General features: G+C 58.4%; 54 protein-coding genes (1 of these 54 only partly in view). 33 read left to right on the forward strand and 21 right to left on the reverse strand.

The window, feature by feature from the left end; translation table 11 throughout:
- Positions 1-178 precede the first annotated feature (178 nt).
- Positions 179-643: a nucleoside deaminase gene (locus tag ABUK73_RS03170; protein WP_353576012.1), complete on the reverse strand. Its 465-nt coding sequence runs from the start codon at positions 641-643 to the stop codon at positions 179-181.
- A gap of 72 nt (positions 644-715) precedes the next feature.
- Between ABUK73_RS03170 and ABUK73_RS03175 the strand changes: the two genes are divergently transcribed.
- The 10 genes from ABUK73_RS03175 to ABUK73_RS03220 all read left to right on the forward strand — a co-directional run bounded on the left by ABUK73_RS03175 (position 716) and on the right by ABUK73_RS03220 (position 10,860).
- Complete coding sequence (locus ABUK73_RS03175) at positions 716-2,683, forward strand: pseudouridine synthase (RefSeq protein WP_353576013.1); 1,968 nt, start codon at positions 716-718, stop codon at positions 2,681-2,683.
- Positions 2,664-3,221: a 16S rRNA (guanine(966)-N(2))-methyltransferase RsmD gene (gene rsmD / locus ABUK73_RS03180; RefSeq protein WP_353576014.1), complete on the forward strand. Its 558-nt coding sequence runs from the start codon at positions 2,664-2,666 to the stop codon at positions 3,219-3,221. The genes ABUK73_RS03175 and rsmD overlap by 20 nt, the downstream gene beginning before the upstream one ends.
- A gap of 206 nt (positions 3,222-3,427) precedes the next feature.
- A complete protein-coding gene (locus ABUK73_RS03185; RefSeq protein WP_353576445.1) occupies positions 3,428-4,258 on the forward strand; it encodes a patatin-like phospholipase family protein in 831 nt (276 codons plus the stop codon).
- A gap of 90 nt (positions 4,259-4,348) precedes the next feature.
- Complete coding sequence (locus ABUK73_RS03190; RefSeq protein ID WP_353576015.1) at positions 4,349-5,695, forward strand: TldD/PmbA family protein; 1,347 nt, start codon at positions 4,349-4,351, stop codon at positions 5,693-5,695.
- Positions 5,696-5,792: 97 nt separating this feature from the next.
- Positions 5,793-6,596, forward strand: coding sequence for a 3'(2'),5'-bisphosphate nucleotidase CysQ (locus ABUK73_RS03195; RefSeq protein ID WP_353576016.1), 804 nt, complete (start codon positions 5,793-5,795; stop codon positions 6,594-6,596).
- Between the two features lie 70 nt (positions 6,597-6,666).
- On the forward strand, positions 6,667-6,903 hold the full coding sequence (locus ABUK73_RS03200; protein WP_113088718.1) for a DUF4170 domain-containing protein: 237 nt from the start codon (positions 6,667-6,669) through the stop codon (positions 6,901-6,903).
- Positions 6,904-7,215: 312 nt separating this feature from the next.
- Entirely contained in the window at positions 7,216-8,532 is a 1,317-nt protein-coding gene (gene waaA / locus ABUK73_RS03205) for a lipid IV(A) 3-deoxy-D-manno-octulosonic acid transferase (RefSeq protein ID WP_113088717.1), read from the forward strand.
- Between the two features lie 3 nt (positions 8,533-8,535).
- Positions 8,536-9,276, forward strand: a complete 741-nt coding sequence (locus ABUK73_RS03210) for an HAD family hydrolase (protein WP_353576017.1) — start codon at positions 8,536-8,538, stop codon at positions 9,274-9,276.
- Positions 9,277-9,372: 96 nt separating this feature from the next.
- Positions 9,373-10,404, forward strand: a complete 1,032-nt coding sequence (gene lpxK, locus ABUK73_RS03215; protein ID WP_353576018.1) for a tetraacyldisaccharide 4'-kinase — start codon at positions 9,373-9,375, stop codon at positions 10,402-10,404.
- A 111-nt stretch (positions 10,405-10,515) separates the two neighbouring features.
- Complete coding sequence (locus tag ABUK73_RS03220) at positions 10,516-10,860, forward strand: hypothetical protein (protein ID WP_353576019.1); 345 nt, start codon at positions 10,516-10,518, stop codon at positions 10,858-10,860.
- 94 nt (positions 10,861-10,954) lie between these two features.
- Here ABUK73_RS03220 and ABUK73_RS03225 read toward each other — a convergent pair whose 3' ends face one another.
- From ABUK73_RS03225 to mutL, 3 genes are all read right to left on the reverse strand, one after another.
- The gene (locus ABUK73_RS03225) at positions 10,955-11,452 is read right to left on the reverse strand and encodes a YciE/YciF ferroxidase family protein (protein ID WP_113088713.1); all 498 of its coding nucleotides are present in this window, start codon (positions 11,450-11,452) and stop codon (positions 10,955-10,957) included.
- Between the two features lie 133 nt (positions 11,453-11,585).
- Positions 11,586-11,822, reverse strand: coding sequence for a DUF2093 domain-containing protein (locus tag ABUK73_RS03230; RefSeq protein ID WP_353576020.1), 237 nt, complete (start codon positions 11,820-11,822; stop codon positions 11,586-11,588).
- A 74-nt stretch (positions 11,823-11,896) separates the two neighbouring features.
- A complete protein-coding gene (gene mutL, locus ABUK73_RS03235) occupies positions 11,897-13,714 on the reverse strand; it encodes a DNA mismatch repair endonuclease MutL (RefSeq protein WP_353576021.1) in 1,818 nt (605 codons plus the stop codon).
- Between the two features lie 341 nt (positions 13,715-14,055).
- Here mutL and ABUK73_RS03240 point away from each other — a divergent pair, with 341 nt between their 5' ends.
- Positions 14,056-15,720, forward strand: coding sequence for a response regulator (locus tag ABUK73_RS03240; RefSeq protein WP_353576022.1), 1,665 nt, complete (start codon positions 14,056-14,058; stop codon positions 15,718-15,720).
- Positions 15,721-15,858: 138 nt separating this feature from the next.
- Complete coding sequence (locus ABUK73_RS03245) at positions 15,859-17,220, forward strand: putative bifunctional diguanylate cyclase/phosphodiesterase (protein WP_353576023.1); 1,362 nt, start codon at positions 15,859-15,861, stop codon at positions 17,218-17,220.
- Positions 17,221-17,394: 174 nt separating this feature from the next.
- On the opposite strand, the gene ABUK73_RS03250 is transcribed toward ABUK73_RS03245, so the two are convergent.
- Genes ABUK73_RS03250 through ABUK73_RS03265 form a run of 4 tightly spaced genes read right to left on the reverse strand, consistent with a single transcriptional unit; the run spans position 17,395 to position 20,613 of the window.
- The gene (locus tag ABUK73_RS03250; protein ID WP_353576024.1) at positions 17,395-18,282 is read right to left on the reverse strand and encodes an SMP-30/gluconolactonase/LRE family protein; all 888 of its coding nucleotides are present in this window, start codon (positions 18,280-18,282) and stop codon (positions 17,395-17,397) included.
- Between the two features lie 3 nt (positions 18,283-18,285).
- Entirely contained in the window at positions 18,286-18,915 is a 630-nt protein-coding gene (locus ABUK73_RS03255; RefSeq protein ID WP_353576025.1) for a 2-dehydro-3-deoxy-6-phosphogalactonate aldolase, read from the reverse strand.
- 10 nt (positions 18,916-18,925) lie between these two features.
- A complete protein-coding gene (locus ABUK73_RS03260; RefSeq protein WP_353576026.1) occupies positions 18,926-19,843 on the reverse strand; it encodes a 2-dehydro-3-deoxygalactonokinase in 918 nt (305 codons plus the stop codon).
- On the reverse strand, positions 19,843-20,613 hold the full coding sequence (locus tag ABUK73_RS03265; protein ID WP_353576027.1) for an SDR family NAD(P)-dependent oxidoreductase: 771 nt from the start codon (positions 20,611-20,613) through the stop codon (positions 19,843-19,845). The genes ABUK73_RS03260 and ABUK73_RS03265 overlap by 1 nt, the downstream gene beginning before the upstream one ends.
- A gap of 117 nt (positions 20,614-20,730) precedes the next feature.
- On the opposite strand from ABUK73_RS03265, the gene ABUK73_RS03270 reads away from it, so the two are divergent.
- The 13 genes from ABUK73_RS03270 (at position 20,731) to ABUK73_RS03330 (ending at position 35,014) form a co-directional block, all read left to right on the forward strand.
- Entirely contained in the window at positions 20,731-21,531 is an 801-nt protein-coding gene (locus ABUK73_RS03270) for an IclR family transcriptional regulator (protein WP_353576028.1), read from the forward strand.
- Between the two features lie 174 nt (positions 21,532-21,705).
- Positions 21,706-22,446, forward strand: a complete 741-nt coding sequence (locus tag ABUK73_RS03275) for a helix-turn-helix transcriptional regulator (protein ID WP_353576029.1) — start codon at positions 21,706-21,708, stop codon at positions 22,444-22,446.
- A 77-nt stretch (positions 22,447-22,523) separates the two neighbouring features.
- The gene (locus ABUK73_RS03280) at positions 22,524-23,747 is read left to right on the forward strand and encodes a CmpA/NrtA family ABC transporter substrate-binding protein (RefSeq protein WP_353576030.1); all 1,224 of its coding nucleotides are present in this window, start codon (positions 22,524-22,526) and stop codon (positions 23,745-23,747) included.
- Positions 23,748-23,923: 176 nt separating this feature from the next.
- The gene (locus tag ABUK73_RS03285; RefSeq protein ID WP_353576031.1) at positions 23,924-25,048 is read left to right on the forward strand and encodes an Mrp/NBP35 family ATP-binding protein; all 1,125 of its coding nucleotides are present in this window, start codon (positions 23,924-23,926) and stop codon (positions 25,046-25,048) included.
- Positions 25,049-25,449: 401 nt separating this feature from the next.
- Positions 25,450-26,427, forward strand: coding sequence for a magnesium transporter CorA family protein (locus ABUK73_RS03290; protein ID WP_353576032.1), 978 nt, complete (start codon positions 25,450-25,452; stop codon positions 26,425-26,427).
- A gap of 93 nt (positions 26,428-26,520) precedes the next feature.
- The gene (locus ABUK73_RS03295; RefSeq protein WP_353576446.1) at positions 26,521-28,359 is read left to right on the forward strand and encodes a potassium transporter Kup; all 1,839 of its coding nucleotides are present in this window, start codon (positions 26,521-26,523) and stop codon (positions 28,357-28,359) included.
- Positions 28,360-28,543: 184 nt separating this feature from the next.
- A complete protein-coding gene (locus ABUK73_RS03300) occupies positions 28,544-29,713 on the forward strand; it encodes a cell wall hydrolase (protein WP_353576033.1) in 1,170 nt (389 codons plus the stop codon).
- Positions 29,714-29,983: 270 nt separating this feature from the next.
- Positions 29,984-30,349 carry an AtpZ/AtpI family protein gene (locus ABUK73_RS03305; protein ID WP_353576034.1) on the forward strand — a complete coding sequence of 122 codons (366 nt, stop codon included), beginning with the start codon at positions 29,984-29,986 and terminating at the stop codon, positions 30,347-30,349.
- A gap of 65 nt (positions 30,350-30,414) precedes the next feature.
- Entirely contained in the window at positions 30,415-31,164 is a 750-nt protein-coding gene (locus ABUK73_RS03310) for a F0F1 ATP synthase subunit A (protein ID WP_111840962.1), read from the forward strand.
- A gap of 71 nt (positions 31,165-31,235) precedes the next feature.
- On the forward strand, positions 31,236-31,463 hold the full coding sequence (locus ABUK73_RS03315; protein ID WP_027673924.1) for a F0F1 ATP synthase subunit C: 228 nt from the start codon (positions 31,236-31,238) through the stop codon (positions 31,461-31,463).
- Between the two features lie 77 nt (positions 31,464-31,540).
- On the forward strand, positions 31,541-32,179 hold the full coding sequence (locus ABUK73_RS03320) for a F0F1 ATP synthase subunit B (RefSeq protein ID WP_353576035.1): 639 nt from the start codon (positions 31,541-31,543) through the stop codon (positions 32,177-32,179).
- Between the two features lies 1 nt (position 32,180).
- Positions 32,181-32,666 (forward strand): F0F1 ATP synthase subunit B, encoded by a 486-nt coding sequence (locus ABUK73_RS03325; RefSeq protein WP_113088697.1) that lies wholly within the window; start codon positions 32,181-32,183, stop codon positions 32,664-32,666.
- A 524-nt stretch (positions 32,667-33,190) separates the two neighbouring features.
- Positions 33,191-35,014, forward strand: coding sequence for a HAMP domain-containing methyl-accepting chemotaxis protein (locus tag ABUK73_RS03330; RefSeq protein WP_353576036.1), 1,824 nt, complete (start codon positions 33,191-33,193; stop codon positions 35,012-35,014).
- A 12-nt stretch (positions 35,015-35,026) separates the two neighbouring features.
- On the opposite strand, the gene ABUK73_RS03335 is transcribed toward ABUK73_RS03330, so the two are convergent.
- Together ABUK73_RS03335 and ABUK73_RS03340 are read right to left on the reverse strand one after the other, a co-directional pair.
- Positions 35,027-35,680: a ribonuclease HII gene (locus tag ABUK73_RS03335; protein ID WP_353576447.1), complete on the reverse strand. Its 654-nt coding sequence runs from the start codon at positions 35,678-35,680 to the stop codon at positions 35,027-35,029.
- A 215-nt stretch (positions 35,681-35,895) separates the two neighbouring features.
- Positions 35,896-37,053 carry a PA0069 family radical SAM protein gene (locus tag ABUK73_RS03340; RefSeq protein WP_353576037.1) on the reverse strand — a complete coding sequence of 386 codons (1,158 nt, stop codon included), beginning with the start codon at positions 37,051-37,053 and terminating at the stop codon, positions 35,896-35,898.
- Positions 37,054-37,256: 203 nt separating this feature from the next.
- Between ABUK73_RS03340 and ABUK73_RS03345 the strand changes: the two genes are divergently transcribed.
- The gene (locus tag ABUK73_RS03345) at positions 37,257-37,775 is read left to right on the forward strand and encodes a glycosyltransferase family protein (protein WP_353576038.1); all 519 of its coding nucleotides are present in this window, start codon (positions 37,257-37,259) and stop codon (positions 37,773-37,775) included.
- On the opposite strand, the gene moaB is transcribed toward ABUK73_RS03345, so the two are convergent.
- The 4 genes from moaB to ABUK73_RS03365 form a co-directional block, all read right to left on the reverse strand.
- On the reverse strand, positions 37,776-38,321 hold the full coding sequence (moaB, locus tag ABUK73_RS03350) for a molybdenum cofactor biosynthesis protein B (protein ID WP_353576039.1): 546 nt from the start codon (positions 38,319-38,321) through the stop codon (positions 37,776-37,778).
- The gene (locus ABUK73_RS03355; RefSeq protein WP_353576040.1) at positions 38,318-39,208 is read right to left on the reverse strand and encodes a 4-(cytidine 5'-diphospho)-2-C-methyl-D-erythritol kinase; all 891 of its coding nucleotides are present in this window, start codon (positions 39,206-39,208) and stop codon (positions 38,318-38,320) included. The genes moaB and ABUK73_RS03355 overlap by 4 nt, the downstream gene beginning before the upstream one ends.
- A 6-nt stretch (positions 39,209-39,214) precedes the next feature.
- The gene (locus ABUK73_RS03360) at positions 39,215-41,053 is read right to left on the reverse strand and encodes a tetratricopeptide repeat protein (protein ID WP_353576041.1); all 1,839 of its coding nucleotides are present in this window, start codon (positions 41,051-41,053) and stop codon (positions 39,215-39,217) included.
- A 269-nt stretch (positions 41,054-41,322) separates the two neighbouring features.
- Positions 41,323-42,339, reverse strand: a complete 1,017-nt coding sequence (locus ABUK73_RS03365; protein ID WP_353576448.1) for a polyprenyl synthetase family protein — start codon at positions 42,337-42,339, stop codon at positions 41,323-41,325.
- 116 nt (positions 42,340-42,455) lie between these two features.
- Between ABUK73_RS03365 and ABUK73_RS03370 the strand changes: the two genes are divergently transcribed.
- Both ABUK73_RS03370 and ABUK73_RS03375 read left to right on the forward strand, forming a co-directional pair.
- Positions 42,456-42,686: a putative signal transducing protein gene (locus ABUK73_RS03370; protein WP_062450762.1), complete on the forward strand. Its 231-nt coding sequence runs from the start codon at positions 42,456-42,458 to the stop codon at positions 42,684-42,686.
- Positions 42,687-42,692: 6 nt separating this feature from the next.
- Positions 42,693-43,508: a tRNA1(Val) (adenine(37)-N6)-methyltransferase gene (locus ABUK73_RS03375; protein WP_353576042.1), complete on the forward strand. Its 816-nt coding sequence runs from the start codon at positions 42,693-42,695 to the stop codon at positions 43,506-43,508.
- Positions 43,509-43,644: 136 nt separating this feature from the next.
- Here the strand turns inward: ABUK73_RS03375 and ABUK73_RS03380 are convergent, their stop codons facing one another.
- On the reverse strand, positions 43,645-43,953 hold the full coding sequence (locus tag ABUK73_RS03380; RefSeq protein WP_353576043.1) for a GIY-YIG nuclease family protein: 309 nt from the start codon (positions 43,951-43,953) through the stop codon (positions 43,645-43,647).
- 465 nt (positions 43,954-44,418) lie between these two features.
- On the opposite strand from ABUK73_RS03380, the gene ABUK73_RS03385 reads away from it, so the two are divergent.
- Positions 44,419-45,276 carry a S49 family peptidase gene (locus tag ABUK73_RS03385; protein ID WP_353576044.1) on the forward strand — a complete coding sequence of 286 codons (858 nt, stop codon included), beginning with the start codon at positions 44,419-44,421 and terminating at the stop codon, positions 45,274-45,276.
- Between the two features lie 14 nt (positions 45,277-45,290).
- A complete protein-coding gene (locus tag ABUK73_RS03390) occupies positions 45,291-45,485 on the forward strand; it encodes a hypothetical protein (RefSeq protein WP_113088687.1) in 195 nt (64 codons plus the stop codon).
- 18 nt (positions 45,486-45,503) lie between these two features.
- On the opposite strand, the gene ABUK73_RS03395 is transcribed toward ABUK73_RS03390, so the two are convergent.
- The 4 genes from ABUK73_RS03395 to ABUK73_RS03410 all read right to left on the reverse strand — a co-directional run bounded on the left by ABUK73_RS03395 (position 45,504) and on the right by ABUK73_RS03410 (position 50,352).
- Positions 45,504-47,432, reverse strand: a complete 1,929-nt coding sequence (locus tag ABUK73_RS03395; RefSeq protein WP_353576045.1) for a DUF2207 domain-containing protein — start codon at positions 47,430-47,432, stop codon at positions 45,504-45,506.
- A gap of 20 nt (positions 47,433-47,452) precedes the next feature.
- On the reverse strand, positions 47,453-48,715 hold the full coding sequence (gene aroA / locus ABUK73_RS03400; RefSeq protein WP_353576046.1) for a 3-phosphoshikimate 1-carboxyvinyltransferase: 1,263 nt from the start codon (positions 48,713-48,715) through the stop codon (positions 47,453-47,455).
- Between the two features lie 42 nt (positions 48,716-48,757).
- Positions 48,758-49,309, reverse strand: a complete 552-nt coding sequence (locus ABUK73_RS03405) for a LemA family protein (protein WP_353576047.1) — start codon at positions 49,307-49,309, stop codon at positions 48,758-48,760.
- Between the two features lie 86 nt (positions 49,310-49,395).
- Positions 49,396-50,352: a glycine--tRNA ligase subunit alpha gene (locus tag ABUK73_RS03410; protein WP_062450754.1), complete on the reverse strand. Its 957-nt coding sequence runs from the start codon at positions 50,350-50,352 to the stop codon at positions 49,396-49,398.
- A 368-nt stretch (positions 50,353-50,720) separates the two neighbouring features.
- On the opposite strand from ABUK73_RS03410, the gene glyS reads away from it, so the two are divergent.
- The 3 genes from glyS to ABUK73_RS03425 all read left to right on the forward strand — a co-directional run bounded on the left by glyS (position 50,721) and on the right by ABUK73_RS03425 (position 54,355).
- A complete protein-coding gene (gene glyS, locus ABUK73_RS03415; RefSeq protein WP_353576048.1) occupies positions 50,721-53,075 on the forward strand; it encodes a glycine--tRNA ligase subunit beta in 2,355 nt (784 codons plus the stop codon).
- A 223-nt stretch (positions 53,076-53,298) separates the two neighbouring features.
- Entirely contained in the window at positions 53,299-53,820 is a 522-nt protein-coding gene (locus ABUK73_RS03420; protein ID WP_353576049.1) for a DUF523 domain-containing protein, read from the forward strand.
- A 61-nt stretch (positions 53,821-53,881) separates the two neighbouring features.
- On the forward strand, positions 53,882-54,355 hold the full coding sequence (locus ABUK73_RS03425; RefSeq protein WP_353576050.1) for a VOC family protein: 474 nt from the start codon (positions 53,882-53,884) through the stop codon (positions 54,353-54,355).
- A 348-nt stretch (positions 54,356-54,703) separates the two neighbouring features.
- Here the strand turns inward: ABUK73_RS03425 and ABUK73_RS03430 are convergent, their stop codons facing one another.
- Complete coding sequence (locus tag ABUK73_RS03430; protein WP_353576051.1) at positions 54,704-56,533, reverse strand: methyl-accepting chemotaxis protein; 1,830 nt, start codon at positions 56,531-56,533, stop codon at positions 54,704-54,706.
- Positions 56,534-56,805: 272 nt separating this feature from the next.
- Positions 56,806-56,925, reverse strand: the final stretch of a protein-coding gene (locus ABUK73_RS03435; protein ID WP_353576052.1) for a plant virulence effector HPE1-like domain-containing protein. It continues 348 nt past the right edge of the window; only the last 120 of its 468 coding nucleotides appear in the window; the start codon falls outside the window, past its right edge; the stop codon is at positions 56,806-56,808.

A 56,925-nucleotide genomic window follows, 5' to 3' on the forward strand; every position in this document is an offset into this window, starting at 1 on the left:
TCGTCGCCAAACGCTTGAATACGAGTAGAATCAACACCGTGCGCCGTGTCTACAGATTTAAACCGGACAGTAGTGGGCTTGACCCGAGGATCTAACGAGCCCCTACGTCAAACGTGGTCAGATCCTCGGGTCAAGCCCGAGGATGACGTTGAGTGTGAGGTGAGCGTGGCAACCCACCTTACACTGCACCATCATTCCGCTTGCTCTGAAAAAATTCCCGTAAAATCTCCGCACTCTCCACTTCCGCCATTCCCGAATAAACCTCCGGCGCGTGGTGGCATGTCGGCTGGTTGAAGAAGCGCACACCGCTTTCCACCGCCCCGCCCTTTACGTCATTGGCCCCATAATAGAGGCGGCGGATGCGGGCAAACGATATGGCGGCGGCGCACATGGTGCAGGGTTCCAGCGTCACGTAAAGGTCCGCGCCGGGAAGTCTTTCCTGCCCCAGTTCCTCGCAGGCCATGCGGATGACAGCGATTTCGGCGTGGGCGGTCACGTCGTTCAATTCGCGGGTCCGGTTGCCGGAACGGGCAATCACACGGCCATCCAGCACCAGCACGGCACCGATGGGCACTTCGTCCCGTTGGCCTGCGGCCTGCGCTTCGGCCAGCGCCAGCTCCATGAAATGCGTCGTTTCCGCCATAGTTCTTGCAATTTCCTCTTAACCAGTGCCGCGCGACCTGATAGGACACGGCAAACAACAGGCAAACAACAAATGACATTCAAAGACAAGCCGAAGCGCGCTGGCGGCAAAACATTCGACCGTGACAGGAAGCCGAAGCCTTCGGCAAAGCCTGATGCGGCGCGCGAAAACAAGCCAGTGACGGCCAAGGCCGAGACTGTCGTGACCGAGACGGCACCCACCAAGCCCGAACGTATTTCCAAGATCATGGCGCGCGCAGGCGTTGCCTCGCGCCGCGATGTCGAGCGCATGATCATGGAAGGTCGCGTGTCGCTGAACGGCGTCAAGCTGGACAGCCCGGTGGTCAACGCCACCCTCGATGACAAGATCGAGGTCGATGGCGCGCCGATCCGTGGTGCCGAACGCACGCGTCTGTGGCTGTACCACAAGCCTGCCGGTCTGGTGACGACCAATTCCGACCCGGAAGGGCGCCCGACCGTTTTCGACAATCTGCCGAAGGAACTTCCCCGCGTCCTGTCCATCGGACGTCTGGATATCAACACCGAGGGCCTTCTGCTGCTGACCAATGACGGCGGCCTGTCGCGCGTTCTGGAACTGCCCACCACCGGCTGGCTGCGCCGTTACCGCGTGCGCGCCCATGGTGAGGTCGATCAGGCCGCATTGGACAAGCTGAAGGATGGCATTGCCGTCGATGGCGTTCTCTACGGTGCCATCGATGCGACGCTGGACCGGACCCAGGGCCACAATGTGTGGATCACCATGGGTCTTCGTGAAGGCAAGAACCGCGAAATCAAGAACGTGCTGGGTGCGCTCGGCCTGGAGGTCAACCGCCTCATCCGTATTTCCTACGGTCCTTTCCAGCTGGGTGATCTGCCGGAAAGCCAGGTGGTGGAAGTGCGTGGCCGCATGCTGCGCGACCAGCTTGGCCCGCGCCTGATCGAAGCCGCAGGCGCCAATTTCGATGCCCCGATCTATGATGCGGTCGTTGACGAGGATGAAGCTCCGGTTCAGCGTCCCGTCAAGTCCGAATGGACCAAGCGCGGCGATGCCGAGCAGAACCCGCGCGGCGGCAATTTTGCGGAAAAGCGCGACAATCCGCGCGACCGCGCGCAGGGCAAGCCGGATGCGAAGCGTCCCGGCAAGCCTTTCGCCAAGGGTCGCGATGAAGAGCGCGACGACGACCGTCCCAAGCGCCCGCCCATGGGCAGCAACCGCACAGCCAATGTGTGGATGGCCCCGGGTGCAAGGCCAACGCGTGATGGCAAGGAGCGCAAGTCCGTGCGCGCCGAAGCCGAAAGTGTCTTCAAGAAACCATCCGCAGAAGCCGATGCCCGTCGCGCAATCGTCAGACATAGAGACGTCGATGGCGAATGGATCCGCGCAGACAAGCCCGCGCAGGACGACAGCCGTGGTCGCGGCAGAGGCGAACGCGGTGGCGAGCGCGGCGAGAAATCCTTTGGAGATCGCAAGCCGCGTGACGCAGGCGACCGTGGTGATCGCCCCCGTGGCGACCGTCCCTTCAGCGCACGCCCGGATCGTGGCGACCGTCCGGCCCGGACAGGAGAACGTAGCGAACGCCCTTACGGCGACCGCAAGCCACGCGATGGCGCTGAACGCAATGACCGCCCCCGTGGCGAACGTTCGTTCGGTGATCGTCCCGCCCGTGCGGAACGTCCTTTCGGCGACCGTCCGGCCCGCAGCGAGCGTCCCTTCAGCGACCGCAAGCCGCGCGAAGAGGGTGATCGTCCACGCGGTGAGCGCCCGTTTGGTGATAAGCCACGCGGTGCAAAGCCCTTTGGCGACAAGCCGCGTGAAGGTCGTCCGTCCGGTGGCAAGCCGGGTGGTTTCGGCGGCAAGCCAGCATTCGGCAAGCCGCGCGGCGAGCGCTCCGAAGGCGGATTTTCCGGCAAGGGGCCTGCTGGTGGCGGTAAAGGCGGAGATCGCAAGGGGCCAGGTAACGGTCCCGGCGGCGGTAAAGGCCCTGGTGGCAAACCTTCTGGAGGCAGGGGAATGACGCGTAATGCGGATCGTAGGCGGTGAGTTTCGCGGCAGGTCTCTTGCCGCTCCGAAATCGAATACAATCAGGCCCACCATCGACCGTACGCGGGAAAGCCTCTTCAACATACTGAGCCACGCCTATCCGGAAAGTCTGGATGGCACGCGCATTCTCGATGTCTTTGCGGGCACGGGTGCGGTCGGGCTCGAGGCTCTGTCGCGCGGTTGCCGCGTCGCGCTGTTCGTTGAGAACGGCGTCGAGGGCAGGGGGCTTCTTTGGGAAAACATCGATGCTCTCGGTCTTCATGGCCGTGCGCGTATTCTGCGTCGTGATGCCACAAAGCTCGGCAGCGTCAACAATATCGAACCCTTCGATATGCTGTTTGCCGACCCGCCCTATGGCTATGGCCATGGTGAAAAAGCCATGCTGGCAGCCCATCAGGGCGGCTGGCTGGTGCCGGGCGCGCTTGCCATTCTGGAAGAGCGTGCCGATGTTCTGGTATCGGTCGATCCCGTGTTCAAGCTTCTGGAAAGCCGCACCTTCGGCGATTCCATGATGCATTTTTACCGTTACGAGCCTTAAGCGCCGTTTTGGTCACGATGACGCGCGACCTTGTGCGCGCGTCACTCTCCTGTCGTCTTTGTGTCATAGAGCGGGACAGCACATGACATGAAGGAGAGTCCGCTCTCGTGGCTGACAAGAAAAAGAAACTCTCTGGCAAGAAGCGCAAACGCAAAGACGCGGCGAGAGACAATCCTGTAGCGCAAGTCCGTGATCCGACATTCGCACTGGCGCTGGGTGGCGGTGGCGCGCGCGGCATTTGCCACATCAACATCGTTGAAGCGCTGGACGAACTGGGCATCCGCCCGACTGCCATTGCGGGCTCCTCCATTGGCTCCATCATCGGTGCCGGCATGGCCGCAGGCATGAGCGGTCGCGATATCCGCGAATATACGCTGGAGCTCATGGGCAAGAAGGGCAGTGTCGCCAACAAGCTCTGGAGCCTTGGGCCTGCCTCCATGCGGCACGCGGTCTTCGGCTTTCGCTTTGGCCAGTTCAACCTTGAACTCGTTCTCGATGCGCTTTTGCCATCCGCTTTGCCAAAGACCTTCGAAGGGCTGAAAATTCCGCTAAAGGTCACGGCGACGGATTATTATGCGCAGTCGGAAGTCATCGTTGAAGATGGTGATCTCAGGCAGGCGCTTGCGGCATCTTCCGCCATTCCCGCCCTGTTCATGCCCATCCGTATGAATGACCGTATCATGATCGATGGCGGCATTTTCAATCCCGTGCCTTACGATCATCTGCTGGACAAGGCGGATATCGTGATTGCGGTGGATGTGGTTGGCGGGCCGGAGGGCGATGGCACGACAATGCCCAGCCGCTTCGAGAGCCTGTTCGGTGCCAGCCAGTTGATGATGCAATCAGTCATTTCCCTGAAGCTGCGCATGCACCCGCCGCACATTTTCCTCCGCCCGCCGGTCAATCGCTTCAAGGTGCTGGATTTCCGCAAGGCACATGAAATCCTGGCCGAATCTCAGGTCACGAAGGATGATCTCAAACGGCAGATCGAGATGCAGGTGGAGCTTTATCACCGCGGTCACGGCGTTGACGCGTAAGCATTTCGCTCAATTACCGGTGAAATGCGGCTTTGGCCTTGATGCGGCAGATGCGCCGCAATAAATGAAGGTCAACGAAAGGCTTAGCCCATGTCCTCAGATATCGATTCCTCCAAGCTTCTCGAGCGCGCCAGTGAACTGGTCGATCTGGCCCGCCGCGCAGGCGCGGATGAGGCTGACGCCGTCATCGTGCGGTCGCGCTCGCAATCCGTCGGCGTGCGGCTCGGCAAGGTGGAAAGCACGGAATCCTCCGAAAGTGATGATTTCTCGCTGCGTGTCTTCGTGGGCAAGCGCGTCGCCAGCGTTTCGGCCAATCCCGGTTTCGACCTGAAGACACTGGCCGAACGCGCTGTCGCCATGGCCAAGGTTTCGCCGGAAGATCCCTATGCCTGCCTTGCGGACAGCAACCGGCTGGCAAATTCCTACGAAGACCTGCAACTCTTCGACCCGACCGAAGTCTCCGCCGATCAGTTGCGTGAGGCAGCGCTTGCGGCAGAAGAAGCGGCACTGGCCGTTCCGGGCGTTAGCAACTCATCTGGTGCGGGCGCATCCAGCGGCATGGGCGGCCTTGTACTGGTCACCTCGCATGGCTTTGCAGGCAGTTACATGGGCAGCCGCTTCGGTCGTTCCGTCAGCGTCATCGCCGGTGAAGGCACCAAGATGGAGCGCGATTACGACTACGACAGCCGTCTCTATTTCGCCGATCTCGACAATCCTGAAGACATTGGCCGCCGTGCGGGTGAAAAAGCGGTCAAACGCGTCAATCCCCGTCAGGTCGATACCGGTAGCAACGTTACGGTCGTGTTCGATCCGCGCATCGCCCGTGGTTTCGTCGGCAGCATTGCCGGTGCCATCAATGGCGCATCGGTCGCTCGCAAGACCAGCTTCCTGCGCGACAAGATGGGCCAACAGGTGCTGAAGAAAGGCCTGTCGATCACCGACGACCCGCAGATCGTGCGCGGACCATCTTCCCGTCCCTTCGATGGCGAAGGCGTGCGCGGTGAAAAGCTTGTGATGATCGAAGACGGCGTGCTGAAGCATTGGTTCCTCTCGACATCGACGGCCCGCGAAATCGGTTTGGAAACCAATGGACGTGGTGTACGAGGCGGAACGTCAGTCTCTCCGGCCTCCACCAATCTGGCGCTGGAGCCGGGCGATATCTCACCGCAGGATTTGATTGCGCAGGTCGGCACCGGCTTTTACGTGACCGAATTGATCGGCCATGGTGCCAATCTGCTGACGGGTGAATATAGCTGTGGCGCAAGCGGTTTCTGGATCGAGAATGGCGAAAAAGCCTTCCCGGTATCGGAGGTGACGATTGCCTCTAACCTCAAGGACATGTTCATGCGGGTCACGCCTGCAAATGACATAGACCGCAAATATGGCGTGGCCGCACCGACGCTCGCCATCGAAGGCATGACCATAGCGGGACGCTGATACCGCCATTCGGCGGTTGCTTTGTCGCACATGCCATGCGCATGGTCAGGCTCTGGAAACAGGCCCCCATCAGGGCCGTGCAACGAACGACGACGAAATGACCGATATGACAGGGGCAGAGTGGCGCCCCGATCTCGACCTCATTGTGGATGCCGCCCGCCAAGCCGGGCGCGTCGCGCTGGATTTCTTCCGCAAAGACCCGGAGGTCTGGTGGAAGCAGGGCCATTCGCCCGTCAGCGCAGCGGACTATGCTGCCAATGAGGTTCTGGCGAAGGTCCTGCGTGGTGCGCGCCCGGACTATGGCTGGCTTTCCGAAGAAACCGATGATGATGAAGATCGTCTGACGCGAGACACCGTCTTCGTGGTGGACCCCATCGATGGCACGCGTGCCTTCATTGCCGGTAAGGATACATGGTGCGTCAGCGTTGCGGTCGTCCATCGCGGCAGACCCGTCGCTGCCGTGCTGGTTGCGCCTGCCTTTGACGAAGAGTTTACCGCGCTTCCCACCGGCCCCGCTTTGAAGAATGGCCAGCCCTTGGCTGTCTCGTCTGCCGGTCGCGAGCAGATCCAGCTTGCCGCACCGGAAGACGTGATTGCGCGGCTTCCGCAGGATTTGAAATCGCGCGTCCACCGCATTGCGCATGTACCGTCGCTTGCCTACCGGCTTGCCATGGTATCGGATGGGCGGATCGATGGGACTTTGGTCAAGGCCAGTTCCCATGACTGGGATCTGGCCGCTGCCGATCTCATTTTAGAGCGGGCAGGCGGGCAGCTGGTTAGCCTTGACGGAAAGCCGTTGATCTACAATCGACGCGCGGTCAGTCACCCGGAATTGTGCGCCGCAGCAAATCATATCCTTCCAGCGCTGCTGGAGCCGCTGAACTTGTCGGCGAGAGGTTGATTTTCGCGGTGAAATCCCGCAGATGAGGGGCTTCTCGGGGCAATTGGAATATTAGAAAGAAGAGAAGAAAATGACTGTAGCAGGCGAACAGAAACAGCTTCTGCACCTCGTATTCGGCGGCGAGCTTGAAAATCTTCAGGACGTACAGTTTCGCGATCTGAAGGCGCTGGATATCGTTGGCATCTTCCCGGACTATGCAACTGCGCTCACGGCGTGGAAGTCAAAGGCCCAGCAGACTGTGGATAACGCTCACATGCGTTATTTTATAGTGCATATGCACCGTCTCCTCGACCCGCAAAGCAAATAATCGCTGCTTTCCTACTTCCTTTGTACTATACCGGACAGAGCAAAAGGTTGTGCGAGTCCCGTAAGGGCACGCACAACATCTGGTTACCGCTTACATTTTTCGTGAGCCGATTTTTGTTCTGAAACAAAAAAGACGCATTTTTATATGAAATAGGCTTCCACACATCGACTGAAAAACGCTGACGCGGTTTTCGAAGATCCGATGGCTAAACAAAAAGATAGAGCGGCGCGGACGCCTCCGTTTGTGCGACGCAACGCTCTGGCAGGGATCACAGGGGAAAGCATTGCGCGAAATGATCGAAGGCAGCATGTCATGAACAGCCGAATCGCACGTTTCGCCCTTTCGGGTTACAGAATTGCAGGCGTTGCCGCTTACCCCTTTGCCCGCCCCTATCTCATGTATCGCTCTGCCAAGGGCAAGGAAGACAAGCGCCGCCGTATGGAGCGCTTCGGTTATCCCAGTGCTGAGCGCCCGCGTGGCCCGCTCGTCTGGTTTCACGCTGCAAGCGTCGGTGAAACACTCGCTCTCGTTCCGCTCATCCGCGAAATCCGCAAACGCGATATTCACGTTCTTTTGACCACAGGCACAGTCACCTCGGCAGAACTTAGCCGCACGCGTCTGGGCGATGACGTCATTCACCAATATGTCCCGCTCGACATCAAGATTTCCGTCAACCGTTTCCTGACCTATTGGGCACCGGATGCAGCGATTACCGCCGAGTCCGAGATATGGCCAGTGACGATGATGGAGCTGGAGCGCCGTCACATTCCGCAAATCCGCGTCAATGCACGTCTGTCGGATCGCTCCTTCGGGCGCTGGCACAGCCGTTCGGATTTTGCCGAGGCGCTGTTCAGCAAGCTCGCTCTGGTGGTTGCACAATCGGATTTGGATGCGGAGCGCTTCCGCGATCTCGGTTCATGGCCGGTCGTCGTCTCCGGCAATCTCAAGGGCGATACTGATCCACCGCCATGCGATGCCGCGCTGCTGGAAACCTATCGCCGTCAGATCGGCAATCGCAAGACATGGGCCGCGATCTCTACCTTCGATGGTGAGGAGAAGGCAGCCGGAACCGTGCATTCTGCCATCAAGTCCCGCAACGGCCAACTCACCATCATCGTGCCACGTCACCCGGAACGGGCAGACGAAATCGAGACCATGCTGAAAGGCATGAACCTTAATGTGGCGCGCAGAAGCCGCAATGATGCCATCACACCTCAGACGGATATTTTCCTCGGCGACAGCATCGGTGAGATGGGGCTTTATCTCCGGCTGACGGAACTGGCCTTTGTCGGTCGTTCGCTGATGGCGGAAGGCGGGCAGAACCCGCTGGAACCGGCCATGCTCGGTTGCGCAGTCCTGTCCGGCGCGCATGTGCAAAACTTCCGCGAAGCCTATCAGAAGCTGCTGCGCTCCGGCGGCGGGCGCATCATTCGCGATGTGGAGATGCTGGCCAAGGCCGTGCATTACCTGCTCGTCAACGATAATGAACGCTACAAGATGATCGATGCGGGCGGTCGGGTCATTCAGGATATGCGTGGCGCACTGTCTTCCACCGTCAAGGCGCTGGAACCCTATATCAATCCGCTGACGGTGACCGCGAAACTCCAGCCACGCAGCGCGGTTGGCTGATCCATGGACGCGACTAACACGGCACGCTCAGTGGCTAGCATCGCCGCCATTCTGTTCGATAAGGACGGAACGCTCATCGGTTATGACGCCAGCTGGGGCCCCGTCAATCGTGAGCTTGCAGCCATTGCAGCGCAGGGCGATGCGGAGCTTGCCGACCAATTGCTTCTGGCCTGCGGCATGGACCCGGTCACGGGTCATGTCACGGCGGACAGCCTTCTGGCCGCTGGGAATACCGCACAGATTGCGCAAGGCCTTGTCGCTGCCGGTTCGCCTTGCGATGTCTTGGAGCTCACTCAACGCCTCGACCGGCTGTTTACCGATGCGGCTGGAAAATCCGTCGCGGTGACGGATCTGAAAGCCTTCTTCGCGCGGCTGAAGGGCCGGGGCTACAAGCTCGGTATCGCATCCAGCGATAACGAAGCCTCCATTCGCGAGCTGGCCAAACGTTTCGGCTTCGAGGCCGATCTCGATTTCGTCGCCGGTTACGATAGCGGCCATGGCACCAAGCCACAGCCCGGCATGGTTCTGGGTTTCTGCCAGGCTATTGGCCTGCCGCCGGAATGTGTTGCTGTGGTGGGTGATAATAATCACGATCTGCATATGGGCCGCAATGCTGGTGCTGGCCTGCGGGTGGCGGTGTTGACCGGCACGGGCTCTAAAGAGAGCCTGTCGGCGGACTGCGACTATTGTTTTGAGGACATTACAGGCCTCGAAAGCCTGTTGCCGGAACGCGCGGCATCTTAAGCATCGAGCCTGCAAACCACCTCCTTTGCAAAATCCTTACCTTTCTGGCAGATAGCTGCTGCTACCAATTCGGGTAAAGCGGGAGTTTGGGGACGGATGGTTTCGGAAGCACCGCCATTCTGGTGGGAAAAATCCGGTTGGCAGGCTTGGGCGCTGGCGCCTTTTTCCTTCGTTTACGGCAAGGTCGCCGGGCGGACGATGAAGAAGGCAAAGCGCGCATCCGTGCCTGTTCCCGTCATCTGTATCGGCAATTTTACCGTGGGTGGTGCGGGCAAGACCCCGACCGCCATTGCTATTGCCCGCGCCGCAATCGACAAAGGCCTGAAGCCCGGCTTTCTCAGCCGTGGTTATGGCGGCACGCTGGATGTAACCACGCTGGTCGATGCCAACCATCACCGTTCAGTCGATGTCGGAGATGAGCCGCTGTTGCTGGCGCGCGAGGCGATGACCGTCATCTCTCGCAGACGTGTCGAGGGCGCAAAGCGTCTGGTGGCCGAAGGTGTCGATCTCATCATCATGGATGACGGGTTTCAGAGCGCGCGGCTGACGCTGGATTATGCCCTCGTCGTCATCGATACGCAGCGCGGCATCGGCAATGGTCATCTCGTTCCCGGAGGTCCCGTCCGGGCACCGCTGGATGAGCAGATGCGCCAGCTGTCGGCCATCCTCAAGGTGGGAAGAGGCAATGCCGCAGATGCCATCGTGCGCACCACGGCGCGGGCGGGGAAACCCGTTTTTGTCTCCTCCATTCAGCCGCGTCCGCAGCCGGGCTTTGAAGGCAAGCGCGTTCTGGCCTATGCAGGCATTGCCGATCCCGACAAATTCTACCGCACGGTGGAGGAACTGGGCGGGCAGATCGTCTCCAAACGCTCTTTCCCGGACCACCACCATTTCAGTGACGAAGAAATCGGCGACTTGCTTGAGGAGGCCAACAGGCTCGATCTCTTGCCGGTAACGACCGCCAAGGATGCCGTGCGCCTGAACGGGCATCACGGGCTGACATCGGAATTGCTCTCGAGCAGCCTCGTGATCGAGATCGACATGTCCTTCGATGATCCCAATGCGGCAGGCACGATCATCGATGTTGCCATGGAGAATTGCCGCCGCCGAAAGCTCCAGCATCCCTAGCATTCTCTGCAACGTTGAATCTCATGGGCGTGAAGGAACAATCTGACGTTGGGGGGCTTTTCCTGAGAAGACGGGCATCCACTGTGCCCGCCAAGGTTTCAGGAGGAATTCATGCCGCAGGGTACCGAAAAAAAGGTCTTCACCCCACGCGAAAGTCGTCAGGGTTTCCGTGGAAGCCCAGTTCTCGTCATTCTCGTCATCAGCCTGCTGCTGGCAGGTGCCGTCTGGATCGTCGCTGAGACGTGGGGCGAAAGCACAGCACCGGCCACGACCGAAACCCAGTCTGCACCCGGCCCATCGACACCAAATGCACCGGCTGATCCGGGTGCAAAGGGCGCCGGTTCTTTCGATAACAACACACCGTCAGGCACAGCACCTGCAACGGGCGGCACGGATAGCAATCCTAATCCGGGTCAGGCAACTCAGCCCGCGCAGCCAGCCCAACCCGCACCATAAAACCGCACAGGAAGAAACCGGGCATTGCCCGGTTTTTTTTGTCTTCGATAAACAGAACCGGGCAAATCGCCCGGCTCCTGTCGTATCGTGGATTTTATGCAGCCTTCTGAGCGGCGGCATTGACCGATGCGCTGGCCAGTTCGGTCAGCGATTCATCCGTTGTTGATTCTTCGGTCAGCGTGGCGTCCAGCAACGGCACGACCTTGGTGTGGCCGAGCTTTTCAGCCCATGCCTTCAGCGTGCCGTAACGGGTGATTTCGTAATGTTCGACAGCCTGTGCGGAAGAAATCAGGCCAGCATCCAGTGCCGCAGTGCCCTTGTAATCTTCCATGATCTCTTCGCCTTCAGCGATGATGCCCTGGATCGCTTCGCAGGTCTTGCCCTGTGCGCGCTTGCCGATGAGTTCGAAGACTTCCTGGAGGCGTTCGATCTGCCCCTGGGTTTCTTCCTTATGCTTCTCAAACGCCGCCTTCAGCTTCGGGTCAGTCGCCGCGCGTGCCATTTTCGGCAGAGCTTTCAGCACCTGACGTTCCGCGTAATAAATGTCTTTCAGCGTGTCGTAGAAAAGATCGTCGAGTGTCTTCTCGGCCATAGTCAGCTCCTATTGAAAATTGTGCGTGTGCATTGCAACGCTGGTCTAACCAGCGCCATCAGCGAATGTTCCTGATGGGTTGTGCACAACGTCAATTTACTTTAGCAGGCCGTGAAATTCTGGCCGCTGGAGATCAGCTGGCGCGTTTCTGATTGGGCAGGGCGCCAGCGCGTTTTTCAGCTTCCAGCGAGGCCTCGGCATCCGCATAGGGCTCCTGTCGCGCAACGCTCCAGTAGCGCAACTCGTCCAGCGGAATGAACTTGCCAGTCATGGCGCAGACGACGTGCGAGCCGGTCTGGACGATACGCATATCGCCGTCGAGATATTCGACCTTTGCTTCGCGATTGCCGCCGCCTTCAAATCTGTTCATTCTTCTAGTCTCCTGACGCTCTGTCTTTTTAACCGTGCCGTGGCGGGAATGCCAGCCTGAGGTGCGGGAATGTCTCAACTTCTGCCAAACAGTTTTTCGATGTCGGCAAGTTTCAGCTCGATATAGGTCGGACGTCCGTGGTTGCACTGGCCGGAACCCGGCGTGTTTTCCATCTGCCGCAGCAGCGCGTTCATTTCCTCCGGTCGCATGCGACGGCCTGAACGCACCGAGCCATGGCAGGCCATGGTGGCGGCGACATATTCCAGCTTGTTGGCAAGGCTGCCCGCCGTGTCCCATTCGGCGATCTCATCGGCCAGTTGCCGCACCAGCCCCTGCACATTGACCTCGCCCAGCATCGCCGGTGTCTCGCGCACCGCCACGGCTCCCGGCCCAAAGCGCTCGATGGCAAGCCCCATGCTGTCAAACCCCTCGGCATGTTCCATCAGCCGGTCACAGTCTTCTTCCGGCAGGTCGATGATTTCGGGAATGAGCAGAACCTGCGAGGGCGGGCGCTTGGAATGCAGGGCTTTGCGAATTTCCTCGAAGACAAGCCGCTCATGCGCGGCGTGCTGGTCCACGATCACAAGACCGTCTTCCGTCTGAGCGACGATATAATTGGCATGCACCTGCGCCCGTGCGGCACCAAGCGGATAGCGGGCAGTGTCCGCAACTGCTGTTGCATTATCTTCGGGGTCGGCTCGCTCCGCCCGCGCCGTCGGCATGGTGATGTCGGTGAATTGCGATTGCGCGGTTTCGCGCAGCGCCAGATCGCTCGAGACCGACAGAGGGCGCGATGGCGAGGTTGCAGGTGTCCATGCCTGTGACGAGAAGGGTCGAACGGTCGAAGGGCTGTAGCCTGGGCGAAACGCATTCATCATCTGCGCCGCGCCCGTCGTTGCGGCCCGGTCCCCCTCCCGGCTCAATGCCTGCCGCACGGCCCCGACGATCAGCCCGCGGATTAGGCCAGGGTCGCGAAAGCGCACATCGGATTTTGCTGGATGCACATTCACATCCACCAGCGCCGGGTCTAGCTGCAAGGATAGAACCGCAATCGGGTAACGACCATGCGGGATGGTTTCGGCATAGGCACCGCGAATGGCCGATAGCAGAAGCTTGTCCTGCACCGGGCGGCCATTGACGAACATATATTGATGGGCCGAATTGCCGCGATTGAAGGTCGGCACGCCCGCGAAGCCCGTCAAGGTCACGTCTTCGCGCTCGGCATCGATCTCGATGGCATTGTCCTTGAAGTCGGCGCCAAGAATTTGCGCCATGCGCGCCAGATGGTCATCGCCGGTTGCCGGAAACTCCAGCGTCGAGCGATCGGTGCCCGACAACACGAAGCGGATATGCGGAAAGGCAATGGCCATGCGCTTGACGATTTCGGTAATCGCCGCCGCTTCGGCCTTTTCGGTCTTGAGGAATTTCAGGCGCGCAGGCGTGGCGAAGAAGAGATCGCGGACCTCAACGATGGTGCCGGTGTTGGATGGTGCTGGCCGCACTGGCGAAAGCTTGCCTCCGGCAACCGAGATGATGGCACCTTCTGCGGCACCCTGCTGGCGGCTGGTAATAGTCAGCTTGGCAACGGAACCGATGGAAGGCAGGGCCTCTCCACGAAAACCCAGCGTGCGGATATCGTCCAGCGTCGCCGAAATCTTAGAGGTGCAATGCCTGCGGATCGCCAGTTCCAGATCGTCGGGCGACATGCCGCAGCCATTGTCCGAAATGCGCACCAACCCCTTGCCGCCGCCTGCGGTGGCGATTTCGATACGGGTCGCACCGGCATCGATGGCGTTTTCGATCAGTTCCTTGGCGGCACTCGAAGGGCGTTCGATGACTTCGCCGGCGGCAATCTGATTGATCAGGGTTTCTGAAAGCTGTTTGATGGACATGGGTACCGTTTTCGTGGATTCGCGCGTCTTGTGAAAGCGAAATCACGCAAATCACCGGCCATGGCTTGGTTGTCCCGCTAAATATTTCTTGCACACAACGTTAAGTACCTCTTAAGGGAAAACTTCTAGGGTGCAGTCAGCTTGGAATGAATGCAGTATTATGTCCTTTCAGCATAGCGAAGGGGATATATGTGGCGGAAAGCAGGGGCCGCCACCCGATCTAGACCAATCTGCTTCAAGCACCGATCCCGCATGTCCGATTTCTTTAGCCATTTCCGTGTGGTCGTTGGCCAGTTTTTGTGAGTGTATTTCGCTTTGAGACGTGCGTGTGAGGGATTGCAATGAATGACGTGGCGTCGATGGGCGCAGATATTCAATCTGCGATGCTCGACGCCGTTTGCGATGCGATTTCCTCTGGGCTGATCATTTATGATCGTCACGACCATATCGTTTTCGCCAATCGCCGTCTTCTGACCTATCTGCCCGTCTGCGAATCCAAGCTCGTCGTCGGCACGCGCCTTCGGGATTTTCTGGCCGCCCTTTATGATGGGCGAAAGAAGATTGATAGCGATTCTCTGCCACGCGGTGTGGAGCGTGATGACTGGATTGCCGAGCAACTGGCGTCTCACTGGAAAGAGCGTTCGGAAACCGTGGAGCCTCGAGGTGGGGACAGATGGCTGCGTCTCATCAAACGCCGCATGCCATCAGGCATGGGCATCTGCGTCATCACCGATATTTCCGAACAGAAGAAGCGTGAGGACCAGTGGCGTCTCGATATCGAGCGCGTGCAGCTGACCGAAGAAATTCTGGATACGCTGCCGCTTTCGGTCTTCGTCAAGGATCGCAACACCACCTATGTCGCCGTCAATAAGGCTGGCTGCTCGCTTCTGGAAACATCTGCCGATCTCATTCTCGGTCGCACTGTGTCGGATATCCATTCCGAACCGCTCGCCTCACGCATCGACGTAATGGATCGCCATGTGCTGGAAAGCGGAAGCCCCGCCATTCTGCCGGAGCGGGTGACACGCCTGACGGGTGAGGAAGTTCTCGTCATCACCCGAAAGCAGCGCGTTGGTAAACCGGGCCGGTATTTTTTGGTCACGACCATGGATGACGTCACTGCCTTTGCAACGGCGGGAACGGATGGAAGCAGCGTTATTCGCGGCCTGGAGCATATGTCGTTCACGCCGTCGTCTTATATGGACGACGAACACCATCAGGCCTCGCAGCTGTTGACGGGCCGCAGCATTCTTCTGGTTACGCCAAATACCGCGCTTGGCGAAGTCGCGCGTCGCAAAATGACCGCTGTTGGTGTGGATTGCGCGGTCGTGACCAGCCATGACGAACAAAAGGCCTTCATGGAATTTGCCGCATCGGCCAATGTCCGGGTCGATCTCGTGGTCGTCGATGTTCAACTGGACATCGTCTGTCTCGATCTGCCCCAGACCTATGGCGTGGATGCCATGACGGTCGATGACTTCCAGCTGGAAAGCTCGTTGATCAACCAGATCACCCGCCATTTCCGGCTCAAGAACAGCGCTCTGTCCTCGCAGCAGGCGGATGGAAGCTGGGAAATTTCCACCGGCAACCTGCCGTCCCCGGCCAAGAAGGCGACGCTTGACGTTCTCGTTGCGGAAGACAACGACATCAACAAGATCGTCTTTTCACAAATCCTCGAAGGTCTTGGCCTGAGTTATAAGATTGCCGCCACTGGCAAGCTGGCACTGCAGATCTTCGAGCAGGACAAGCCCACTTTTGTCCTGATGGATACGACCTTGCCGGACTTCGATGGTTTCGAGGCGGCACGCAGGCTGCGCAAGATGATGGGCGCGGAGCGCATTCACACGCCCATCATCGGCGTCGTGCCGTTGGCATTTGAAGGTGACAGGCAGGCCTGCCTCGATGCGGGCATGGACGATATGATGCTCAAGCCCATCAGCCCTGATATGGTAGAGGCCATGATCAAACGGCACCTGCCGCAGCGCGAACATCGCATTCGTGGATGATCGACCCAAATTGCTTGAAACAGACCGGTTTACCCTGAAAATCGATGGCTATTTCGCAGAGTTTAGAGATAGTGTTTTCTTAAGAATCAGATCGCATTGTCTGCGAAAATCTCATAGTCCGTTGATCAGGATGTGCGCATGAAATCCCCAGTCCAAAATGCGCCGCAGGTCAGCCAGCACGAGTTGCAGGCCATGGCTTACAGCGATCCCCTGACGGGTCTGGGCAACCGCTATCGCCTGCGCGACAAGATCCGCATGCTTGCCGCAGAGCGGGCAAGCGATCCCGCCCCCTTCACCATCGGTGTCGCCAATATTGACGGTTTCAAGCCGATCAACGATCTTTTCGGCGTTGAGGCGGGCGATGAAATTCTCTGTCAGGTCGCCCATCGCCTCAGGGCCTGTGTACCGGATGGCGCGGTCGTAACCCGTCACGATGGCGACGAGTTCGCTTTTGTGCTGCCGCTGGTGTTTGAGCGACTGGGCGCGGAGCGCGTTGGCAACATGATCAAGGACGTGCTGTCTGCGCCTTACGATCTGGGTGATCGCAACGTGCGTCTATCCTCATCTTTCGGTTTCGCGATCTATCCATTTGCAGGCGAGGATTTTGAGGATTTGCTGAAAAGCGCCGAAACCGCGCTCTACCGTTCGAAACGTCGCGGTCGCGGCCAGATCACGGTTTATTCGCGCGAAATCGCGCAGGAAATGAAGCGGGCTACGCAGCTGGAACAGGCGCTTCGAAACGCCATCATCAGCGACGCGGTCGATGTGCATTTCCAGCCCATCGTGCGCCTCAGCGATGCCACGGTCATTGGCTTCGAGGCCCTTGCACGCTGGAACGATCCCGATCTCGGCTTCGTATCGCCCGCCGTCTTCGTGCCATTGGCGGAAGAGCGTGGCTTTATCGACGCACTGTCCGAAACGCTTTTGCGCAAGGCGGCGGAAGCCGCACTGTCCTGGCCACGAGAGCTGTTTCTGTCCTTCAATCTATCGTCCGCACAGTTGATGGACCCGACGACGGCGGAAAACATTCTGTCGATCCTGCGACGCGTGGGTCTCGATCCACGCCGCGTGGAGCTGGAAATCACCGAAACGGCGGTTATGACATCCGCCGATACTGCCCAGCGCATCATCAGTGAACTTCAGCAGGCGGGCGTGCGTATTTCCCTTGACGATTTCGGCACCGGCCAGTCGAGCCTCGGGCGCTTGCGTGACTTCTCCTTCGACAAGGTCAAGATCGACCGCGCTTTCGTTTCTCGCATCAGCACCGACCGTCCGTCCGAACACATCATCAAGGCCATCGTCGCCATGTGCGATGGGCTGGATCTTGAGGTTGTCGCAGAGGGTATCGAGGACAAGACGGAAGCGGAAAAACTGCGCAGCCTCGGTTGCGCCATGGGTCAGGGCTATTTCTACGGCCGCCCGGTGGATGCCGCCGCGACCCACCGCTATCTCCAGGAAAACTACCGCGACGTGCCAGCGTCTGGCTTGGATTTCGGCTAGCAATCTTTTTCCAAGGTTGTTTTGGTTCCCCGTCATCCCGCACTTTGATGCGGGATCCAGCGCGATCAAGTCTTTGATCGCAGAAGACTCCTTCTCGCCGCAGACGCGGCTCTGCTGGATTCCGGCTCAGGGCCGGAATGACGGAGAAATGTTTGGATCATCCCAAAAAGGGCGTCAAACCCGATAAGCCCCATCCAGCACACCCTTCACCTCGATCCCGAGATCAAAGGTCGTGCCAAACAGCGGGTTGGCCTTCACCGTCGCGTCGTCCAGGCCTTCGCAGGCGGAGGTGACGGCGAGGCGATTGGCGGTAGCACCGAAGAATGCCGGGCAGGTCGTCTGCTTTGCTGGCACCTCATAGCGGTCGAGATGCTGGCCGGTCGGGGAATAGCGGTCCACGGCACCCATCCCCCAGCGGGCGTTCCAGATGTGGCCATCGGCATCGCAAACCGATCCGTCGATGCCACCATCCTTGCCTGCCTGATCGACAAGCACCTTGCCGGGGCCGGTTGGCAGGCCGGTTGCTGGATCGAGTGGAACGGCCATCAGCTTGTTGGCCCGCGTGTCGACATAATAGCCGGTCGCGCCATCCGGCGAGAAGCAGATGGAGTTGGAGATGCTGATGTTCTCGAACAGCGTCGTCACCACGCCCTTGGCGACATGATAGATGCCGCCTGCGCCGTCTTCGGCCTTCTTGCCCATGGTGCCGATCCACAGTGCGCCGCTCTGGTGCACGCGACCGTCGTTAGAGCGGTTGCCGGGTTTGCCGGGCTCGAAATCGGCGTGGAGGAACAGGTCGCCCGTTGCACGGTCGCGGATGAACAGGCCTTCGTCGGAGGCCAGCAACTGGCGCTTCTCATCGATCCGCGCCACGACGCTCGCCATGAAGGGCAGGGCATGCACAATTTTTTCGCCGGTTGCCGGATCGAGTTCGTGCAGTTCCTTGCCGAGAATGTTCAGCCAGCAGAGCCTGTTGGTCAGCGGATCGAAACTCGGGCCTTCGCCCAGATGCATCTGTGTCGCGTCCAGCACCGTACCAGCAAATGTGTGGATGTCAGCCATGGCTCAAGCTCCCATCGCGATATCATAGGCCTTGACGGTGACGAGCGCGCGCTCATGCACATCTGCTGCTGTCATGCCAGGCTTGTAGAGGCTGGTGCCGAGGCCGAAGGCTGTGACGCCGATGCTGGTGTAGTCGCTGAAATTCTTGTCGGAAACGCCGCCGACAGCCGCAACCATCGTGTCCTTGGGCAGAATGGCGCGGATGGCGTTGATGCCGGATGGGCCGAGAACGCTGGCGGGGAAGAATTTGAGGCCAGTGGCACCAGCTTTCAGCGCCAGCAGAGCTTCAGTCGGTGTCAAAACACCGGGCATGGTGACCATGCCCTTTTCACGCGCCGCCGTGATGACATCGACATCGACATTGGGGCTCACCATCAGCTTGCCGCCTGCCGCATCCACATTCTTTACATCGTCAACCGTCAGCACGGTGCCAGCACCGATCAGCGCATCTGCCGGGGCGAGCTTTGCGGCGATTTCGATGGAGCGGAAGGCGTCCGGCGAATTGAGCGGAATTTCAATGGCGCGCAGGCCGCTTTCCAGCAGCACGCTCACCACGCCCTCGGTTTCCTCCGGCCGGATGCCACGCAGAATGGCGACGAGCGGGTACTTCATGGGGGGGAAGGGAATACGCATTCAAATCTCCTCAGTGCCAGATGGCATGTGCGGCGGCGACAAGCCCGTGGCGAACGGCTTCATCGGCATCGATGGTTACGAAATTGATGGACAGGGCGTCGAAGGCCGCCTTGTAAAGCGCACCCAATGCGCCGGATGCAATCAGCACCACCTTTGCGCTTTTCGGTGCGGTGGAATGGGCACCGGCGATCTCCAGCCCGATCATGGTGCCGGAGAGCTTCGCCTTTGCGTCTGTCGCGGAAAGACCGTGCAGCAGTTGCCCGGACCGCACCGTAAACAGCCGGTTCGTCGCCATTTGCGGGTTGGCGTAGCTATCCGCCACGGCAGCGCGGAAAGCGGGAAGATCACCGGTAAAGGCTTGCGCCTCGGCAATGGCATGCGACAGGATGGAGTGTTTGGAAATGACGTCAAACAATTCGCCGGTCATGAAGGTGGAAAAGCCGGTGACCTTTAGATTGCTGACGCTGACCCATTTGGAATGGGTGCCGGGCATGCAAACCAGTTGCTCGCCGGTTTTGTAATCCGCAGACAAGGCACCCAGAAGCTGGGTTTCTTCACCGCGAATGACGTCGGGCGTGTCTGCCGCGCGTTGGGCAAGACCCGGTAGAATACGGATATCATCTGCCTGACCCGGCACACGCGCTGCACCCTTCAAAACCTCTGAGAGATCGGCGGGCACATCCACATAGCCTGCTTCGACCCAGCCTTGCCGCGCACCTGCCATGCCGCAGATGATGACGGGAAGGCCCGAAGGAGCAGAGAGGGCGGTAAGATGGGAGGCCAGCACTTCCGGGAAACCGGTTTTCATGGCCGTGGTCATGCCCTCGGCGCTGCGTCGCTCGCCCAGTATGTCGCCGGATTTGCTCATCAGCCAAAGCCGGAAACTGGTCGTACCCCAGTCTACGGCAACAAATGCGGCATCGGACATTACAAAAGACCTCCATCAATGATGATTGTTTGGGCCGTCATGGCGGCAGATGCCGAAGAGGCCAGAAAAAGACAGGGACCGATAAGATCATCCGCCGTCAATGCGCGCTTGAGGCATTGGCGGGAAACGCCCTGCGAAATCGAATCGTCCGTCAGCCAGAGTTCCTTCTGCCGCTCGGTCACGATCATGCCCGGTAGAATAGCGTTGACGCGGATGTTTTCAGGCCCGAGCCGTCCGGCAAGGCTCTTCGTCAGGCCGACGATACCGGCTTTTGCTGCGGCATAGGCCGGCAATTCGCCCATGTTCAACAGATAGGAAATGGACGAGAAATTGATGATTGAAGCACCATGCGCCTTGCGCAGATAGGGCAGCGCTGCTTGTGTTACGAAAAACACCGGCTTCAGATTGACCGCGTGGTTGGCATCCCAATAATCGCTGGTTACGGTGTCGATATCGTGTCGGTCATCCCAGGCGGCGTTGTTCACCAGAACCTTGATGCCGCCAGTCGCTTCTGCCGCCGTCTCGACGGCATGTGCCAATTGGGATTGGTCGCGAAGATCGGCCTCGATGAAAGTCACAGGATGTCGGGTTTTCCGGGATAGCGCTTCGACAAGGTTTTGGCTGGCGGAAACATTGATGTCGATGAAGGCGACTTTTGCGCCTTGCTCGGCAAAGGCCTTAACCAGCGATGCGCCGATGCCCGAACCGCCGCCGGTAATGAGAATGCCCTGATCCGCAAATTCGGAAAACTGTCCGGAATTTTCCGCCATCACGCCTCCCAGCACGGATTGCAAGTTCCATTATTTGGAACTAAGTTTCATTTGACGGAATAGTGCCCTTTCCGCCTCTGAAATGTCAAGCGCGGCAATGTCGCACATGGAGATAACATGGCGTCCCATTCTACCGAAAAGACAACGGATAGCACCACCGGAACGTTAGGAAAGGCGATTGCGCTGCTGGAACTCGTCGTCATGTCACCGCAGCCGCTTCGCTTCACCGATATTCTCCAGCGCTCTGGCCAGCCGCGTGGCACGCTCCATCGGCAGCTTGTTCATCTGCTCGAAGAGGGCTTGTTGGAGCAGAAGGACGACCAGACCTATGTCGCGGGCGTGCGGCTTCTGACATTCGCTTCACAGGCATGGAGCGGCAACGACCTGCGCTCCATCGCCGCACCGCATCTGCGTGTTTTGCATGAAAAGACACAGGAATCTGTTCATCTCGGCGTGCTGCGCGGTGCCGAAATCGTCTATCTCGACAAGATCGATGGCAAGCATGCGGTGCGCATGTATTCGCAGATCGGACGCGTGTCTCCGGCCTATTGCACCGGCGTCGGCAAGGCTGCGCTTTCGCTGCTTTCCGATGCGGAACTGGATGACGTCGCCAGCGCAATGGTCTTTCATCCCTACACGCAAAACACCATTATTTCTGCAACCCAGCTAAAACAAGAAATTAATAATATTAGACACTGCGGATACGGCTTCGATCTGGAGGAGCATGAGACCGGAATTCAGTGCATCGCGGTGCCGGTTTCGGCGCAGGGCAGATATTTTCATGCCGCCATCTCGGTCACCGGACCGGCCTATAGACTAACGCGAGAGCGCCTTGAAGGCTGGTCTGAGCTGGTGCAGGAAGCAGCGCGGAATATTTCTTTAGATATTTCGGTGCGTCTGCCGCCTGCGCAAGAATGAAGCCATAGAAGTTATCTGTAAATGTACAATAACAATCTTTAGATTCGAAAATGATATGAAACTTCGTATCAACTTTTGTTTGCAAAAATATAACGAATTGGTAATTATTGCCGTAACAATTTTCTGTTAGCCAGATTCATCCTTTTAAGCTTACCTTGTAAAGAATCAGAACCAATGTTGAAGCCAGAGATTTCCAGTTCTACGCTTCCCGGTGCAGAATGCGCGGAGGAGATTGCCGAACTGAAAACCCAGTTCGATATTTTCCGTTTTCTCAAGAGGATAACGGAAGCCTGGGGCATGAAAGCCTTCATGGTGCTCAACCTTCCGTCCCATATTTCCCTGGAACTGTCGCAGCACACCGTCATTACCAATTGGCCCGCAGAGCTTCTGCATCAATATGACAATGCGGGCCTGCTGAGCCGGAGCAATGTGTTTCGCACCCTCCGGCAGTCCTCTGTACCCTTTCTCGTCGATGCCGATCTTGCGCTGCAGGGGCATAGTGATGCTGCAGCCAAAACTGTTGCGGAGTTGTTCGACCGTTTCGATATGAAAACGTCGCTGTGGTGCCCCGTGCATGATCCCTCGGGTCAGAGAGGCGCAGTGTCTTTTCACGGCAACAAGACGCTGTTCCAGCCCAGATGCGTTGCGGAAATTTCTTTCATAGCTGCACATGTCTTCAGTCGTCTCGCCTATGTGCGCAGTCTCGATGCCCGCATTCCCGAAACGCTGACAGATCGCGAGATCGACTGTCTCAACTGGACAGCAGCGGGAAAGACCAGCGCGGAGATCGCTGAAATTCTTGTTCTGTCCGAGCATACGGTCAATCATTACCTCAATCGCGCGACCAAAAAGCTCAATACGGTCAACCGTACGCAGGCCGTTGCAAAAGCGTTGCGCGTTGGCCTGATAAAATAGGAATATTTTCGATTTTTTGATTGTACTCTGCATCAACGTGCGCAATTCTCGAATTGCCCACGGCAGAGGAGATTCGTTTGTCGGCTTCGAAAAGCTTCAAGGCTGGTTTTTCTCCGACAATTGATTGTGCGGTTCTTGTTGTCGCAGCCGAAAAAGGTTTCGCCACGGATGAGGGGCTTTCCCTCGAACTCGTCAAAAAAGCATCTGCCCGCGAGTTGCTGGCCGGGTGGGACAAGGGCGATCTCCACGGCCTGCATCTTTCCGCATCCCTGCCGGTTGCTTCAGCTCTGGGTCTGCCCGATCTTCCCGCCGATCTGATAGCGCCCTTTGTCCTTGCCACAGGCGGCGCGACCTTTGCCGTCTCGCAGATAGTGCATGACGATCTGGTCGAGCAGGGCATGAAAATCCCCGATCCTGGCACCGTCGCCCGGGCGCTTGCCCGCGTGGCGGCATCGCGCCAGACGGCGGGGCTGAAACCGCTCAAGCTTGCGGTCGAACATCCTCTGGCAGTCTCGATGTTCGAACTGCGTTATCTCCTGGACAATGCCCGCCTGCGCCTTGAACGTGACATCACGCTTGTCGAAGTGGCACCCTCAGCCATGCCGCAAATGCTGGAAGCGGGTGAGATCGATGGTTTCTATGTTGCAGAACCCTATGGTACCGCTGCCGTTCTGCGCGGAACGGCGAGGATCATTACCACCAAGTCCCATATCTGGCAGAATGCGCCGGAAAAGGTGCTGGCCGTCTCGCGGGATTGGGCAGGGGCCGAACCGGCAACACTGGAAGCGCTGTTGCGCGCCCTTTACCGCGCTGGCGAATGGTGCGCCATCAACGCCAATATAGAAGAGCTGGCTGGCATTCTGGCCGCACCCCATTATCTCGATATGGAGGGTGATCTCATTCTGCCGGCACTGACCGGCTTTATTTCGCATTCGCCTGCCCGCATGCTGGAATGCAACGGCTTCTTTTCCACCAGCGGCAAGGCGGCGAATTTCCCCTGGCAGAGCCAGGCGCTGTGGTTCTTTTCGCAGATGCTGCGATGGAACGATTGCCCGCCGGAATTCTCGGGCGATGTCAAAGCCTATGAGGCAGCCTGCGAGGCCTTCCGCCCGGATATTTTCCGCAAGGCGATCAAGCCGCTTTTCGCCCCTGTGCCATCAGCCAACATGAAGCTCGAAGGCACGCTGCACATGCCGGTCGATGTCGGCGCCTCCCGCTCCGGTCTCGTACTAGGCCCGGATGCGTTTTTCGATGGTCGTGTCTTCGATCCGGAAAAATTCGATACGGGTGGCGAAGTCTGATCAATCCATTCTGTGATGTGCGGATTGCGCTTTATCATTGGCGAAACCCGCACGCTTGGTTATTGAAGACCAACGCATGGAGGCGTTGAACGCTCTCATTACTGAAATCTACGCATCGTGCTGTCCCAAATCCTTGCGAGTTGCGGGCCGAGGCTGTGGGTATAACGGATATTGACATGACACAGGTCGATAAGAAGCAGATCGAACAGGCACTGGAAAGCGTCGTCTATCCGGGCGGCGACAGAAGCATCATGGCGCTTGGCATGGTGTCGGAAATCTTCATTGCCGATGCCAAGGCCTTCTTCTCCATCACCGTTCCGGCAGACAAGGCCGATTCCATGGAGCCGCTGCGGCTGGCTGCCGAAAAGGCAGCACTTGGCGTGCCCGGCATCAAATCCGCCATGGTCGCGCTCACGGCGGATCGTAAAGCTGGCTCTGCTCCGGCACAGAAAGCCCCACCGCCACCGGTAAAATCCGCTGTTCCGCAGCCCCGCACAAAAGCTGGTGTTCCCGGCATCGGTGCCATCATCGCTGTCGCCTCCGGCAAGGGCGGGGTGGGCAAATCGACAACAGCTGTCAATCTTGCGCTTGGTCTCCAGACACTGGGCCTGCGTGTCGGCATTCTCGATGCTGATATTTATGGCCCCTCCCTTCCGCGACTGTTGAAACTGTCCGGGCGCCCGCAGCAGGCGGAAGGCCGCATCATCATTCCCATGGAAAATTATGGCCTGAAGGTCATGTCCATGGGTTTTCTGGTGGATGAAGAAGCGGCGATGATCTGGCGCGGGCCGATGGTTCAATCCGCCCTGATGCAGATGCTGCGGGAAGTGGCATGGGGCGAGCTCGACGTTCTGGTTCTCGACATGCCGCCCGGCACCGGGGACGCGCAGCTGACCATCGCCCAGCAGGTGCCGCTGGCCGGTGCCGTCATCGTCTCCACGCCGCAGGATCTGGCACTGATCGATGCGCGCAAGGGCATCACCATGTTCCGCAAGGTCGAGGTGCCGCTTTTGGGCATCATCGAAAATATGAGCTACTTCATCGCACCGGATACGGGGGCGCGCTACGATATTTTTGGCCATGGCGGGGCGCGCGCGGAAGCAGAGCGTATCGGCGTTCCCTTCCTTGGCGAAGTGCCACTCACCATCTCCATCCGCGAATTGTCGGATGCCGGAACACCTGTCGTGGTGGCAGAGCCCGATGGGCCGCAGGCCCAGATTTACCGGGACATTGCGGAGAAAGTCTGGACACAGGTGGGGGCAGGGCTGCGCAAGCCCGCGCCACGCATTGTCTTCGAATAACGACGCCTGATCGATGCAGCCCACGCATAGCACTCGTTCTCTAGCACAACTTGACACGCCCGCGCTTAGGTAGAAAGCGCGGGCGAATTTCTGTTTTAACGAGAGTAAGACTCGTCCTTATCTGCTTCTGAAAACGCGGTAAAGCCTTGAATGTAGGGTAGTTTCTTCAGAGTTATCGGCTAGGAAAAGCAAGCGGTTTGGGGAGGCGATTTTTGCGGCTCGGCTTGGGGTGAAAAGCAGCTGCAAAAGCGCTGCGAAAAATACCCCTTGATTCTTGGAGGCATTGAGAGCATAGCCCTGCGCCGTTTGATCCGCCGTCCATCCGGGCGTTTGCGGAAGCCACACATGATGTGTTAGAGCAGCATATCGACCTCTGTCGGTGTGCTGACCGGAGAAACTGATTGATCAAAGCCTATCGCTCGAATTGCGAGGCAATCAGCCTGTCGGCGGACCGTTCGGTCCCGCAGATTTCGGACGATATTGTCTGGATCGATCTCATCAATCCGGAAAGAGCCGAAGAGCTTTACGTCGAAAATCTACTCGGCGTCGAACTGCCCACCCGCGAAGATCTGAAAGACATAGAACCATCCAGCCGCCTTTACGTGGAAGATGGCAATGTCTTCATGACCGGTTCTCTGGTGTGGAATGCGGATTCCAAAGACCCACGGCTGACGGATGTCGCTTTCATTCTCGTCGGAAAACGCCTCGTCACCATCCGTTATGCGGAGCCGAAGTCCTTCAATCTCTTCATCGGTGCCATTTCCCGCGTTCCGCATGAGATGCGCAGCGGCACGGCGCTGCTGTTGAAGCTTCTCGAAACCATCGTGGATCGCACCGCCGAAATTCTGGAAAATTCTGTCGTGCGTATCGATGATGTGGCCGCAGGCATTTTTGGGGAGCAGGCGCGCAGCAAGCGCAAGGCACCGCGCTATCTTGAAGACAAGATTGCCGATATCTCCGGCTATCACCGGCTGATATCGAAGGTGCGCGATAGTCTGGCATCGCTTGCCCGTTTGCAATCTTTTCTGCAAGCCACGCCCAATGTGCAGCAGGACAAGGAAAACAAGGAAACGGGCCGTTCCATTGGCCGGGATATCCAGTCCCTGTCCGAACATGCTTCCTTTATATCCGGCAATCTGACCTTTTTGCTGGATGCGTCGCTCGGCATGATCAATGTCGAACAGAACGCCATCATCAAGATTTTCTCCATCGCGTCGGTCGTGTTTTTGCCGCCAACGCTCGTGGCATCCGTTTACGGAATGAACTTTAACGTCATGCCGGAGTTGCAGTGGTCCTATGGATATCCACTGGCAGTCTTCGTCATGCTCATATCGGCCATCATTCCGTTCATCTTTTTCCGTTGGAAGGGCTGGCTCTAACCGGTCAGAATCAACATGTCTCATGCCTTGGATAAGGAACATATCGACAAGCCCGGCGCGGATGATCACCGCCTCAAAGGCCTGTTTCCGGCAATGCTGGGCTCGATCGGCGTCGTTTACGGCGATATCGGCACCAGTCCGCTTTATGCTTTTCGTGAAGCCCTGAAGCCCATCTCTTATGATGGTGTCACGGAATCGGAGGTCATCGGCCTCATCTCGTTGATGATCTGGGCTCTGACCATCATCGTCACCATCAAATACATCTGTTTCCTGCTGCGGGCAGACAATGACGGTGAAGGCGGCACGCTTTCGCTGCTGGCGCTGTTGATGAAGACCGCCGGTGCCAAACGTGGCGTCCTTATTATGCTGGGCCTCATCGGCGCCGCACTTTTTCTCGGCGATGCGATGATTACGCCAGCTCTTTCCGTCCTTTCGGCGGTGGAAGGCCTGAAACTCGTCACACCGCAGATGGATTCCTTCATCATCCCCATTTCCGTCGGCATTCTGGTTGGCCTGTTTGCCATCCAGTCCCACGGCACGGAAACGGTTGCCAAATTTTTCGGCCCGATCACGGCCGTCTGGTTCATCGTCATGGGCCTCGTCGGGTTGCTGCATATCTCGGATGACTACAGCATCCTCTACGCATTCAATCCCTGGCACGCCGTCGAGTTTCTGATGGCCGAGGGTTTTTACGGTCTTGTGGTTCTTGGTGCTGTCTTCCTGACCATCACCGGTGCTGAAGCGCTCTATGCGGATTTGGGCCATTTCGGACGCAGACCCATTCAGTGGGCGTGGTTCGTGCTGGTCTTTCCGGCGTTGACGCTCAATTATCTCGGGCAGGGCGCTCTGGTTCTGAAAGACCCGGCGGCAATGTCCAATCCGTTCTATCTGATGTTCCCGCAATGGGCGATTCTGCCAGCTGTCATTCTGGCAACGGCAGCCACCATCATTGCCAGCCAGGCGGTCATAACAGGCGCGTTCTCGCTGGTGCGTCAGGCCATCAACCTCGGCTATCTGCCGCGTATGGAAATCCTGTTCACCTCCGAAACCAATACGGGACAGATTTACCTTCCATCCGTCAACACCGTTCTCCTGTTGGGTGTCGTCGCGCTGGTGCTGACCTTCAAAAGCTCGGATGCGCTGGCCACTGCCTATGGTATCTCGGTGACCGGCGCGATGGTCGTTACCAGCCTGCTGTTCTTCCAGTTCGCCCGTAGCCACTGGAAATGGTCGAGATCGCTGGCCATGCTGGTCATCTTCCCGTTCATTTCGCTCGAACTGATCTTCCTCGGCGCAAACCTGTTGAAAATCCACGATGGCGGTTATGTGCCGGTGCTGCTGGCCGTTGCCTTCACCATTATCATGACGACATGGCAGCGCGGATCGAAAATCCTTTTCGCCAAAACCCGTCGCACCGATGTGCCGCTTAAGGCCTTCGTCGCTTCGGTTGAAAAGGAAAGTGCCCATGCGCCGGTTCGCATTCCCGGCACGGCAATCTTCCTGACCGGCGACCCGGAAACGGCACCTGCGGCGCTGCTGCACAATCTCAAGCACAATCACGTTCTGCATGACAAGAATGTCATTCTGACGATCCGCACGGAAGACACGCCGCGTGTTCACCCGGACAAACGCTATACGATCACCAAGGTCAGCGAGCGCTTCGTCGTCGTCGAACTGCATTTCGGCTTCATGGAAACGCAGAACGTCACGCAGGCCTTAGGCTACCTGCGTCGCACCGGCTACAAGTTCGATATCATGTCGACGTCATTCTATCTGGGCAGACGCAAGCTCGTTCCAGATCCGAAATCGGGCATGCCCGGCTGGCAGAACCGTCTGTTCATCGGCCTTGCCGAGACCGCGGCAGACCCTTCGGATTACTTCCGCCTTCCTGCAAACCGCGTGGTGGAACTCGGCTCTCACGTCGTGATCTGATCCACCCGCAATCCTGAACAAGAACGTAAGCGCCATCCTCTCCGTGAGGGTGGCGCTTTCTTTATATGCGGACACGCTAACGTGAAGACGCCCAAACCGGCCCTGTTAACCAAGCATCAAGGTTAATGAGAGATTATCCCGTGCTGTAGCAGTGAGTTGCGTCTGTGTGTCCGGAGTGCTGGTTTTGCGTTCAAGAAAAGTATCGCGTCGCGGGTCCTTCTTCTCGTTTGAGAAATGGACATCGCCTGTCGTCTTCGGCCTTGCCGCATGGCTCGCCTTTCCCTCCTTCGCCGCGCGCGCCGATCTGGCATCGCTTCTCGCCGGGCTTGATGGCGGTGGTGAACAGTGGCGCATGGTGCTGACCAATTCTCCTGCAGGCTCTGTCCATAATGCATCGCTCGCCTTCAACGAAGCAAATCCCGCATCTGCTCTGACCGGTGCTGGAATGGTTACGCCTGATGGTCGCAAGGTCGCCTTCGTGACCGGCAAGAGCGGCAAGCAGACTTCGCCAGACAGCGACCGCGTCAACCGCGCCGCCAAGAAGGGCCGGGTGGTCTCCACCGAAATCATGCAGCCGCCGAAATCCTTTACCGCAGGCTCCGTGCTTCAGCGCACCAGCATGCTGGATATCGAGCCGCTGAAGCGCAAGGACCGCACCGCCTTCGTCAAACAGAAGAAGAGCAACGAGATCGAACTTGCCTCCTTCTATTTCCGCCGCGACGAGACAAAGACCGAAAAAAGCGTTTCGCCCATGGTGGCAGCACTGATTACCAACCGCACGCCGGATGTCCTAGCAACGGCCTATGCGCCTGCCGAACCGGATTTCGCCCGCGAATCGCCATTCGATGCCATTTTGAAAAAGCCGGAAGCGGGCCGCTTCATTCCGCAGATTTCACCTGACGACCACGCCTGGGCCGCGACCCCTCTGCCAGCAGAGGTGTTTTCTGCCGCTGAACAGCAATGTCTCGCGTCCGGCATCTATTTCGAAGCGCGCGGCGAATCGGTTAAGGGTCAGGCAGCCGTTGCACAGGTCATTCTCAACCGCGTGCGCAATCCCTCCTATCCCAAAACCATCTGCGGCGTGGTCTATCAGAACAAGGATTGGCGCAATCGTTGCCAGTTTTCCTTCGCCTGTGACAATATAAAGGACCGCATCAACTCCGAGCGTCATTGGAAGATGGCCCGCGAAGTGGCGATGGCCACCACCGCTGGCAAGATCTGGCTCAGCGAAGTGGGGTCTGCCACCCACTACCATGCCGTCTATGTGCGTCCGGCCTGGGGCAAATCCATGAAAAAGGTCGGTAGAATCGGCCTGCACGTCTTCTACCGCACCTATGGCGGCGGCTGGAGCTGAGATTTGAGGCTTTTTCCCGGGATAAGCGTGTCAAAATTGCCGATTCCTGAAGGCAACGAGGCAAAGAATCCGCGAATATTGCACAAGATATTGATTCAAATACACAATTTTGTATTCCGCTAAGCGCCATCAGTGCCTTGACTAGCGAAGTCCCTAAAACTATGTTGCGCGCGACTTCAGAGCGGGCTGGAACAGGCTTAAAGCCCTGCCGTTTACAACTCCAAAGAGTTCTGGCAATGCCAGTATGGAGACAAAGGGTGGGATTTAGCAATGACCAGCAACCGTAACGATAGTCTGGATGAGCGCCGCAAGCGCCTGGCCGATGAGTTGGCAAAGGTGAAGGCGGAGGACGACGCGGAGGCGAAGACGGAACAGAACGCAGCGGAAAGCCGAAAAGGCTTTGCAATGGCGATCAAGCTGTCTTCCGAGTTTATTTCCGCGGTCATCGTCGGCGCCATGCTGGGTTATCTTCTGGACCATTTTGCTGGCACGTCGCCGTGGGGGATGATCGTTCTTCTTCTTCTCGGGTTCTGTGCGGGCGTGTTGAACGTCCTGCGTTCTGCCGGAGTGGTGGCCAAGCCGCCGCTTCTGGAAGGCGGACTGGGAAAAGACAAGGGTGGAAAGCAGGGCGACTGATCTCGCCTCTTTCCATGGATAGATAAAGTGCCGCCATGTGCGGCAACAGGTAAAGAGGGCAGCCGGTGGCAAACGATCCGACGCATCAGTTCATTGTACAGCCGATCATCCCGATTGAGATCGGTGGCGTGGATTTTTCGTTCACCAACGCGTCTCTTTTCATGGTTGCTACCGTCGCTGCCGCATCCGGTTTCCTTTATTTCGCAACGTCGAACCGCGGTCTGATCCCAGGTCGTATGCAGTCCGTTGCTGAAATGTCCTATGAATTCATCGCCTCCATGCTGCGCGAAGGTGCGGGCAAGAAGGGCATGGTATTTTTTCCATTCGTCTTCTCGCTGTTCATGTTCGTTCTGACGGCAAACCTCTTGGGCATGTTCCCTTACTTCTTTACCGTTACGAGCCAGATCATCGTGACCTTCGCACTGTCGTGCCTCGTCATCGGAACGGTCGTTGTTTACGGTTTTTATAAGCATGGCCTGCACTTCCTCGGCATTTTCGCGCCGCAGGGTGTTCCGGCGGTTCTTCTGCCGCTTGTGTCATCGATTGAAATCATCTCCTTCCTGTCTCGTCCGATCAGCCTTTCCGTTCGTCTCTTTGCGAACATGCTGGCCGGTCACATCACGCTGAAGGTCTTCTCGGGCTTCGTCGCTTCCATGGGTGCGCTCGGCGCCCTTGGTATCGGTGGCGCAATCCTGCCCCTCATCATGACGGTCGCAATGACCGGTCTCGAATTTCTCGTCGCCTTCCTGCAGGCATACGTCTTCGCGGTACTGACTTGCATGTACCTGAACGACGCCGTGCATGGCGGTCACTGAGAAGTAAAGTCGCTGGCCCCGAAAACCGGGTGTCAAAAATAGCCGCAACAACCCATTCTAAGGAGCTTAACATGGAAGCGGAAGCAGCAAAGTACATCGGCGCAGGTCTCGCATGCCTCGGCATGGCTGGTACGTCCCTCGCTCTCGGCCGTATCTTCGGCGATTTCTTGTCGGGCGCACTGCGCAACCCGTCTGCCGCTGACAGCCAGTTCGGCCGTCTGGTATTCGGCTTCGCCGTTACGGAAGCTCTGGGCATCTTCTCGCTGCTCGTAGCTCTCCTTCTCCTGTTCGCTGTCTAATATCGGCATCAGGTATGGATCACGGCTCGCCAAGCGTGCCGTGATCCTTCGCATTTGCACTACCCCTGGAGGTGAGCATGTTCGTGACCGAGGCTTTGGCCCAGTCAGCACCGGCGACAAGTGAAACGAATACCGGAACTCCGGCTGTCGGTCAGACCGCTCCGGAAGCAACACATACGGAAACGGGAGTGGCACATGATGCCGGTCACGCATCCGCAGTGTTTCCACCGTTCGATCAGTCCACTTACGCATCCCAGCTTCTTTGGCTGGCCATTTCGTTCGGCCTTTTCTACGTGCTCATGAAGAAGGTCATCGTGCCGCGCGTTGGTGGTATTCTCGAAGACCGTCACGGCCGTATCGCACAGGACCTCGATGAAGCATCCCGGCTGAAGGCCGAGGCAGATGCCGCCATCGAAACCTATGAAAAAGAATTGAGCGCCGCTCGCGCCAAGGCCGGTTCCATTGCCGCTGCCGCCCGCGAAGCCGCGAAAGTCAAGGCGGATGCCGACCGCGCAGCCATCGAAGCCGAACTGGCCCAGAAGCTGACCGCTGCGGAAGCCCGTATCGACAGCATCAAGAGCCAAGCATTTGCCGATGTCGGCACCATTGCCGAGGAAACCGCGACCGCAATCGTCGATCATCTGATCGGCACCAAGGTCAAGGACACGGATGCAAAGGCAGCCGTCGCTGCTGCATCCGCAGTGAAGGGAGCTTGATATGGCGTTCGATGCAACATTTTTCGCTCTCGTTGGTCTTATCCTCTTCTTCGTCCTGATTGCCTATCTCAAGGTCCCAGGCATGCTGGCAAGCTCGCTCGATGAGCGCGCTGGCAACATCAAGGAAGAGCTGGCGGAAGCCAAGCGTCTGCGCGAAGAGGCCCAGCACCTGCTGGCCGAATATCAGCGCAAGCGTAAGGAAGCCGAAGCCGATGCGGCCAACATCATCGCTGCTGCAGAACGCGAAGCCGCTGCCCTGACGGCAGAAGCAAAGGTGAAGACGGAAGAATTCGTCGCCCGCCGCAACGCTTTGTCGGAACAGAAGATCAAGCAGGCTGAAGCCGATGCCATCGGTGCCGTGCGCGCCGCCGCCGTCGATCTCGCCATCGCTGCTTCTGAAAAGCTCATCGCAGAAAAGACAACCGCAGCGGCAAAAGCCAAGCTTTTCAAAGCCGCCGTCAGCGACGTCAAGACGCGCCTGAACTAAAGCTACGGTTATCTTGGAAGCATCCGAGATTTAATCGAGAGATTTCAAACCCCTGCCGGGAAACTGGCGGGGGTTTTTATTTGTCGAAAAGCTGGATGGGTTGAACAATTTGCCTAACCATTTTTTTGCTGGAGCGTTGTCAAAAGCGGAGTATTAGGAAATCGGACTATTCTTAAGGTTGATGTTTTGATCTAGATTTGACGAATTCTCAAATAAAAATTTGAGAATAGATAAGCCGATGCAAGTCGAGCCATATGAGTTATTGGAAATATCAAAGAAACGGCGCTGGATAAGATAGATATCGGGCCATGTGATTTTCAGCCATTCTAATTTTAATAAAATTTCAATAATGATAATAGAATATATTCATTACGACATGGGGAGGAGCATGTCGCCTTGAGATAAAGTCCTAATAAATGGCCTCAAGGCAAAGTCGTTCCTCTCAAGAATATTATTCATGCAGTAAATTTATATCCAAACATGACTGTGTAAGCGGTGGGGTCACTCCGCGTCTGGGGATTATCATGCGAATATCGGTAGGTCTTGTTCTAGGTGCCCTGTCGGGCATTATGTTGCTCGTTGCAGGCGTGCAGGGCGGGTTTTCGATTTCTTCGCTCAATCAGATCAGGGGCAAGATCGATACGATCGTCGGTGATCGCGTGCCAGCCTTCATTCTGCTGGGTAAGGTCAATACGGAAGTCAGCAACATCAGAAACGCGCAGAGCTCGATTGTCAGCGCAACGCCTGAGGCATGGCCGCAATTCGAAACCCAGATGCAGGCAGCGCGCACCGCACTCGATGCCGATTTCCGGGAATACCAGAACTATCTGGTAGACGAGGCGGACAAGAAACATTTCGCTTCCTTCACCGAAAAATGGAAGGTCTCCGAAACCCGCTGGAACGACGTCAAGGCGCTGCTGACGGCAGGAAAGGCCGATGACGCACGCTCTCGCTTCGTGGGTGATGCCTTGACGGCCTATAGCGACGCCAAGGCCGCGCTGCAAAGCGCTGTCGATGATATGGAAGGCGACGTTCGAGGCGAGGGCGATGACACCACTGACATCGCCGAATCCGCCGCCATGCTCAATTACATCTCGCTTGCGCTGGCGCTAGCCATCGGCGCAGGTGCAGCCCTCTTCGGCAACATCCATATTGCCAGACCACTTGGGCGGATGACGGGCGTGATGCGCCGCCTTTCGGACGGCGATACGGATATCACCATTCCCGCTCGCGGTCGCAAGGACGAGGTCGGTGCGATGGCAGAAGCCGTCGAGGTCTTCCGCCGCGCTGCAATCGAAAACAAGCGGCTGGAGGCCGATGCCGAAACCAACCGCAAGCAGGCCGAGGTCGAACGTCTGGCTGCTCAGCAGAAGGCGGAAGCCGATGCGGAGGAGAGGCTGCGCATCGCAACATCCGGTCTGGCCGATGGCCTGCGCCGGCTGGCCTCCGGCGATCTCGCCTTCCAGATCAACGAGGTTTTCGCGCCTGACTTCGAACAGTTGCGGCACGATTTCAACCGCTCGCTCAAGCAGCTGGGCGCAACATTGTCGGAAATCTCACATTCCATTGACACGATGAACAACGGCACCCGCGAAATCGCGGAAGGGTCGGTCGATCTCTCGAAGCGCACCGAACAGCAGGCGGCAACGCTGGAAGAAACAGCTGCGGCTCTCGATGAAATCACCGTCAATGTTGCCAACTCCACCAAGCGTGTGAATGATGCACGTGGTGCTGCGACCGAAGCCAACCGTGCGGCAAAGATCTCCGGCGACGTCGTCGCGACTGCGGTTGATGCCATGCACCGCATCGAACAGTCTTCCGGCCAGATTTCCAACATCATTGTCGTTATCGATGAGATTGCGTTCCAGACCAATCTTCTCGCGCTCAACGCTGGTGTGGAAGCCGCGCGTGCGGGTGAGGCTGGCAAGGGCTTTGCGGTGGTCGCTCAGGAAGTGCGTGAACTGGCGCAGCGTTCCGCCAAGGCCGCCAAGGAAATCAAGGAACTGATCGGAAAGTCATCCACGGAAGTCGAAAACGGCGTCAATCTCGTCAAGCAGACGGGTGATGCCCTGAAGACTATCGAGCGGCATGTGACCGTGATGAACGAGCATATGGGTGCAATCGCCTCTTCCGCGCAGGAGCAGGCAACCGGTCTTGCGGAACTCAACACCGCCGTCAACCAGATGGACCAGACCACCCAGCAGAACGCCGCCATGGTGGAAGAAACGACATCTGCAACATCTGCGCTTGCCAGCGAAAGCGATAAGCTGCGGGAATTGTTGCAGCAGTTCCAGCTGACGGCTCAGGGCCGCGACCGTGGTGCTTACGATATGCGGCTTGCGGGCTAAACGACCTCCGCCTCACTCCACCCGCATGGGGCGGAAGCTCATGCGGTGAAGGGGACAGGGGCCATTGGCCTCGATGGCGCGCAGATGCGTTGGGGTGCCATAGCCCGCATGGGCCTCGAAACCATAGGCCGGATGGATCGATCCGGCCTTTTCCATCATCCGGTCCCGCGTGACCTTGGCGACGATGGAGGCTGCGGCAATAGAGACAGACCGCGCGTCACCCTTGATGACGGCTTTGCCGGTGCAGGGAATGCCCGGTGGAATATCCCGCCCATCGGCCAGCACGAGAGCAGGTGCCGTCTGAAGGCCAAGCACGGCGCGGCGCATGGCATCCAGGCTGGCGCGCAATATATTCATGCGGTCGATCAGGAGAGGGCCGGATGAGGCGATGGAGACGATGGATGTTTCCAGAATTTGCTCGAACAGGAACTCCCGACGCGCCTTGGACAGTTTTTTCGAATCGTTCAGGCCATCAGGAATATTGTCGGGGTCGAGAATGACGGCGGCGGCGACGACGGGCCCGGCCAAAGGTCCGCGACCGGCCTCATCCGTACCGGCCACCGGCCACTCTCCGCGCTTCCTCGCCTCCAGTTCCAGGCTGAAATCCGGGCCGGTGTCGATCAGGTCAAAGAGGGCAGGAGAATCGGGTGCTGTGCTTCGCTTCATGCGGCGAAACTGGCACAGGCAACCGATCTCCTGCAAGCCCCCGGTCGCAGGGTCTGTGCAGCAGCCCAAGGGGCGGAGGGCTGCTGCTACATGAGGTCTCATGACCTCCATGCTCTTTCAATTGGGGCGGAAAGAGCAAGCCCATGCGAGGCGGTAGATACCGGGGGCATAAACCCGTAGCGCAGGGCATAGACGCTATGGGTATTCTTGAAAGGTCAAAGCAGAGACAGCTGCACGCCTGCACCTCCCGGCGCTATGAACAGATCGTCGCGAAGCTGAATGCCACGGCGGATGAGCCCCAGCCGCTTCGTCGTCATTTCGAAACGGCGGCTGATCTGCCAGGCATAGGGACCGGCACCTTTCATCCGCTTGCCGAACTCGGCATCGTAATCCTTGCCATCACGCATGGAGCGTACCAGCGACATGACGTGCTGGTAACGGTGCGGATAGTTGCGCAGCAGCCATTCGCGAAACAGCGGGCTCACCTCCAGCGGCAGACGCAGCAGCACATAGGATGCCTCCGTCGCTCCAGCCGCCTTTCCAGCCTCCAACACCCGTTCGATCTCGTGATCGTTGAGTGCTGGAATGACCGGCGCCATCATGACGGCAACGGGAATACCGGCATCGGTCAGCGTCTTGATCGCTTCCAGCCGTTTGCTGGGTGTGGATGCGCGCGGCTCCATGCTGCGGGCGAGCTTGCGGTCCAGCGTCGTGACCGAAATCCCGACCTTGACCAGACCCTTGGCTGCCATGGGTGCGAGAATATCGATATCGCGGGTAATAAGCCCCGACTTGGTGACGATGGCGACGGGATGCTCGGCCTTGGCCAGCACTTCGAGGATCTGCCGCATGATGCGCCATTCCCGCTCGATAGGCTGGTATGGGTCGGTATTGGTGCCGATGGCAATCACCCGCGCCTTGTATCCGGGCTTGGCCAGTTCACGTTCCAGAAGCTTTGCGGCATCCGGCTTGGCAAACAGCTTGGCCTCAAAATCCAGCCCTGCCGACAGGCCCATATAGCTATGGCTTGGCCTCGCGAAACAATAGATGCAGCCATGCTCGCAACCACGATAGGGGTTGATGGACCGGTCGAAAGGAATATCAGGCGAATCGTTGCGGGTGATAATGCTACGCGGCTTTTCCACCTGCACTTCGGTGCGAAACTCCGGCAATTCCTCGATGATCTGCCAGCCATCATCGACAGGCTCATGCTGCAGAGGCTCGAAACGCCCGCCGGGATTGATGCCCGCACCACGCCCGCGACGACGGTCGATCTCGATCCGCAGACCGGACGCATCGGCCAGTGCATTGGCAATATCTGGCGTATGGCCCGGCTGGAAGGCAGCCTGCCCGGAAAGCACATGTTGTCTCATCTGGATGCTCCTGACCGGCATGAAACCGGCTTGGTGGATGCCCAGATTCTTAACCGAGAAATGAGAACAAGACAAGAACAAAATGCTGAAACGCGCGATAGCTATTTCTTTTGCATTGCGGTAGGAATTTTATCGATGAAATGTTGTAGGTCGATCAACCTCTTCAATTTATCACTCATAACGGAACACAAGCTGATAGACATATGCTGACAGTCATCATGGAATGCCGGGATCAGGAGCCGGAGCTTGCTCACACCCTCTCCACGCTCGTTTCGGGCGCTGTGGAAGGGCTGATCAGTGACGTCATTGTGCTGGATCACGCCTCCAGCGATGGTTCCTCACGCGTCGCGGAAGCTGCCGGTTGCCGTTTTCACACGGAATGGGACATCCGGGATATCATCGCATCTGCGCGCGGTGAGTGGATTTTGATGATGGAGCCGGGCAGCCGTCCGCAAAGCGGCTGGATCGAGGATATCAGCGAATATACGGCGCTGAACAAGGTGCCAGCCCGCTTTGCGCCCTCGCGGCATTACCGGCCATCTTTTCTGTCGCGTTTCATTCGCCGCAGACCGCCGCTGGAATACGGTCTGTTGCTGCGCAAGGACGAGGCCCTGTCGATCGCCAGATCCGGCATGCCGCTCGATCATTTTCCAAAATCGCAAAAGACCCGCCGCCTCAGCGCCGAGCTTATTCCTTCCTGGGTGCTGCGCGCCGCGCGGTAATTACCCTTGCGCCTTGCCGCGCTTCAGATGCTCATCCAGACGCGGCATGATTTCCACGAAGTTGCAGGGCATGTGGCGGTAATCCAACTGTGCTTTCAAAATGCCGTCCCACGCATCCTTGCAAGCGCCAGGAGAGCCGGGCAGCACGAAGATGAAGGTGGAATTGGCAAGTCCCGCCGTCGCGCGTGACTGGATGGTGGATGTGTTGATCTTGTCATAGGAAATGCGGTGGAACACGGCGGAAAAGCCATCCATGCGCTTTTCGAAAAGGGGTTCCAGCGCTTCCGGCGTCACATCGCGTCCGGTAAAGCCCGTGCCGCCGGTGGTAATCACCACATCAACCTCATCGGACAAAGTCCAACGACGCACCTGCTCTTGAATGGCAGCCTTGTCATCCGGCACGATGGCGCGGTCCACGAGAAGATGGCCTGCATCAGAAATGCGGGCAGCAAGCGTGTCGCCGGATTTGTCATCCGCCAGCGTGCGGGTGTCGGAGACGGTCAAAACCGCGATGCCGACGGGAATAAAGGCTCTATCAACAGTCATCTTGGCAATCCGCCTATGGTTTTCGTTGCCTGAACATACCAGCCGGGACGCTTTTGGCGAAGCTGGTTGGCCGCAGATTCGGCGTGTTCTGCCGTGTCGAAGAGGCCGAAGCAGGTCGCGCCGGAGCCGGACATGCGCACGAGCGATGCTCCTGCACGCGCCAGCAGATCGGATACCTCAGCGATTTCCGCCAGAATGTGCCGCGCTGGCGGCTCTAGATCGTTGCGGCTTTTGCCGATGAAATCCATCCACGTCTCGTAGCCTCGTTGTCCAAGAGAAGGATTGCTCTTGTTCGGCAGGCGTTTGAACACCTCAGGCGTCGAAACGCCCTTCAGCGGGTTGACGAGAATGAGCGGCATGATGGGCATATCACCGAGGATCGTAATATCTTCGCCAATCCCGCGCGCAATCAGCGGCTGGCTGGCGAGACACATGGGCACATCCGCCCCCAGTTTCAGGGCAATCTCTTCAAGCTTTCCGGGGGCGGGCGTCATTTGCCAATGGCGGCAAAGGCCTCGCAGCGTTGCCGCCGCATCGGCAGATCCGCCGCCGATACCCGAAGAAATGGGCAGGTTTTTCTCCAGATGAATGGCGACGGGTGGCGCTTCGGCGCCGACCGCAGCGCGCAGCAAATCCCGCGCTTTGAGCACGAGATTATCGCCCGCGTTTCCTTGTTGAAGAACTTCAGCGAAAGGCCCGGAAATTGAAAACCCATCCTCCGGCGCATCCTTGATGCGGATGACATCACCCGCTTCGGTGAAGGTCACCAGAGATTCAAGCAGATGGTATCCATCTGCCCGCTGTCCGATCACATGCAGCGCGAGATTGGTCTTCGCGGGAGCGGCTTCGATTGTCTCAACCGCTCCGGCAGGCTTATGCGAGAGCATAGTGCGTCAGGATTTCTTATCGGGGGCAGGGGCAGGTGCCACAGGTGGCGGCGGCGCCTGATCCTTCTTGGCGGTGTTCTGAGCGTCCTTTTCCAACGGAGGCAGACCGTTGGCGATCTTGTCCTTCACCTTGGTCTTGTCCACATCGTCGCTTTCGCCAATCAGTGCCCGGTTCCACTGGTAGACCGCCTCGATCTTGCGACCGACGCGCCAGTAGGCATCGCCCAGATGGTCGTTGATGGTCGGGTCACCGGCACGCAGTTCGATGGCGCGTTCCAGCTCTGTCACCGCCTCATCGAAAGCGCCGAGACGATAATGCGCCCAGCCAAGCGAATCGACGATATAGCCGTCATTGGGACGCAGCTCGACGGCGCGGCGGATCATGTCGATCCCCTCATCGAGGTGCATGTTCTTATCCACCCAGGAATAGCCCAGATAGTTCAGCACCTGCGGCTGGTCGGGGTTCAGTTCCAGCGCCCGCTTGAAATCAGGCTCGGCCTTGTCCCACTGCTTCAGGCGCTCGTACGCAATGCCGCGCTGAAAGAAGATGGTCCAGTCGGTTTTCTTCGGCACAGAACCGATAACCTCTACTGCCTTGTCGTAATTGGCCGCCATGGCCGCATAATCCTTGGCATCGGACAGAACCGAGCCATAGGCGAGGTAGGAGCGAATATCGGACGGATCGGATTCAAGCAGCGACTTCAGATGCTTGCGCGCTTCATCCACCTTCTCCGTCTGCGCCAGGGTCAGGCCCAACTGCAATTCGGAAATCCGGTGCATCGGCGAATCTGCCGGTACATCGCGGTAGAATTCAATGGCGCGGTCCGGCTGCTTCTGCGCTTCGGCAAGGCCACCGAGAAGGATCAGCGTATCGGCGCTTTGCGGATCGAGTGCGCGCGAGGTCTGAAGGTAAAGCGTGACGATTTCTTCCGCGCCTTCGCGGTTCAGCGCACCGGCGATGGAGAACATCACAGCAGCAGCACCCTCGATGGGCGTCTGTACCTGTTGATCGGGCTTTTCACCCTTTTCGATGCTCTGGCGCAGCGCCTTCAGCGGCGCATAGTTCGGCGCGAAATTGTCGCCGACGGAAATCGTGTCCAGCGCCTTCTGCTTGTTGCCAGCCTTGGCTTCCAGCCGCGCCAGCGCCATCACCGCGCGCATATAGGTGTCGGTTGCAGTCGCACCGCCTTCACGGTCGGTCACGGCATCGTTCAGGCTCTTGCGGGCGGCTTCCGTGTTGCCGGTTACCAGTGCGATGGCACCAGCATGGTACTTCTGGAAGATCGAAATCCAGCCCGGTCCCTTCATGCCATTGACCAGCGCCAGGGCTTCCTTGCCCTTGCCGGCACCGGCGCGCGCCCAGGCGGTCAGCAGCGTGTTGACCATGCGGTCCAGATCGTTCGGGCCGCTATATTTCAGGATTTTTTCCGCGCTGGAAAATTCCTTGTGCTTGATGGCGGCCAGCGCACGAACGATGGTCGTGACGCGTTCCACGGAGGAATCGTCCTTCAGCGAATCGGCAATCTTCGCACCCGCTTCGAAATCGCCGCTCAGAAGCTGCGCAATCATCAGGCGCTGGCGGATTTCCACATTGGCCGTGTCGAATTCCAGCGCTTTTTTGTAAAGCGTAATCGCGGTCGCGAAATCCTGATCCACATCCGCCGTGCGGGCTGCCAGGAATGCGCCGGAGAAGGTGTTGACCTTTGCGGGATCGAAAGTGACGGTCTCGGCAGCCTTGTCTGCGGGCTTCGTCTCGGCAAAGGCAGGCACGGAGCCTGCGCCGATGGAAAGGGCGGCAATGAAGGCCGCGCCGCAGAGAAGACGAAATGCTGGTTTGCGCCGCATGAAGGAACCTTTGCTTTTGTGCATTCGCACCGAAAAATCAGTTTCCCGCCTTACAGTTCGGGGCAAGCCATCGCACCGGAACGCTGTAACGCTTGAATTGGACTGTTGTGCCTGAACCGGAATCAGTTCACGCAATCACACACCACGTCACGACAGAATGGCTTTTTTGGAGCAAGCCTGCAAGAAATTCTGCCCGTGATTTTAGATTCGTGAAATGTCGGCATCGCGGTGACGACAGGCGTCTTTTCCGCGATGCCTAGAACACTCTTTTAGTTCACGCGCTCGATGCAGAAGTCGATCACTTCCATCAGGGCATTCTTCCACGGGCTCTGCGGCAAAGGTGCCAGCGCATCGCGGGCAATGGTGCCATAGTGGTTGGCGCGGGTAATCGTGTCAGCCAAGCCATTGTATTTCTTGATCAGGCCAAGTGCCGTTTCCAGATTTTCGTCCGTGCTTTCGCCCTGCTCGATGGCGCGCTTCCAGAACTCGCGCTCTTCCGCCGTGCCGCGACGATAGGACAGAATGACTGGCAGCGTGATCTTGCCTTCGCGGAAATCATCGCCGGTGTTCTTGCCGAGATCAGCGGATTTTCCGCCGTAATCCAGCACGTCGTCCACCAGCTGGAAGGCAAGGCCAAGATTCATGCCATAGGATTTCAGTGCGCTGCGAGTGGCCTTGTCTGTCTTGGCAACGATGGGGCCGACTTCGGCGGCAGCGGCAAACAGCGCTGCCGTCTTGGCGCGGATGACCTGCAAGTAATCATCCTCGGTCGTTTCCATATTCTTGGCAACGGAAAGCTGAAGAACCTCGCCCTCGGCGATAACGGAAGCTGCGGTGGACAGCACATCCAGCGCATCCAGCGAGCCGACATCCACCATCATGCGGAAGGCCTGGCCGAGCAGGAAATCGCCGACCAGAACGCTGGCCTGGTTGCCCCAGATGGTGCGGGCGGTGGACTTGCCACGGCGCAGATCGCTTTCATCCACCACGTCATCATGCAAAAGCGTTGCCGTGTGCATGAACTCGACGCTGGTCGCCAGCTTGATGTGGTGGTCGCCCTGGTAATTGAACATGGCAGCGGAGGCGAGCGTCAGCATCGGCCGCAGGCGCTTTCCACCCGAGGATATCAGATGGTTGGCCACTTCGGGTATCATCTGGACATCGGAACCGGCTTTGGAGAGGATAAGCTGGTTAACCCTTTCCATATCTGGACGGGTCAGGTCGACAAGCGGCTTGACGGATGCGAGTTTGTTTTTGCTTTCTTCAAGCGGTATGACGACGCCCAACGGACCGGACTCCTGTTCGATATTGGGGCCGACAATAGAAAGCGGCGGTGCAAGCGGCAAGGGGCGATTTGCCTCACACCGTTCAAAAAGATGGGATTTGGGGTGGAAACTGACCTATGCGTGAACTGATCCGTACCAACGACGCCGTTCTGCTCTCCTTTGCGCAGAGCCTGATGAAGGATGCTGGCATCCACAGCCTCATTGCCGATCAGGGAATGAGCATTCTCGAAGGCTCTCTCGGGCTTCTGCCACGCCGTTTTCTGGTGGAGGAAGAACGCGGCGACGAAGCCCGCCGCATTCTGACCGATGCCGGACTGGCTGACGAGTTGCGCGAAGACAAGGCCTGAACCTCTATGGCCTCAACCGTTTCCGAAACCGTCGATGCGTTTCATCGCGGCCGCTTCGAGATATTGCAGCCGAAGGGCAGGGGCCACCGGGCGGGCATGGATGCCATGCTGCTTGCATCTCTGGTCGTGGACGACACCGCCTGCCGCATCGCCGATCTGGGAGCAGGTGCGGGGGCTGCAGGTATGGCGGTGGCATCGCGCCTGGAAAAGGCTGAGGTCACGCTGTTCGAGTTTTCACCTGAAATGGCCGATTTCGCGCAGCGCAGCCTGCAACTTCCCGCCAACAAAGCTTTTGCGGACCGCATGTACGTCAAACAGGCGGATGTCACCCTGCGTGCGGATGCCCGCAGGCAGGCGGGGCTGCTGGACAACCATTTTCACCACGTCATCATGAACCCGCCCTATAATGACGCGGGCGACCGCAAAACCCCGGATGCGCTCAAAGCCACCGCCCACGCCATGACGGACGATCTCTTCGAGAACTGGCTCAGAACCGCCGCCGCCATCCTGATCCCCGGCGGCCAACTCTCCCTCATCGCCCGCCCGCAATCCATCGCCGACATCATCACCGCCTGCGGCCGCCGCTTCGGCGGTCTGGAAATTACGCTGATCCACCCGAGATCAGGCGAGGATGCCGTCCGCATGCTCGTTACCGCCATCAAAGGCTCCCGCGCGAGGTTGACGTTTCGCGCGCCGCTGACGATGCATGAAGATGGAAGTCATGCGTTTGCGCAGGTCGTGGATGATTTGAGTAACGGGCGGGTTGGGTATGGGAGAAATGACGCAAATACGCCTAGCAAGAGGCAGCAACCCTCATCCTGAGGTGCCCCGCAGGGGCCTCGAAGGACGAGGGTTGCGGGTGGTCAGAGGCCGACGGATGCCGCGACGTCTCTCCGCCCTCATGGTGAGGCGCGCAGCCCAAAGGGCGGAGCCTCGAACCATCGGGGCGGCCAATGTTCTACAATGCTGGTTCCGTTGCTACCGCAGGTCCCCTGCGCGAAAGCTCAGGCAGCCTCTCATAGGCCATCGCAATCAACGCTTCCTTCTTGCGCCGTGACCAGCCCTTGATTTGGCGTTCCCGTTCGATGGCATCGACTATGCGGTCGTATGTCTCTGTAAACACCAACTCCACCGGGCGTCGTTTGGATGTATATCCATCATAGATACCAGCGTTGTGCTCCCAAACGCGGGCTTCGACGGACTGCTTCGCCAGTCCGGTGTAATATGATCCATCGCAGCAACGAACGATATAAACGGTTACTTCCATGACGGGAATTTTGCTTTGCTTGCGCAATTGATTCAATACTGAAAACTACGGGTATTCTGCCCTTTGGAGCAAAATAGCCCGCAGCCCCCACCCTTCGAGGCCCCTGCGGGGCACCTCAGGGTGAGGGCCGCTAACGTTGCGGAACCTTCACTCGAACTCCGTGGAAGCCTATGTAAATACGCATCGCCTGAAGTCGAGGTCAGACGCAACGCAGCAACCCTCAAGCGTCACCCCGGGCCTGCCGGAAAGAAGGTCTCCTCTGAGCCGGACTCGACGCAGCACCCCTCATCCTGAGGTGCGGAGGCGAAGCCGGAGCCTCGAAGGACGAGGGTTGCGGGCAGATGGCATGATGTCGTTCAAGGGCCCACCCAACCATCCCTCACCAAATTATCACCACCCCCACCATTGTCTTTGCCTCGGCCATACCCACATCGGTTCACACGAATGAATGACGATGAGGACGACATGGCTGGATTTTTGAAGCGACTGGTGCCCAAGCGGTTTCGCAAGACGGAGCTGATCATTCCCGTGGTGCGCATGCACGGGGCGATCATGGCGGGCGGTAGTCAGTTTCGTCCGGCACTTAATCTCGCATCCTACGCGCCGCTGCTGGACAAGGCGTTCGGCATGAAGGAAGCACCCGTCGTTGCCATTACACTCAACTCCCCCGGCGGTTCGCCGGTTCAGTCGCGGATGATCTATAACCGCATCCGCCAGCTGGCCGAGGAAAAGAACAAGAAGGTGCTTATCTTCGTGGAAGATGTGGCGGCATCCGGTGGTTACATGATTGCGCTGGCGGGCGATGAGATCATTGCCGATCCAACCTCCATCGTCGGCTCCATCGGCGTTGTCTCCGGGGGCTTCGGTTTCCCGGAAATGCTGAAGAAGATCGGCATCGAAAGACGCGTCTACACGGCAGGCCAGAACAAGGCGATCCTCGATCCCTTCCAGCCTGAGAAGGAAGGCGATATCGAATATCTGAAATCGCTTCAGCTCGAAATCCACAATGTTTTCATCGACATGGTCAAGCTGCGTCGCGGCGGTAAGCTGAAGGACGATCCGGCGATTTTCTCCGGCCTGTTCTGGACCGGCATGCGGGGCCTCGACCTTGGCCTCATCGATGGTCTGGGCGATATGCGCGACGTCCTGCGCCGCCGTTACGGCGACAAGGTCAAGCTTCAACTGGTCAGCGGCGCACGCAATTTCTTCGGCAAGAAACTGCCGGGTGTCGATCTCCATGCGCAGTCGATTGCCGCATCCGCCGCCTCGGGGCTTGCGGAAGTGGCGGAAGAAAAGGCATTGTGGGCGCGTTACGGATTTTGATGGACAAACGATAGATGGCCCAATTGATAACCATCGCCCTGCTCGTTTTCGGGGCGATCATTCTTTACAAGCGTTTCGTGAATGATGCTGAAAAACTGTCCGCCAAATCCAAACGGCAGGAAAAAGAGCGCGAAACCGGTGCCACCGGCACGCTGATCAAAGACCCTGAGACGGGTGAATATCGCGTCAAAAAGGAAGACGAGGTCTAAAAGACTCAGCGGCTGGCCTTACCAACCGCCCCCTCCGCCACCACCGCCGCCAGACCCCGAAAAACCGCCGCCACCGGAAAAGCTCGATGAAGACGAGCTGACCGGTGCCGGAATCGTCGAGGCGATGGTGGAGGCCATGGAGGAAGAGAAGCCGCCGATGCGGCCTCCGAAATTGTGGTAATCTCCCATATACCAACCCGGCGCATAGGCCGCAGCAGCAGCGCCTGCCGCAGCACTCGCCAGCCATGTCTCGAATGTTGCGCTCCAGGGCTTCTCGACGCCAAGCGCCACGGCATAGGGCAACAGCGTCTCGAAATGCTGTGGCGACATGTTAGGTGCGCCCTGCATGTTCATCCGGTCTTTTTCGGCCACGGTGAGGTAGAGGCGCAGCCCCTCAATGCCATCCATCAGCTTGCGGCCCAGCGGTGTGGGAGCGCCCATGAGGAACAGGAATAGCACGTTGATGAGAACGATCAGTCCGATAGAGGCAACGGCAAGCGAGCCGCTATCGTGGGCATGGTCGAGAAACAGCGTCGCCATTAATCCAGCAATCACGCTGAATCCTACAAACCCCGCAACCGCCATGAAGAAAATACTGCCGATGCGCGACAGCAGGGATTTGCCGCTCCTGCGCATCTTGCCGAAGGTCGTCGCGCCGATGGCAAAAAAGACAGCCGTTATCACCAGTGTAATGATGCCGCCAATCTCGTTCTCATCGAAATTGCCGGTAATCAGCGTCGCCATGATGATGGTGATGCTCATCATCAGACCGCCAACGATATAGCCGAAATTGCTACGATAATATTTGCCGCGATGTTCTTTTTCGATGGCTGCGCGAAAGGCATCGCCCGCCTTCTGAACCTTCACACCATTCGCGTTGTCGATGGTCAGGCTGTCGCCCGGAGCGCCGATGGAGGAGAGCAGCATCCGCTGGCCCACGGGCAGGCTGTCCTCGATCTTTCTGTCGGTGCGGCGGATGACGATGGAATTTTTCAAGTCCTCCAGCACGACATAACCATTGACGGCCAGATCGAGAGCCGTGGCGGAAATCGCCGTCCAGCCTGCGCCGGAGAAGCCTCTGTTGTCGATATAGTTGACCAGCGCTGGCGAAACGCCCTCCGGCGGGTCCCAGCGCGGCACGATAAGACCTTCAGCGGGGTCCCGGCCAACCGATGCCCACGCATTGTAGTAATAGGCAAGGACGATGAGCAGGCCGATGCCGGAAATCAGCAGACCCAGATGGTCGCGAAACCACCAGCTTCGCTCTTGCGCCGCTGTCGGCGGGTCGATGGTACCCTTCGGCAGTTTCACCGCAACCGTTATGCCTTCGCCCTGATAGAAGGGGCGCGTCGAGGCGAAGAAGACTTCGTTGCCCTCCGTCATCATGCGCGCGTCTTTCCCCTTCGCACCGAGAGGTCCGGTGAAAACGGCGGTGTCTGTCGGCTTCACACCTTGCGGGAGGGAAATGGTGGCGGAGATATCGCGCATGGGAAACTGCCAGCCATTGCCGGTCACGTTCCAGGTCAACTCGTCATAACCATCGAAATAGCGGATTTGCCGGTCGGTGGTGTAGGTGATCTGGAAGACGTGATCGCCGGTGGGCAGGAACCGGTCTGCATTGCCGGTATAGATGCGGATGCCGCCATCGATGCTTTCGGTGCGCCAGTCCTCCGGTGAGCCATCCCGCTCTACCGACAGAACCTTGAAGCCGACCTTTGTGCGGTTGCCGTTCTTGTCTAGCGCATAAAGCGGAAAGTCGCGAAAAATGCCGCGCTTGATCTGGTTGCCTTCGGACCGCGCCGTGATGGTCTCGGTGACCGTCAGTTCACCGCTTCTGGCAACGTCCACGACTGAATGATAGGAGCTGATGAACTCCTCAGCCGCAGCGGGCAGGGCCGCAAGTATGAAGACGAAAACTGCGAGAAATCTGGCAACAATGGTCTTCACGGGCGGCCCTCTCTGACGTTTCAGTCCTGTCCGGTTTCGCTGTAGTTAACACCCAGCGAGGCCAAGGCCTTCCAGTAACCGGGATAGGTCTTGCCGACGCAAGCGGGGTTCTGAATGGCAATGCCGCCGGTCTTCAGGCCCGCCAGCGCAAAGCTCATAGCAATACGGTGGTCGTGGAACGTGTCGATGGAAGCCGACACCGTCTGCCCTGCGAGCGCTGGGTCGGCATGCACGATCAGATCGTCGCCATCTTCTTCCGCCAGTCCTTCGCGGATGCCGTTGAGGCCGAGCGACAGCGCCCTGATGCGGTCGCACTCCTTAACCCGCAGATTGGCAATGCCAACGAAGCGCACCGGCGTGGTGTTGTAGGCGGCCAGCACGGCAATCGTTGGAATGGCGTCCTGCATCTGGCTGCCATCGATTTCAGCGGGCAGGTTGGGAAATTGCGCCATCACGGCATAGGCCTTGGCATCCGGCTGGGTGAAGGCATCCGCAGGCGTGCCGATATCGATCTTGCCGCCGGTCAGCAGCTCCGCACCCCAGAGATAGGTGGCGGCAGAGGCGTCCGGTTCTATGTGGAAGTCGGTGGCCTTGTAGCCCGTCGGGTGCACGCGCCAGATGGCGTTGTTCACTCGCTCCACCTTGGCCCCGAAGGCTTCCATGGCCGAAACTGTGAGGTCGATATAGCCCTTGGCGCCAATGTCTTCACCCGCCAGGATGATATCCAGCGGCTTTGCACCGCAGGGTGCTGCCATCAGCAGCGCAGACACATACTGGCTGGAAAGATTGGCGTCGATGGTGACGCTGTCCTTTGCAAAGCCCTCACCGTTGCCTTTTACCGTTACCGGTGGGCAGCCCGTTGCCGCTTCCGCCTCGATGCCGAGCGCGTTCAGCGCCTCCACCAGCGGCTGGATTGGCCGTTTGCGCATATGCTCATCGCCATCGACAACAACCGTGCCATCCACAGAGGCCACCGCCGACGTCAGAAACCGTGTCGCCGTTCCCGCATTGCCGAGAAAAAGCGGTTTGTCGGGCGCGCTCAGCACGCCGCTGCTCTCCACCACGAAGCTCGTCGCATCCGGTTCGGTCACCGTCACGCCCATAGCGCGAAGGGCCTCTGCCATATAGAGCGTATCATCGCTTTTCAGCGCGCCTGTCAGCGTGCTCCGGCCCTTGGCAAGACCCGCCAGCAACAACACGCGGTTGGTGATGGATTTGGAACCGGGCGGCTCCACCTTGCCGGATAGCGGATGATTTGGCGGGGTAATGGTCAGTTCGATCATGGCTTTATCGTTTCTCAACCAGCCGGGGGCCGGTTCTTTGGCTCAGAATTTCACGGAAGGAACGGCGCGGTCCGCCTCGTTGGTGATCTCGAAAAACGGCGCTTTGGTAAAGCCGAAATTGCGTGCCACGAGGTTGGAGGGGAAGCTCTCCACCTTCACATTCAGGTCGCGTGCCGAACCATTGTAATAGCGCCGCGACATCTGGATTTCACCCTCGAGCGTCTCCAGCGATTGTTGCAATTCCAGAAAGCCCTGATTAGCCTTGAGGTCGGGATAGGCTTCCGCAAGCGCAAACAGCTTGCCCAGCGCCTGGGAGAGCAACCCTTCCGCCTGCGCACGCCCTTCGACATCACCAGCGGGCACGGCCTGCGCGCGGTTGCGCATGGCAACCACCTCTTCAAAGGTGCTTTTCTCGTGCGCCGCATAACCTTTGACGGTTTCGATAAGGTTGGGAATGAGATCGGCGCGGCGCTTCAACTGTACGTCGATGCCGGACCATGCCTCTTCCTTCATCTGCCGCGCGGTGACGAGGCCGTTATAGATGAAGACGACATAAACGGCGATTGCCGCGATGATTGCCAGTGCGATATACATGTCCCAGTCCCCCTCATGAAACCTTATGGTCAGGCCGGACGATAGTCATTCCGGCCCGTCCTGTCATCGCCTGTCAAAACAACGCGTCAGGCTGCGTCCTTATTCCAGTTCGCACCGCCTGCATCCGTCATCAGGAAGGCCTCGCCGCAGGCCTTGGACAGCGTCCGAACGCGCAAAATATAGCTCTGCCGCTCCGTCACGGAAATCACGCCGCGCGCATCCAGAAGGTTGAAAACGTGGCTCGCCTTGATGCACTGGTCATAGGCCGGAAACACGCATTTGTGCAGCATCTGGTTGGCGTTATCGCCGGGCGCACCGGCATCCAGCAGCGCCTTGCATTCTTTCTCGGCGTCGATGAAGTGGCGGTGCAGCATGGCGGTGTCGGCATATTCGAAGTTATGGCGCGAATACTCCTGCTCTGCCTGCAGGAAAACGTCGCCATAGGAAATCTTCTCATCGCCTTCGCGACCGTTGAAGTTCAGGTCGTAAACATTGTCCACGCCCTGCACATACATGGCCAGCCGCTCCAGACCATAGGTCAACTCACCGGCAACCGGCGAACATTCGATGCCGCAGACCTGCTGGAAATAGGTAAACTGTGACACTTCCATGCCATCGCACCAGCATTCCCAACCCAGACCCCAGGCACCCAGCGTCGGGCTCTCCCAATCGTCTTCCACGAAGCGGACATCGTGCAGAAGCGGATCAAGCCCGATGGCCTTCAGCGAGCCGAGATAGAGTTCCTGCAAGTTGGAAGGGTTCGGCTTCAGAATGACCTGATACTGGTAATAATGCTGCAACCGGTTCGGGTTTTCACCGTAGCGACCGTCAGACGGGCGGCGCGACGGCTGCACATAGGCAGCCTTCCACGGCTTCGGCCCCAGCGCGCGCAGCGTCGTGGCCGGGTGAAACGTACCCGCGCCGACTTCCATGTCATAAGGCTGCAACACCGCACAGCCCTTGTCCGCCCAGTAATTATGCAGCGTCAGGATCAGCGCCTGAAAGGAACGCTTCGGGTTCATATGGTCTGGAACGTCGGTCATTGCAGTCATCACGGCCATCGATTGTTGTCAGTAAGTGCGTGCGCACTTTGGATGCGGACAGGTGCCATGGGTAGGGGCTGCGGGTCAAGGCTTCTGTGTGTGGGGAGATTGCCTTGCGCGGATGCGACGGTAGCTACCCTCATCCTGAGGTGCCCCGTAGGGGCCTCGAAGGGAGGGTAGCGGGATGAGACCACAAAGTGTGCGGCGGATGCTTCGAGGGCGCTACGCGCCACCTCAGCATGAGGGCGGAGGGTGAGGCGCCCTTCGCAACGCGCGCCCAAGATGATGCGCCCGATATTACCATTGTGCATCCGCCTCAAATTTTGCTAGCAGAGGCCAACGAAAATCCATGACACCGGAAAATAGATATGCCTGATCTTCTGCTCGAACTTCGCTCCGAGGAAATCCCTGCCCGTATGCAGCGCAAGGCGGCTGGCGATTTGAAGAAGCTTGTCACCGATGCGCTGGTGGAACGAGGGCTGACCTATGAGGGCGCGCGGGAATACTGGACGCCGCGCCGCCTGACGCTGGATATTCGCGGGCTGAATGCGCGCTCTGCCGATGTGCGCGAAGAAAAGAAAGGCCCCCGCACGGATGCCAATGAAAAGGCAATCGAGGGCTTTTTGCGTGGCGCGGGCCTCAGCGATATTTCGCAGGCGCAGGTCGTGTCCGACCCGAAGAAGGGCGATTTCTATATCGCCATCGTCAACAAGCCCGGACGTGCAGCAGAAGAGATCATAGCCGAGGTGATGCCCGGCATCATCAGGGGCTTTGCCTGGCCGAAATCCATGCGCTCCGGCCCGGCTTCCATGCCGAAGGGCTCGAGCTATGGCGGCATTGAGGGCAAGGGTTCGGAGAGCCTTCGCTGGGTGCGCCCGCTGCAATCCATCGTCTGCCTGTTCGGCCCCGAACATGACGAAACGCAGGTCATTCCCTTCGAGATCGATGGCATCGTGGCTGGCAACGTGACCTATGGCCACCGTTTCCACGCGCCAGAAGCCATCACCGTGCGCCGGTTCGAGGACTATGTGTCGAGCCTCGAAAAGGCGAAGGTCATTCTGGATGCGGAGCGCCGCAAGGACATCATTCTGCACGATGCCAAGGACTTGGCTTTCGCCAACGGCCTCGACCTTGTGGAAGACGAAGGCCTGCTGGAAGAGGTCTGCGGCCTCGTGGAATGGCCGCAGGTGCTGATTGGCACGTTTGAGGAAGATTACCTCGAAATCCCAGCCGAGATCATCCGACTGACGATCAAGACCAACCAGAAGTGTTTCGTCACCCGCCCTCAGGGAGCGACCGAAGGCCTGTCCAATCGCTTCATTCTGGTTTCCAACATTGAAGCCAAGGATGGCGGCAAGGAAATCATTCACGGCAACGGAAAGGTCGTGCGTGCCCGCCTGTCGGACGCCAAGCATTTCTGGACCCGCGACCAGGGCGATCTGCCTGATCTGGAAACGCTGAAAGATTCCGCCGCGAAATTCGACCTCGACCTGAAAAAGCCGCTGGACCAGCGCATGGCCAAGCTCGACGCGCTGAACGTGACTTTCCACGCCAAGCTCGGCACGCAGGGCGAACGCGTCGCCCGCATTCGTGAACTGGCCAAGCAGCTAGCGCCCGTTATCGGTGCCGATGCTGATCTGGTAGACCGCGCCGTGGTTCTGGCCAAGGCCGACCTGCGCACCGAAGCCGTCGGCGAATTCCCCGAACTGCAGGGCCTGATGGGCCGCAAATACGCAGCGCTTCAGGGCGAAAACGAAAGCGTCGCTGCCGCCATCGAAGACCACTGGAAGCCAAATGGCCCGTCCGACCGTCTGCCGCAAGACAAGGTCGGTCTAACCGTGGCTCTAGCCGATAAGCTCGACACATTGGTCGGCTTCTGGGCCATCGATGAAAAGCCGACTGGTTCGAAGGACCCGTTTGCGCTGCGTCGTGCTGCGTTGGGTGTGGTGCGGATGATTTTGGAGCGCAATGTTCGGTTGCCCTTACTCACACTCATGAGTTCACAAGGCCTTAATTACCAAAAGTTCTTTGCTGAGCTTCAGAGCGGAACCTCTAAAGAGGAAGCTTATGATCTAGAGTTTGATCACTCCGCTAAGAAGAGTTCTTTTGACACTGACGTTTTGGCTTCTCTTGATTTGGGAGACGTTCCGGATTTTTCAACCTTTCCGAAAACAGAGTTGCAGAAAAAAGCCGGTGGACTTGCTTTCGACCTCCTGTCCTTCTTCCACGATCGCCTGAAAGTCTACCTCCGCGATCTCGGCGCCCGCTACGATCTCATCGAAGCCGTACTCACGCCCGAGTCCGACGATCTCCTCATGGTCGCTCGCCGTGTTGAAGCGCTAACAGCTTTCGTGACTGATCAGGATGGCATCAACCTTCTCGCCGGCACCAAGCGCGCCACCCAGCTTTTGGCTGCGGAAGAAAAGAAGGGCACCGTGGTGGCCGACAGCGTTTCGGAAGAGCTGTTGAAGCTCGACGCCGAAAAGGCGCTCTACGCCGCCATCAAGACCGCTTCTGCCGATGCCGCCAAGGCGGTTGAGGCGGAAGACTTCCGCTCCGCCATGCAGGCGCTCTCGACGCTTCGTGCGCCGGTCGATAAGTTCTTCGAAGACGTCCTAGTCAACGACGAAGACAACGCCATCCGCGCCAACCGTCTGGCTCTGCTCAAGGCCATCCGCGAAGCGACGGGGACGGTTGCGGACTTCTCGAAGATCAGTGGATGAGGTGCATAAGGGGGCGTTGTGCGTGTGTGTGGCTCACCCCCCTCTGTCCTGCCGGACATCTCCCCCACAAGGAGGGAGATTGGCTGGGCGGACGCTCTGCGGTTCATCCGCACCGACACCACGAAACGCGTTCGCAACGTGCAATATGGTCGAACGCCATCCGCGAGTCGATCTCCCCACCTGTGGGTGAGATGCCGGGCAGGGCAGAGGCGGCTAGCCGCGCATGAAAACATTTAACGACCAGCCCTCTAAAATCCTCATCAGCGCCTGCCTCCTCGGCCACGCCGTCCGTTACGACGGCAAGGGCAAGCCGTTGTCTCATCCTGCCATCGACCGCTGGAGACAAGAGGGCAGATTGGTGACGATCTGTCCGGAGATGGCGGGTGGCATGCCGGTGCCGCGTCCGCCTGCGGAAATCGAGAATGGGGCTTCCGGGCTCGATGTGCTGGAGGGTCGCGCCCGGGTTCTGGAAATCACCGGCGGTGATGTGACGGCGCAGTTCATTGCGGGAGCGGAAAAGGCGCTGGCTTTCGCCAAGGACAATGGCTGCAACTATGCGTTGCTAATCGATGGCAGTCCGTCCTGCGGGTCGGTCGCGGTATATGACGGCTCTTTTTCAGGACGTAAACATGCGGGCAATGGTGTCACCGCTGCATTGTTTCAGCAGGCGGGCATCGCTGTTTTTTCGGACAGGGACATCGAAGCGCTTGTCGCAGCGATAGAGGGCTCTGAGCCATCTGACTAGGAACGTCGCCGTTTCTGCTGCATAATCCGCCTGCCATATAAAATTCAGGGAGGAATGCACGATGGCCAAGAATACGATTTGCGTCTGGTATGACAAGGATGCCGAAGCCGCTGCCCGCTTTTATGCGCAGGTGTTTCCAGATAGCGCGGTGACGGCCGTGCATCGCGCGCCGGGGGATTATCCTGCTGGAAAGGAGGGCAACGTGCTCACCGTGGAGTTCACCGTCGCCGGTGTCGCCTGTATCGGCCTGAACGGCGGCCCTATGTTCAAGCACACCGAAGCTTTTTCCTTCCAGATTTCAACGGAAGATCAGGAAGAAACCGACCGTTACTGGAACGCCATCGTCGATAATGGCGGGCAGGAGAGCGAGTGCGGCTGGTGCAAGGACAAGTGGGGCGTTTCCTGGCAGATCACCCCGCGCGTGCTGATGGAGGCAATAGCCGCGGGTGGCGATGAGGCGAAGCGGGCTTTCGAGGCCATGATGACGATGAAGAAGATCGATGTGGCGAAGATCGAGGCGGCCCGACGGGGGTGAGGACCGCATTTTGGGAAGGGATTAAAATGGTTGGGGACCACTGGTAGTGCGTCCGTCTCTCCGTCATACCGGCCTTGAGCCGGTATCCAGTAAGCCCAAGTCCTTGGGCTGAAAGAACTTCTCTCGCCGCGCAGACGCGCGTCGGCTGGACCCCGCAGCAAGTGCGGGGTGACGGACGTTGAAAAGTTTCCGCCCAAATGTCCTGCACTTCAAACCGGACAATAATGGGTCAAGCCGGTATGACGGGAGATAGGGGTGCGCTTCATAGTTCGGCCGCCCCAGCACCCCGCATAAAAAAACGCCGGAGATGTTGCCCCGGCGTCCATTTAAAAATATCCCGCTAAGCGATCAGCTTGCCATCCGCATCTGCTGCGCCATGCCGTGCAGGCTGCCATTCTGCGAGCTGGAAACCCGGAAGGTGCGGATGAGGTTCAGCAGTTCTTCCGTGTCGGCGGCCAGCGCTTCGGCAGAGGCGGTGGTTTCTTCGGCCATAGCAGCGTTGTGTTGCGTTGCGGCGTCCAGCTGGTTGAGCGACGACGAGATGGAGCGCAGCGTGCTGTCCTGTTCGGCAGCCGAATGGGCGATCTTGCTGACGATCTCGCTCGAAGATTTGATCTGGTTGGAGATGCGTTTCAGCGCATCGCCTGCCTCGCCCACCAGACGAACGCCGTTTTCGACCTGCGTCGAGGAGCGGGCGATCTGCGTCTTGATTTCCTTGGCGGCAGCAGCGGATTTCTGGGCCAGTTCGCGCACTTCCTGGGCAACGACGGCAAAGCCCTTGCCTGCTTCGCCCGCACGGGCGGCTTCCACGCCCGCATTCAGAGCCAGAAGGTTGGTCTGGAAGGCGATGTCATCGATAACGCCGATGATCTTGGAGATTTCTTCGGCGGATTGTTCGATGCCGCTCATGGCGCCGATGGCTTCTTCCACGATCTGGTCGCTGCGGTTCGCGTCTGTGCTGATCGAGGTTACGCGCTTTGAAGCTTCCGATGCGCCATCTGCGGTCTGGCGCACGGCCACCGTCAGCTCGTCCAGCGCCGCCGAGGTTTCTTCTAGGCTTGCAGCCTGCCGCTCCGTGCGCTGCGAAAGCTCGTTGGAGGCCTTGCGGATTTCATCCTTGGAGCCGCCAATATCGATGCTCTTGGCGTTGACCTTGGCCATGGCCGCATCCAGCTGCGAGAGCGCTTCGTTGAAATTGTCGCGCAGGTCGGCGTAGCGGGAGCCCAGATCGTGGCAGCGAACCGTCAGGTCGCCCTGCGCCAGCTGTTCTAGCGCAGAGCCGATGGTGGCAACGACGCGGGCCTGAAGGGCTGCTTCGTCGCGCTGCATGTCGAGATTGGTCTGGCGCTCACTGTCCAGCTGCAATTGCTGCTCTTCCTGACGCTGCTGCATCATGTGGCGCTCGCGCACCTTCTGTTGCAGTGCTTGGGTTGCCTTGGCCATCAGGCCGATTTCGTTCTTCATGCCGGTATGAGGAATGGCCAGATCGACATTTTCGTTGGCAACTTCGCCCAGCGCATTGTGCAGGTCATCAAGCGGTCTGGAAATGCCGCGAATGACCACCCAGGCAGCGGCAAGGCCCAGCAGAAACACGCCGACACCAACCGAGATGGCGTTGATGATGGTGGAGCGAACCTGTGCCTGAAGGTCATCGACGTAAACGCCTGTCACGACCACGACCTGCCATGGGTCGAAGGCCATGGCATAGGAGCTTTTCAGAAAATTGTCGCCTTCCGCGCCGGGCTTGGGACCATAGAAGCTGGTTTCGCCGCCACCCGCGCGGCCCAGACGAACAAGCTCGTCACGGTAGTTGAAGCCCTGGCTGTCCGGTTTGCCCTTGTAGCTTTGCCCCACGCGCTTTGCTTCCGGGTGAAACAGCATCTTCACATCGTAATCATAGCCGAACATGTAGCCGTCAGGCGTGTATTTCATGGCGGTGACGATGGCGAAGGCCTGTGCCATGGCCTGCTCGCGGGTCAGCGTGCCAGCCTTTTCCTTGTCGTAGAAGGATTGCAGGATGGAGATGGAGGACTGCACCTGCGTGCGCAGCATTCCATAGCGCTCTTCGTAAATGGCGTTGACGGACGATCTGATCTGGAAGTAGGTCGCAAGGGTAAATGCCGCCATCAGCGCCACCACAAGCAGGATCAATTGTCGGGAAATCGGCAAATTTTTCATAAGAGCTCACAGGGCTACAGCGCCGCTGCAAGGGTGCAGCAGGACGATTTTGAAATCTTCTGGGAATAAGCGCCTTATGCGCAATACAGGTGCATATCATCGCACCATCTGCGACAGATGAAGCTTTAGAAATTTGAATAAATATTTAAGTTTTACCCGACAACGAAGGGTCTGGAGAAAATAATTTGCGTTTTGTCAGAAATATGACAAATTTCTTCCATCGTTAGTTGCCGATAATATTCGAAAGTGACTCTGGATGGTTGCTTTCGCATTTATTGCTGAGACTGGCGCAAAGTCAGGCCATCCAGCGATAATGGCGTGGTCGTGTCTGCGGCCACGGGAATGACGGCCTCATTGTTGATGACGTTTTCCACGGCGGAAGTCTTGACCAG

The organism is Agrobacterium vacciniicorymbosi (assembly GCF_040427045.1).
Lineage (GTDB): Bacteria > Pseudomonadota > Alphaproteobacteria > Rhizobiales > Rhizobiaceae > Agrobacterium.

Excerpts from the sequence above, each read along its gene's own strand:
- ABUK73_RS03170 (WP_353576012.1), bottom strand. The coding sequence starts at position 643 with ATGGCGGAAACGACGCATTTCATGGAGCTGGCGCTGGCCGAAGCGCAG.
- ABUK73_RS03175 (WP_353576013.1), top strand. The coding sequence starts at position 716 with ATGACATTCAAAGACAAGCCGAAGCGCGCTGGCGGCAAAACATTCGAC.
- rsmD (WP_353576014.1), top strand. The coding sequence starts at position 2,664 with ATGCGGATCGTAGGCGGTGAGTTTCGCGGCAGGTCTCTTGCCGCTCCG.
- ABUK73_RS03190 (WP_353576015.1), top strand. The coding sequence starts at position 4,349 with ATGTCCTCAGATATCGATTCCTCCAAGCTTCTCGAGCGCGCCAGTGAA.
- ABUK73_RS03195 (WP_353576016.1), top strand. The coding sequence starts at position 5,793 with ATGACCGATATGACAGGGGCAGAGTGGCGCCCCGATCTCGACCTCATT.
- ABUK73_RS03200 (WP_113088718.1), top strand. The coding sequence starts at position 6,667 with ATGACTGTAGCAGGCGAACAGAAACAGCTTCTGCACCTCGTATTCGGC.
- waaA (WP_113088717.1), top strand. The coding sequence starts at position 7,216 with ATGAACAGCCGAATCGCACGTTTCGCCCTTTCGGGTTACAGAATTGCA.
- ABUK73_RS03210 (WP_353576017.1), top strand. The coding sequence starts at position 8,536 with ATGGACGCGACTAACACGGCACGCTCAGTGGCTAGCATCGCCGCCATT.
- lpxK (WP_353576018.1), top strand. The coding sequence starts at position 9,373 with ATGGTTTCGGAAGCACCGCCATTCTGGTGGGAAAAATCCGGTTGGCAG.
- ABUK73_RS03220 (WP_353576019.1), top strand. The coding sequence starts at position 10,516 with ATGCCGCAGGGTACCGAAAAAAAGGTCTTCACCCCACGCGAAAGTCGT.
- ABUK73_RS03225 (WP_113088713.1), bottom strand. The coding sequence starts at position 11,452 with ATGGCCGAGAAGACACTCGACGATCTTTTCTACGACACGCTGAAAGAC.
- ABUK73_RS03230 (WP_353576020.1), bottom strand. The coding sequence starts at position 11,822 with ATGAACAGATTTGAAGGCGGCGGCAATCGCGAAGCAAAGGTCGAATAT.
- mutL (WP_353576021.1), bottom strand. The coding sequence starts at position 13,714 with ATGTCCATCAAACAGCTTTCAGAAACCCTGATCAATCAGATTGCCGCC.
- ABUK73_RS03240 (WP_353576022.1), top strand. The coding sequence starts at position 14,056 with ATGAATGACGTGGCGTCGATGGGCGCAGATATTCAATCTGCGATGCTC.
- ABUK73_RS03245 (WP_353576023.1), top strand. The coding sequence starts at position 15,859 with ATGAAATCCCCAGTCCAAAATGCGCCGCAGGTCAGCCAGCACGAGTTG.
- ABUK73_RS03250 (WP_353576024.1), bottom strand. The coding sequence starts at position 18,282 with ATGGCTGACATCCACACATTTGCTGGTACGGTGCTGGACGCGACACAG.
- ABUK73_RS03255 (WP_353576025.1), bottom strand. The coding sequence starts at position 18,915 with ATGCGTATTCCCTTCCCCCCCATGAAGTACCCGCTCGTCGCCATTCTG.
- ABUK73_RS03260 (WP_353576026.1), bottom strand. The coding sequence starts at position 19,843 with ATGTCCGATGCCGCATTTGTTGCCGTAGACTGGGGTACGACCAGTTTC.
- ABUK73_RS03265 (WP_353576027.1), bottom strand. The coding sequence starts at position 20,613 with ATGGCGGAAAATTCCGGACAGTTTTCCGAATTTGCGGATCAGGGCATT.
- ABUK73_RS03270 (WP_353576028.1), top strand. The coding sequence starts at position 20,731 with ATGGCGTCCCATTCTACCGAAAAGACAACGGATAGCACCACCGGAACG.
- ABUK73_RS03275 (WP_353576029.1), top strand. The coding sequence starts at position 21,706 with ATGTTGAAGCCAGAGATTTCCAGTTCTACGCTTCCCGGTGCAGAATGC.
- ABUK73_RS03285 (WP_353576031.1), top strand. The coding sequence starts at position 23,924 with ATGACACAGGTCGATAAGAAGCAGATCGAACAGGCACTGGAAAGCGTC.
- ABUK73_RS03295 (WP_353576446.1), top strand. The coding sequence starts at position 26,521 with ATGCTGGGCTCGATCGGCGTCGTTTACGGCGATATCGGCACCAGTCCG.
- ABUK73_RS03305 (WP_353576034.1), top strand. The coding sequence starts at position 29,984 with ATGACCAGCAACCGTAACGATAGTCTGGATGAGCGCCGCAAGCGCCTG.
- ABUK73_RS03315 (WP_027673924.1), top strand. The coding sequence starts at position 31,236 with ATGGAAGCGGAAGCAGCAAAGTACATCGGCGCAGGTCTCGCATGCCTC.
- ABUK73_RS03320 (WP_353576035.1), top strand. The coding sequence starts at position 31,541 with ATGTTCGTGACCGAGGCTTTGGCCCAGTCAGCACCGGCGACAAGTGAA.
- ABUK73_RS03325 (WP_113088697.1), top strand. The coding sequence starts at position 32,181 with ATGGCGTTCGATGCAACATTTTTCGCTCTCGTTGGTCTTATCCTCTTC.
- ABUK73_RS03330 (WP_353576036.1), top strand. The coding sequence starts at position 33,191 with ATGCGAATATCGGTAGGTCTTGTTCTAGGTGCCCTGTCGGGCATTATG.
- ABUK73_RS03335 (WP_353576447.1), bottom strand. The coding sequence starts at position 35,680 with ATGAAGCGAAGCACAGCACCCGATTCTCCTGCCCTCTTTGACCTGATC.
- ABUK73_RS03340 (WP_353576037.1), bottom strand. The coding sequence starts at position 37,053 with ATGAGACAACATGTGCTTTCCGGGCAGGCTGCCTTCCAGCCGGGCCAT.
- ABUK73_RS03345 (WP_353576038.1), top strand. The coding sequence starts at position 37,257 with ATGCTGACAGTCATCATGGAATGCCGGGATCAGGAGCCGGAGCTTGCT.
- moaB (WP_353576039.1), bottom strand. The coding sequence starts at position 38,321 with ATGACTGTTGATAGAGCCTTTATTCCCGTCGGCATCGCGGTTTTGACC.
- ABUK73_RS03355 (WP_353576040.1), bottom strand. The coding sequence starts at position 39,208 with ATGCTCTCGCATAAGCCTGCCGGAGCGGTTGAGACAATCGAAGCCGCT.
- ABUK73_RS03360 (WP_353576041.1), bottom strand. The coding sequence starts at position 41,053 with ATGCGGCGCAAACCAGCATTTCGTCTTCTCTGCGGCGCGGCCTTCATT.
- ABUK73_RS03370 (WP_062450762.1), top strand. The coding sequence starts at position 42,456 with ATGCGTGAACTGATCCGTACCAACGACGCCGTTCTGCTCTCCTTTGCG.
- ABUK73_RS03375 (WP_353576042.1), top strand. The coding sequence starts at position 42,693 with ATGGCCTCAACCGTTTCCGAAACCGTCGATGCGTTTCATCGCGGCCGC.
- ABUK73_RS03380 (WP_353576043.1), bottom strand. The coding sequence starts at position 43,953 with ATGGAAGTAACCGTTTATATCGTTCGTTGCTGCGATGGATCATATTAC.
- ABUK73_RS03385 (WP_353576044.1), top strand. The coding sequence starts at position 44,419 with ATGGCTGGATTTTTGAAGCGACTGGTGCCCAAGCGGTTTCGCAAGACG.
- ABUK73_RS03390 (WP_113088687.1), top strand. The coding sequence starts at position 45,291 with ATGGCCCAATTGATAACCATCGCCCTGCTCGTTTTCGGGGCGATCATT.
- aroA (WP_353576046.1), bottom strand. The coding sequence starts at position 48,715 with ATGATCGAACTGACCATTACCCCGCCAAATCATCCGCTATCCGGCAAG.
- ABUK73_RS03405 (WP_353576047.1), bottom strand. The coding sequence starts at position 49,309 with ATGTATATCGCACTGGCAATCATCGCGGCAATCGCCGTTTATGTCGTC.
- ABUK73_RS03410 (WP_062450754.1), bottom strand. The coding sequence starts at position 50,352 with ATGACCGACGTTCCAGACCATATGAACCCGAAGCGTTCCTTTCAGGCG.
- glyS (WP_353576048.1), top strand. The coding sequence starts at position 50,721 with ATGCCTGATCTTCTGCTCGAACTTCGCTCCGAGGAAATCCCTGCCCGT.
- ABUK73_RS03420 (WP_353576049.1), top strand. The coding sequence starts at position 53,299 with ATGAAAACATTTAACGACCAGCCCTCTAAAATCCTCATCAGCGCCTGC.
- ABUK73_RS03425 (WP_353576050.1), top strand. The coding sequence starts at position 53,882 with ATGGCCAAGAATACGATTTGCGTCTGGTATGACAAGGATGCCGAAGCC.
- ABUK73_RS03430 (WP_353576051.1), bottom strand. The coding sequence starts at position 56,533 with ATGAAAAATTTGCCGATTTCCCGACAATTGATCCTGCTTGTGGTGGCG.